We start from the raw sequence: 51,467 nt of genomic DNA, 5'->3' as shown, positions 1-51,467 counted from the left end.
CCCCCGTTACCACCATTGATACCCGCGCCCGGAGCTCCTCCTTTACCTCCAGAACCTCCGTTTTCACCGCTGCCTTTTAATCCGTCTTTACCTGCATGTGGTAGTGTGGTGGATTGATCTGCGGATATATTATTCGTGTCATCGGAAGCCTGAGCCGTAGAGTAAAATGGACAAGCAAGGGTAAATGCAGAGGCTATCAATGCAGTACATAACTTGATGAATTTCATCAGTTGTCCTCATACTGATTCTTATGAGACTTCCACCATGTTTTTAATGGCAGAAGCAATGATAATAAATCTAAAGGGTCGGCGGTTTTAGTCGCCACCATCACCGCCACCATCACTACCGCCGTCACCGCCACCGCCACTACCGCCGTTACCTGCATCATTTCCATTCCCGTCACCACTGCCGTTAGCATTCCCGGTACCGTTATTGCTATTGTTACCCTGGTCGGAACCGTTGCCGTTTTTACTTCCGTTGTCATTATTGGAATCGTTACCATTTTGACTGGCATTACCGGTTCCATTGCCGTCGTTTCCGCCATTGCCACCTTTTCCACCCGCGCCACCTGCACCACCGTCTCCCCCTAATGCCCCTCCCGCACCGCCCTGACCACCCGCGCCACCAGCTCCTCCTGCGCCAACAAGAATGAAAGATGCCTTCGGGCTGCTTAGAGCAATATTGGTAGCACTGACATTGGCTTGCTGAGCGATTCCCTGAATCGGGTGAAATAAGATCATGCCTGCTAGCACAATTATATTTTTAAATTTCACGAAGCACTCTCTCTCGTGATTAAATTAAATAGTGTATTAAATTGAGTTTTTATTATCCGCACCGATAAATACATGGGAGTTTTCCCAAATTTTTTATTTTGGCGTTTGTGGGTTGTTTTAAGTTTTCATTTCTATTTTATTGTTGTGTTGGATGTTTTTTTGCATGTCATTGTTAACGTGCGGCTATGTCACTAAATCTAATAATTATATTTTTCTGTGTGTTGTTTGGTTTTTTTAGTAATGGATGTAAAGCTAAAAATAGGTAATTTACATTGATATGTTCAGGGGTGCTGTAGTAGCAGTATCTTCCGGGGTAAATACATGCATTATCATTGTGAATGAAGTGCTAAAATAAGTTTCCAGGTTTCCCTCTGGTGCATTCTTAAGCACTTTTTTGTAGGCGGTGACTTATCACTTATTTTTTGTAATACATACCGATTATCAGAAATTAATTAGAGGCATTACCGGAGAGATGATGAAATCGCAGACGAGAAAAATAAAGCGGTGGGGCATCTTTCTGAAAACCGTCCATGACCATCCAGCAGTCCGTTATAATGAAACCTGATTGACAATGAGCCTGGAAACGTCAACGCCCCGCAAATTGCTCCATCTCCCGCACCAGCCAAAGATGTATGCGTTTGACGGTAAAAGTGACGGATCGGTCCAGATCAATCACTACCAAATCCTTATATATTATAGGGCTTGGGAAACGACTCAGATGAGCCGTTTACTGTATTACGTGATGGTATCATTCTGAGTTAGCCAGGAATTATGCGTGGCACAACCTACTTCAGATGCTGGTAAAGTGGTGACTGCTTAAGGCTGCAAGAATTATATTTTTCCTTACAGGTTATCTCTAGTTTTTTCGCCAGAAGAAAAGGGGAGTTAGTGTATCCATGACCAAATTTGGGGTAATAATATACAGGGTAATTGTTTTTTTGGGAAAAATCGCTGATGATGTTTTCATATAATTGTTTGCTTTTTTCATCCAGGTCATCTTTGTAGAATTGTCCAAAAATTATTGCCTTAGGATGGAAGTTCTTCTTATAGCTGAGTTGATGTAATGCCCGGTCAAGCTGCTGTGGCGCTTCATTGATATCTTCTAATAACAATATTTTTCCTGAGTATTGTTCTTCATACTTTGTTGAAAAAAATGATTTTATCAACGTCAGATTACTGCCGCTTGCAATTCCAGTGGCTCCAGCATGTGCGGCAGCATTCATGGGTAAAATTTCATTGTATGTGACTCCCTTAGAAATGGCAGAAAATGTATCATTAATACTGCTATACATATTAATTTCTCTTTTAGGATCTATAGCGTGCATCTCTTTATTGTAAGATGCAAAAACTCCGTGAACGCTTGGCCATTTTATTACATTGTTGACATAATAATGAATTGCTGTGACATCACTGAATCCGATGAGTATTTTGGGGGTTGATTTAGCAATCTCTGCTTTTTTTGCATACAGATAAGGGTATAAATTAAGTGCGCCTTCTCCTCCTCTGACAAACCAAAGGTACTTTACTTTCTTGTCTGTCAGAGCCTTGATGAGTGTATCTGCACGAGCTTTATCGGTGTCTGTATAACCTAACGGTGTTGGGTTTTGATGCAGGTAGGTTGTATCAATATTATATCCGGAAGAGGAAAATACTTGCTTTATTTCTGGGATGCTATCCTCATCATACTGAGAAGAAACGGATATGAGATATATCAATTTATCGGATGAAGGTGCATTATCTGGGGGTGTTTTTTCACAACAAGATGGAGATAGTTTATTATGAGGAGGGGTAGCGAAAGCAGGATAATTAAAAAATAGCGATGTTAAGGTTGATAATGTGATTGTTATTAACAAAGGTTTCATTTTATTCTCCAGTTCGTTGCTTTTTTTGACTCTCCATTTATAGCAATGTTTATCGATGATGTGATTTCTTTCGGATAAATCTTAATTGTGTTTTTTTGTTAAGTGGTGTAATTCAATGTTCCTTTTTTGTTTTTTATTAATGTTTGTTTCGGTGAGAAGTTCTCTTGTCAGGAAAATTAGTGTGGGTTAATTGTAGGTGAATCATATTTTTCATCATAAATACATGGGGGGTTTTAACCCCATGTATGTACTAAAAATAGCGAAAATATAGGTGAAATTATTCAATTATTATTTATCTGAAAGCATACTCCAGACCGGCACTGACGCCATAGTTTCCTTTCTTGATATTATTACCATCAAACTGACTGGAATATTGCACCCATGTGTGGAGGTTGGTGGTAATATTCATCGTCATTCCTGCATCTGCCGAGTTCCAGTTTTTCTCTGAATCAGCCCCTGGCATAGAAAAGTAGCCGCTCATGGAGTTCAAACCAGCTGTTATCTGCGGAGTATTAGCCATGTAATCGTGATTCCTGGCGATCTCGACGAACGGGATAGTTTCCAAACCGAATACAGACCACTGCCCTTGAGCTCTCCAGCCAATCCCTGAAACCAGAGAATTACGGCGTTGTGCCGAGAACCACATGGCAGAACTATCATCTCCGTGCTCACTGTAGCGGTATACCTTAACGAACTGACGCTCAAGGCGGGCAAAAGGGCCAGTTTTAACCGGCCCAAGACTGAACCACCAGCCGCCATCAATACCCCCTCCAAGGTGATGCCCGTTTACTGAACCAGATTCCTGACGATTGGCCGGGCCGATATGAATAGTGCGATAAACATCATTAAAGTTGGAGCGGCCAGCATTGAAGAAGGTACTCAGCCAGGCATTATCGATGTGATAGACCTCGTAAAGCGCGATGCTGCTGTCATACAGCTTATAACCCGCATCACTAATGTTCGCTGTTTGATTAGACTGGGTCACCACCGCACCTACGTTAAAATTTTCACTCAATTTCACGTCGCCGCCGACCGAGATAAAGCGATTATTACCGTTGGTTGGCAAGGTATTGTCGGTTGAACGGGCGTGGCGGTAATCGCCACCCAAAAATACGCGTGTCTCATTCCCGCGGGTATCGGCCAGAATTTCATTGCGTAGCAGATTGTACTGTGATTTCGTGGCTGCCAGTGGACCCTGGCTCAGCAGCGAGATTTTACCGGGCGCTGCCATTTCAGACAAAACGACACTGGCAAGCATCTTGTAACCACCCGTGGTGGGATGGACATTATCTGCAAAAAGATAGGTATTTTCAGTTCCTTTGGCATAATCTCCGGTTGAGCAGATAAGTGATGATAGGGTGTCACAGGCGCCACGAGTCGTATTGATGATGCCATAGGCTGATGGATTAGCCATGATTTCAGCCATAATTTTATAGGTATTGACAGGAATGATATTAAGCCCATCTTTACTTAGTGTGTCGAGACCGTTGTTTAATGTCTGATTATATTGGCTAACCACGTCCTGATATTTTTTTTCCAGGTGATGACTTATGCCGTCAGGAGTTGCTCCAAGGTTAGGAAGGTTGTAAACCACTACATATTTCCCACCTGCATGATATAGGCTGTTCAATAATGATACTTCTTCCTGCGCTACGGGAATAATCTCCGCTGTTGCTGTGGTGGGGGCGGACTCGTAGATGGCATATATGTCATTGGAGCCTCCCCACATTTGATAAAGTGTTGACGCGCTGGCATGGTTATTTTGCAAGTAACTGTTAACCTGAGATTGGATCGTGCTTGAGAAAAGGATACCCAGCGAATAGTTATTAAGAATACCGGCTCCACCCCAGGCAAAGTCAGTCCCCCCGGAGGATGAAGCAGTGACGGATAAACCTAAGCCATCGGCTACATACATGGCAGTATTTTCTCCAGGATTAGTGGTAAACCTTGAAACACCTAGTCCTAATGTCTGTGAAAGATTACCTGCATCACTCAAACTATCACCAAAAACCACAGCGTTGTTGAACATTGCCGCCTGCACAGGCAGGGTATAAAGGAATAGCACAGTAAAAAGAGGTAATAGTCTTGATGTGACCCATGACATCCAACGTATGTCAATCACACTGTTTTTTATCTTATTAATGAGTAATATATTTTTTTTATTGCTATTTCTCTGGTGAGTTGCAAAGAAAATAGACCGGCGGAAACAGTATGTTGTGTTTTTAATGAACTGAAATATATTGGCGATTTTTTTAATGACCGGCATAAGTCTGATGCTCCTGATTTTTAAATAATGAATGGCGTTATCTACACTGTGGCTTAAATTTTAAATGCAATGGCTCAGGTTTATAATTTAGTGTTGTAATGACATTAATATTTCAGTAGCAATATATGAGATATATCTTATCTATACCTTTCATATTTCAGGTGGCGGGTTATTGGGTTTGTTGTTGATGTCGATTAAAGGATGGTGGTGCTGATTTGTGCCGGGCAAAATGATGAAGCTGGCTGATGCCTGCTACTAACCTTCTTTAATCTGTCATTGATCTTTTTCGCTAATGCTTCCAATAATGGCGTTCGTTGACTCGGGGTGCCCTTCTGCGTGAAGGCTGAGAAAAACCCGTATTACCTGATCTGGATAATGCCAGCGTAGGGAAGTCACGGTATCCCCACCGGTACCGCTTTCTTTCACGCTGGTTGGGAGGTTTATGAACGCTCGATCTGTACGTTTCCCCGCTGCATTCTTCGCAGATTCCCTTGATGCTTTCCGCTCACGCGCGCCGCTGACACATTGTTTTACCCATGAGATGGTGACTGATTTCTGTTCGCAGGAAAGGCACCGCCCTTGTCATGCTACCGCCGCTTGTGTTGTGGTGCTCCGCTTCGGGCAATGGGCGAGTGGCGCGGAGAGCTTCATCCACGCGTTTTCGGATGCGCTCTATACCCTGAACCGGGAGGCATTGGTATGAAACGTCTCAACGCACTGACTATCGCGGGTACTGATCCGAGCGGCGGCGCGGGCATTCAGGCTGACCTCAAAACGTTTTCAGCGCTGGGCGTTTACGGCACCAGCGTGATTACCGCGCTGGTGGCGCAGAATACACGCGGCGTGCAGTCGGTCTATCGCATTGAACCGGCGTTTGTTGCCGCCCAACTGGATTCGGTGCTGAGTGATGTACGCATTGATAGCGCCAAAATCGGCATGTTGGCACAGAGGGATATTGTGGAAGCCGTAGCGGACCGACTGTTGTGCTACCCGGTGCCTTATGTAGTGTTGGATACGGTGATGCTGGCGAAAAGCGGTGATGCGCTACTGGCGCCAGATGCGGTGGAGGTGGTGCGCCAGTTACTGTTGCCGCGTGTATCGCTGATTACCCCCAACCTGCCGGAAGCAGCGGCGCTATTACGGTGCTCGCTTGCTGACGATGAAAGAGACATGCGCCGGCAAGGGGAAGCATTGCTGGCAATGGGGTGTCAGGCGGTATTGATGAAAGGCGGCCACCTGAACGGCAGCGAAAGCCCGGACTGGCTGTTCATGCCGGATGTTGAGCCGGTGCGGTTGAGTACGCCGCGCGTCAACACCCGGCATACGCACGGTACCGGCTGCACGCTGTCGGCTGCGCTGGCAGCGTTGCGACCTCGTCATAATAACTGGCGGGATACCTTGTCCGCCGCGCGGGTCTGGCTGCAAGGGGCGCTGGAGCAGGCGGATTCGCTAGAGGTTGGTTATGGCATCGGCCCGGTACACCATTTTCACCACTGGTGGTAAAGGTGGTGTCCTGATACAAGCGATAAGAAATTTAGATAAATGGTAATAATATTGCATAGACAGCCTGCAGATGACCCGGTAATTTTGTGATCTGTGTCAGATTATTGCCTGTGTGGTGGGGCTAACGCTTGCCGGGTTTTAGAGGCTTTTTTCTGAGCGGTGTTTTCTCTGAATGACAGGACTGAGGAGATGCTCATGGCGGGTTCAGCGCGTGCAGTCATGATTGCCAAAGGGCTACAGACGATACTTAATTTGGGTCTGTTACTGCTGGCGGTGATTTTGGTGATTTTTCTGGGCAAGGAAACCTGGCATTTGGCCTCGGTTCTGCTGGTCAGCAATGAAAAAGAGTCTTCGTATATGCTGATCGAAAGTCTGGTGATTTATTTTCTCTATTTTGAGTTTCTGGCGCTGATCGTGAAGTATTTTCTATCCGGTTATCACTTCCCGCTGCGCTACTTCATTTACATCGGTATTACCGCCATCGTGCGGTTGATTATTGTCGATCATAAAAACCCGGCGGATACCTTTACCTATTCCGGTGCGATCCTGATTTTGGTGATTACGCTCTATCTGGTGAATAGCCCACGCCTGAAGCGGGAGTAAGTAGCCAGAAAAGAAAAAGCCAGCTCAAGGGAGATTGAGCTGGCCAAGGAGGTGGTTCCTAGTAGCATTACTACGCTTATTTTACGTTTTGTATTTTCTCAGCGCTGCAATAATAGCCAGTTAACCATGCCATTGATGTGATCTGATTCTAAAAATTGTCACAATTGGCATTATTTTGTCACTTTTTTGTTATTTCGCGTGTGGATTGCGGGTACTGGTGCCGGGAAGATTACGCAGCAGTAACGCGTATTCCAGTGCGATATCATCCGGCACCGGCAGATACACGATGTGGCCGTCACCCGGTGCGACATCGATAGCCTGACCTTTTTTGTTGAGCAGGGTATCGACAGTGAACTGAATGTTGCCGCCCGGCGTCATCATTTCCACGCTGTCGCCACGGGAGAACTTGTTTTTGACCGCCACTTCTGCCAGCCCATCACGCCGCTTGCCGGTAAATTCTCCGACAAACTGCTGCTGGTCTGATACCGAGTAACCGTAGTCGTAATTCTGGTAATCCTCGTGGACGTGACGGCGCAGGAAGCCTTCGGTATAACCGCGGTGCGCCAGCCCTTCCAGCGTTTGCAGCAGCGTCGGGTCGAATGGTTTGCCGGCTACCGCGTCATCAATGGCGCGGCGGTATACCTGCGCGGTGCGGGCGCAGTAATAGAAGGATTTGGTGCGGCCTTCGATTTTCAGCGAAGCAACCTGCATGTTGGTCAGGCGTTCTACATGCTGAATGGCGCGCAGATCACGTGAGTTCATGATGTAAGTGCCGTGTTCATCTTCAAACGCGCTCATGTATTCACCTGGGCGCTGCTTCTCTTCCAGCATGAATACCTTGTCGGTAGGTGCGCCGATGCCAAGCGTCGGCTCTGGCTGAGCGCTGTCGAGTTGTGTGACGGCAATCGGTTCATGGATGTGCACAATGTTGCCCACCACGTCTTCTTTGCCTTCCTGCACGTTATATTCCCAACGGCAGGCGTTGGTGCAGGTGCCCTGATTGGGGTCGCGTTTATTGATATAGCCAGACAACAGGCAGCGGCCTGAATAGGCCATACACAGTGCGCCGTGGACGAAAACTTCCAACTCCATGTCCGGCACCTGGTGGCGGATTTCCTCAATTTCTTCCAGCGATAGCTCGCGTGACAGAATCACCCGGCTCAGCCCCATCTGCTGCCAGAACTTCACCGTCGCCCAGTTGACTGCATTGGCCTGTACCGACAGGTGAATCGGCATCTGCGGGAAGTTTTCCCGCACCATCATGATAAGCCCTGGGTCGGACATGATCAGGGCGTCCGGGTTCATCTCGACAACCGGTTGCAGGTCACGCAGGAAGGTTTTGAGTTTGGCGTTATGCGGCGCGATGTTGACCACCACATAAAATTTCTTGCCCAGCGCATGGGCTTCATTGATGGCTTGCGCCAGCGTCTGGTGGTTGAATTCGTTATTGCGCACACGCAGGCTGTAGCGAGGCTGGCCGGCATAAATTGCATCTGCGCCATAGGCAAAGGCGTAACGCATATTTTTCAGCGTACCGGCCGGAGAGAGTAATTCCGGTTTAAACATGGTGTTTTCTCAAGTCTGATCACAGGTCAGGCTGTTCCCGGTGGGGGAACAGTAAAGGCGGCAGATTCTAACGCCAACGGCGGGAAAAATCAGTAGTCAATGGACAAAAACGGGGTAACAAAAGGCGAGTGGCTTAAAGATGGCTGGCTTGACGTCTGCAAGCCAGCGCCATGTTATTTTTTTAATGATGAGGCTTAGGGTTGCTGTTGAGTCTTTGCTAACCACTGTTGTTTTTTCTCTTTTAGCTCGGATAGAACATCCAGGCTCCGTGCTTCATCATGGGTCAGATCAGCAAAAAAATACTGCATGTGATGTTTTATCCATGCAAACAGATTAGGCATATCCCACCAGGCGATATCTAATAGCGCTTCCCGAACTTTTTCTGGAAAACGAAAGCGGATGAGTTTTGCAGGCGTTCCGGCATAGATTCCATACGCTTCACTTCTGAAATTGGGAGGAAGTAATGACCGCGCACCAATAACACATCCATTTTCAATAATACCACCACCCAGCATCATGGCTTCGTCCCCAATCCAGACATCATTTTTGATGACAGAGTCCTGGTATTGAGGTTGTTCGGGATTCATGAGTCCATCACCAAAGATGGCGAACATGGCTGTTGATATGGTTCGCATTTCGTGCTGCCCATTCAGTATGAATTTTAATCGGGAACCACCTGAAACAAATCTACCTATCCTTAAGCTTTGCTGGTCAGAGTCATATTTTACCATGGAGCCAACACCAACACCTGATGCTTTACCAATATGAAATAAGCCAACGTCAGATTGCTCACCTAGCCAGTTCTGGAAAAAATCATGTGGAATAGAACTGAAAAAGCCGTCGCTGTATTTGATGATTTTAAAATTTTTAGCATTAGGAGAGGTTGTATCGAACCCCAGGCAATCATCATCAGTTGAAATATTCATAATTTCCCTTTGAATTGATGTTTTTTTGGTCTGTATTACGATGAGCTCTTAGAAGTGAAAGGCATGATAAATGAATAGCTAACATGATGCTATTATTTGCGAGATTGTTATCTTATTAATATTAAAATTTTGAAATCATATGGCAATTACTGTAATTCAAAGTAATGTATATAAGTTATTATTTATGCCAGGTGAGATGGGGTAATATCTGTAAGTGATAGGGATGCGCTGGGGAGTAGGTAATATATAGGTAGGTGGTGTTAGTGAACCACCACCGTTAGATAGTTTTTTTAGCGAAGGTGATTTCTAAAAGACACGAATACCCGCTGACGGGCCGACCAGATCGCGCTGGTGTGGGCGCTCGAAGTCCACCTGCGGACCTTTTGGAATAATGGCGGTGGGGTTAAGCCAGAGGATGCTGTAGTAACCGGCTTTGATGTGATCCAGCCTGACCGTTTCTTTGACTCCCGGCCATTGGTACAGCTCACGCAGATAGCCGGAAAGGTGCGGGTAATCTTCCAGACGGCGGATGTTACATTTGAATGCGCCATGGTAAGCGGCGTCGAAACGCACCAGCGTAACAAATAGCCGCCAGTCAGCTTCGGTCAGGGTATCGCCAGCCAGATAGCGGTGATGGGCCAGATGCGCTTCCACCGTATCGAGAGAGGCAAACAGGTTGGTGACCGCCTGATCGTAATTTTCCTGGGTTTTGGCGAAACCGGTCTTGTACACGCCGTTGTTGATGTTGTCATAAACCAGGCTGTTCCAGCGATCAATTTCCGGTTGCAGGTCCGGCGGATAAAAGTCCAACTGGTTACCGGTCAGGTCGTTGAACGCGTGGTTGAGCAGGCGGATGATCTCCGACGATTCATTATTGACGATGCGGCCTTCTTTACGGTCCCACAGCACCGGCACTGAAACCTTACCGGTATAATGCGCATCGCTGGCGGTGTAGAGTTGGTGCAGGTAACGCACCGGCGCTACGTTGTCGCCTGCATCCTGCGGGGTGCTGAATTCCCACCCTTGTTCACCGATGCAGGGGTTTGCTACCGACAGTGCTATCACGTTCTGCAGGGCTTTCAGATTGCGGTAGATCAACGTGCGAGATGCCCACGGACAAAGATACGAGACGAACAACTGATAACGCCCAGCTTCCGGGGCCAGCGTTGTGTCACGGAACCGGGTTTCCTGACGGTGAAATGCGCCGCCTTTGATTTCTTCAGCCGCTACATCGCCATTGACCCACTTGCCATTGACTAATCCCGACATGTTTACCCTCATCATGATTATTATGTTTGATGAGTATGCTAGCAGCCCGAAGCTGAGAGGAAATTGCAAATTTTTAACCGGGTCAGACAGTTTCTTTGACGGCATGACCGCCGTCATGGCGTTACGTAGATATTTCCTGACTGGCGGCGGCTTCCCAGCGGTAACCAATGCCGTACACCGTGCGGATAAATGATGTTTCCTGATCAAAGGTTTCCAGCTTGCGGCGCAGGTTCTTGATGTGGCTGTCGATGGTGCGGTCAGTCACCACCCGGTAATCGTCATACAGATGATCGAGCAACTGTTCGCGCGAAAAGACCCGCCCCGGCTCGGCAGAGAGGGTTTTCAGCAGTCGAAACTCGGCGGGTGTCAGTTCCAGGTGTCGCCCAAGGTAGCTAGCCTGGTAACGGTTTTGGTCTATCAGCAATGCGGGCTGCGCATCACCTGGTAGCGGCTCATGTTGCCAGCGACAGCGGCGCAGCAGGGTTTTCACCCGTGCGACCACTTCACGCGGGCTGTAGGGTTTGCAGATGTAATCGTCGGCGCCGATTTCCAGCCCCAGCAGCCGGTCGATTTCGTCGGTACGTGCAGTCACCATGATAATCGGCACGTTGGAAAAACCGCGAATGGCGCGACAGAGCGTCAGGCCGTCACGGCCCGGCAGCATCAGATCCAACAGGATCAACTGGCAAGGATGTTCCCGTACCCAAGGCTCGACTTCCTCGCCCTGCGTCAGCCAGTGAGTGCGGTAACCGGATGCCTGCAGGTAATCCACCAGCAATTGGGCCAGTTTAGGCTCATCTTCAACGATCAACACCGGCAGGTTTTCATTACCCGCCACTGCAGGAGACGATGCTGTCATGTCGATTCCTGTGTCAGGAGAGGTGCAACGGAATCTCGACAGTGATTTGTACGCCGCCGAGTGATGAATGCTCAGCATACAGGCGTCCATCGTGCGCCTCAATGATATTGGCGCAAATGGACAACCCCAGTCCGGAGCCGCCGCTGGCACGGTTGCGCGAGCTTTCTGCGCGGTAGAAACGCTCGAATATCAGCGCCAGTTGTTCATCGCTGATGCCGGGGGCGCTATCACGCCAGTGAATGACCAGCCGTTGCTGGCGTAATTCGGTTTCCACCTCCAGTTGTCCCGCATCATCAGTATAACGCAAGCTGTTTTCCAGCAGATTATTGAACAATTGGTTCAGTCGGTCCGGGTCGCCAAATACGACAGCTTCGGGATGAAAGCGGGTAGTGAGTTGGATGTTTTTGTGCTGAAAACGTTCCCTGAACGACGCTATCGACACCTGTAGCAGCGCGCTGACATTGACGGCGGTCTTGCGGTAAGCCAGTGCGCCAAGATCGGACAACGACAGTTGATGCAAGTCGTCCACCAGTTTGGTCAGTAACGCGACCTCCGTTTGTAGTGAGCTAAACGCTGCGGTATCGGGTCGGCGCACGCCATCCTGCAAGGCTTCCAGCTCACCACGCAGCACCGCCAGTGGGGTGCGCAACTCGTGGGATATGTCTGCCATGAATGCGCGGCGCGACTGTTCGTTTTTTTCCAGCGCTGAGGCTAACTGATTAAAGTCCTGCGCCAGACGATCCAGTTCATCGCGCCCACTGGCTGTTACGCGTGTGCTAAAATCTCCGCCCGCCAGTTGGTGGATGCCATTAACCAGCCGTTTGACCGGGGCCAGCAGCCCGCGCGACATCATCCAGGTCACCACTGCGGCTAACAGGGTAGTAAAAGCGACAATCAGCCAACTGGTACGCTGTTGCTGGCGGTCGAAGTTGATATCTGCGCTGCGGGTCAGCCCTTCTACCGGCGCAGTCACCAGCCAGCCAACGGTCTGTGTTTTCGCCATCAGCGGTTGCCAGTTGCTGCCGGCTGGCATCGGAATTGGCGGGCCTATCAGGCGGCGGCGGTTCTCGTCCGTGACCCAAAACCGGGTACGCCAGGCTTGCATCGCTTCATCGTTATTCTGTTCCATCTCCCGTAACATGGAGAAAATGCCGTGCTCGTTATTGTGCAGAAAATCCCAGTTGCCGTGTTGCTGATACTGATCTTCCAGCCAACTGCGAATTTGCACCACTCGCTGTTCGTTGCCGTGGCGGATGTAGTCGATAAACCCTTTCTCAAAACTGAGCCGGACACCCAGATGCATGATGACCAGCACCAGCATACAGGTGGAAAAAATCGCCAGAAACAGCCTGGCGGTGATGCCGAATCTCATCATTCACCTCGTGAAGCGCGCGTTAGCGTCGCCTGTTGAATGGTATCGGGCGGCACGTGGTTAAAAATCAGCGCCGGGAACGCCATCACCGCCACCATGCACAGATAGGTGTAGAGGAATACCGTATGGGTTTCCGGCGTGCCACTCACCAGATGCTGATTGGCGAAAATGCCCAGCAACAGACCGGCGATGGTCACCCCCATACTGGTGGATAATTGCATCGACATCGACAGCAGGCTGTTACCGCCACTGGCCAGATCGTCAGGTAAATCCTTGAGCGTCAGAGTATTCATGGTAGAAAAACGGATACCGTTCACCATGCCTACCAGCAGTAGTACTACCGGGGTCATCCAGTGCCAGTTCATCAGCGCCACCAGCGCAAACAGCAGGGTGGCTAACGCCAGCGTCAGGGTGGAGGCAATTAATACGGCACGGTAACCGAATCGGTTGACTATCAACACCACCAGCCGTTTCATCCCCATGTTGCCGAGCACCAGCGGGATCATCATCATACCGGCGTGAAACGGTGTGTACTCTAGGCCGATTTGCAGAAACACCGGCGTCATAAATGGCAGCATCCCACTGCCGATGCGCGCCAGCCAGCCGCCGAACAGCCCAATGGTAAAGCTACGGGTATTGAACAGACGCAGGTTAAACAGTGACTGTTCGTTGTTTCTGGCGTGCAGCCAATACCCCAGCAGCGCCAGCAGGCCGGTCAGCACCAGCGCGCTCAATGCTGGCGGACTTAAACCGAGGCTTTTCTGCCCGTCCAGCGCCAGCGTCAGCGTACCCATGGCGATGACCAGACAGACAAAGCCGCGCAGGTCGAAACGGCGTGGCGGCATGGTGAAGTTGGGCATCAGCCACCAGGTGGCGAGGGCGCCGAGCAGGCCGACCGGAATATTGATCAGAAAGATCCAGTGCCAACTGGCGTACTGCACCAAAAAACCGCCGAGCGTTGGACCCATTAGCGGGCCTATCTGCCCCGGCAGCGTGACGAAGGTCATCGCCGCCATGTACTGCGCGCGTGGCACCAGTTTCATTACCGTCAGGCGGCCAATTGGTACCATCATCGCACCACCGATACCCTGAATCACACGGGACAACAGCAGTTCATTCAGGGTAGTGGCGCGGGCGCACAGCAGTGAACCGAGGCTGAACAGCATGATGGCGGAAAAGAAAATATTCCGCACACCAAACCTATCCGCCAGCCAGCCGCTGGCGGGCAGCAGTATCGCTACCGTCAGCACATAGGAGACAATGACCGCGTGCATTCGCAGCGGGCTTTCATTCAGGCTGATAGCCATAGAGGGCAAAGCCGTGTTGACGATAGTGGTATCCAACGCTTGCATAAAAAAGCCGAAGGCCACAATCCACAGCTGCCAGCGAACGGAAGCGGGCTGATTGCTCATGTGCGGTATGACTCCTTGGAATAGTTTTCCCTTCTAGATGCCGGGGCGAACCCCGGCAAATGTTACAGCTACGGCAATCGCAGCTGTCGCAACGTCAGGCCGACGGTTCGGTATGCGCAGCTGTGCCAGACCGTTTGTGGCGACGCCATTGCAGGCGATCAAAAAACAGGTACACCACCGGCGTGGTGTATAGCGTCAGTAACTGGCTCATCACCAGCCCGCCGGCGATAGTAATACCGAGAGGCTGGCGCAGTTCCGAACCATCGCCGCTGCTCAGCACCAGCGGCAGTGCGCCGAAGAGTGCTGCCATAGTCGTCATCATGATCGGGCGAAAACGCAACATGCAGGCGCGGAAAATGGCCTCGTGCGCCGACAATTTCCCTTCCCGCTGCGCCACCAATGCAAAATCCACCATCATGATGGCGTTTTTCTTCACGATGCCTATCAACAGCAGAATGCCAATCAGCGCAATCAGACTGAACGGCTTGCCAAACAGCTCCAGCGCCAGCAGCGCACCAACCCCGGCGGACGGCAGCGTCGAGAGAATGGTTAACGGGTGGGCGACATTCTCATACAGTATTCCCAGCACGATGTAGACCGTCAGGATCGCCGCAATAATCAACACCACCTGCGAATGCTGAGATTGCTGGAACGCCAGTGCGGTACCGGCAAATTGCCCCCGTACGGTAGGAGGAACACCCAGCGAGGTCATGGTGCGCTCAATAGCCGTCGTCGCATCAGACAGGCTGGCGCCCTCTGGCAGGTTGAAGGAGATCGTGGCGGCGGCTGACAATCCTTGATGGTTGACCGCCAGCGGCGTATTGGCCGGTTGCCAGCGGGCGAAGAACGACAGCGGTATCGGTTTGCCGTCGTTGTTGATAACAAACATCTTATCCAGCGAACTGGGGTCCTGGGTGTAAGCCGAATCGACTTCCATCACCACTTTGTACTGGTTCATTGGTCGATAAATGGTGGAGATCTGCCGCTGGCCGAACGCGTTGTTCAGCAGCGCATTGACGCTGGAGACATTGATGCCGAGACGCGCCATTGCATCACGATCATAGACCATCATCAGTTCGGCGCCTTTGTCCTGCTGGTCGGAACTGACATCCGCCAGTTGCGGCAGCTTACTCAGGGCATCGCGGATTTTTGGCTCCCAGGCTCTTAATACCGCCAGATCATCCGACAGCAGTGAGAACTGATAACCGCCGTTGGCTTCGCGTCCACCGATGCGTACGTCCTGCACTGCCATCAGATACAGGTTGGCACCCGGTTCTTTCGCCAGTTTGGCGCGCAGCCGGGTAATCACTTGCTGGGCGGTGACGTCACGTTGGGAAAGCGGTTTGAGGCTAATGAACATCGCGCCGCTGTTGGTGCGCATACCGCCGGTGAAACCGGTGACGTTATCCACCGCCGGATCGGCGCGTACGATGGTCATGAAGTCCTGTAGTTTGCGCTTCATGGCCTGAAAAGAGATGCTTTGGTCGGCTTGAATGAACCCCAACAACCGCCCGGTATCCTGTTCGGGGAAAAAGGTTTTGGGGATGCTGATATACAGCCAGACGCTCAGGGCGATAGTGCCCAGCAACATCATCATTACCCAGCGCGAGTGGTTCAACACCCATTGCAGGGTGCGGCCATAGCCCTGTTGCAGCCTGAACAGGAGCCGGTTGAAACCACGTGTGCGCGGCTGGCTGCGCGGCGTGTGGGAGCGTAGCAGCCGGGAGCACATCATCGGCGTCAGCGTGATGGAAACCAGCAATGAAATCAGGATCGCTACCGACAGCGTAACTGAGAACTCGCGGAACAGGCGACCTGGCAGGCCGGCCATGAATAGCAGCGGAATAAACACTGCAATGAGCGACAGGCTCATCGATACGACGGTGAAGCCGACTTCCCGCACCCCTTGCAGCGAGGCTTGCAGCGGTTTCATGCCCGCTTCGATGTGGCGAGAAATATTCTCCAGCACTACGATGGCGTCATCCACCACGAAGCCAGTGGCGACGGTCAACGCCATCAGCGACAGATTGTTGAGACTGAAGCCACACAAGTACATGGCGGCAAAGGAGCCAATTAACGACACCGGCACAGCGATAGCCGGGATCAACGTGGCGCGCCCGGAGCGCAGGAACAGGAATACCACCAGAATGACCAGCGACACCGCGATGGTCAGCGAGCGTTCTACGTCGCGCAGCGACGCGCGAATGGTGGGAGAACGATCCTGCGCGATATTCAGCGTAATGGCCGCGGGCAACATGGCCTGCAGCTCTGGCATTGAGGCGCGAATGGCATCCACGGTGGAAATGATGTTGGCGTCTGGTGCCCGGCGGATTAGCACCAGAACTGCGGGTTTGGCGTTGCTCATCCCGGCGTTGAGCACGTTCTGCACTGAGTCTTTTACCGTCGCCACATCGCTCAGCCGCACTGGCGCGCCATTGTTGTAGTGGACGATCAGCGAACGATAGGCATCGGCGTTTTTCAACTCATCGTTAGTTTGAATTTGGTAGTGAGTACCGCCGCTGTCCACGCTACCGAGCGGCTGACGCACGTTGGACTGGGCGATAGACTGGCGTACGGCATCCAACGATACGCCCTGATTGAACAGCGCCTGTGGGTTGAGCGCCACCCGCACCGCCGGTAACGAGCTGCCGCCGATGGTGACGTCGCCGACGCCCTCAATCTGTGAAACCCGCTGGGCAATCTGGGTCGAGGCGTAATCATACAACTGACCGGGACCGTAGGTGTCTGACGTCAGCGTCATGATAACGATGGGGGCATCTGACGGGTTAACCTTACGGTAGTAAGGACGGCTCGGCATGTTACTTGGCAACAGGCTTTGAGCGGCATTGATCGCGGCCTGCACATCACGGGCGGCACCGTTAATGTCTCGTTCCAGCGCAAACTGCAGAATGATGCGGGTATTGCCCAGCGAACTCATTGACGTCATTTCATTGATGCCGGCAATGCGGCCTAACGAGCGCTCCAGCGGCGTCGCTACCGACGACGCCATGGTTTCCGGTGATGCGCCAGGCAAGGTGGCGGTGACCGAAATGACCGGATAGTCCACCTGTGGCAACGGCGACACCGGCAGCAACCGATAGCCGAGCAGGCCGCACAGTGCTATCGCCAGCGCCAGCAACGTAGTGGCGACCGGGCGATGGATAAACAGCGCGAAAAACTTCACTGTGCTTCCCCTTCCTGCAACTGGCGGCGACGCAGGCGATGCGCCAGACGGTCAAACAGCAGGTAAATCACCGGCGTGGTAAACAGCGTCAGCACCTGACTCATCACCAGCCCACCGACCATACAGATACCGAGTGGACGGCGTAGTTCTGCGCCTACGCCGGTACTGAACATCAGGGGAACGGCGCTGAGCAGTGCTGCCATGGTGGTCATCAGGATCGGGCGAAAACGCAGCAGACAGGCTTGATAAATGGCCTGATACGGCGTCATCCCCTGCTCGCGTTCAGCCGCCAGTGCGAAATCGATCATCATGATGGCATTCTTCTTCACGATACCGATCAGCAAAATGATGCCGATAATGGCGATAATGTTCAGATCGCTGCCTGCCATCATCAGCGCCAGCAACGCACCGACCCCGGCAGTCGGCAGGGTGGACAAGATAGTGACCGGGTGGATAAAACTTTCATACAGTACGCCCAGCACGATATACATGGCTATCACTGCGGCCACTACCAACCAGATGGTGCTGGTCAGCGCTGACTGGAATGCCAGCGTGCTGCCCTGGAAGCGGGTAATGATGTCGCTGGGCAACTGCATCTGTTGTTGCGTTTTCTGAATGACTTTTACCGCATCACCCAGTGCGTAACCGGGAGCGACATTGAACGAAATGGTGGTTGAGGGGAATTGGTCGATGTGATTGATCGACAAGGCTCCCTGACGTTCTTCTATCGTGGCGATGCTGCTTAGCGGCACCACGCCGCCACTGCTGTTGATAAGCCGGATATCACTCAATGCCACCAGCCCGTTGCTGCTGTCGTGGTGCTGTTCCAGTACTACCCGGTACTGGTTGGATTGCGTGTAAATAGTGGAGATCAGGCGTTGACCGAAGGCGTTGTAGAGGGCGCTGTCTACCTGCGACATAGTGATGCCGAGACGGCTGGCGTTGTCACGATTGACCTTGAGGTAGGCTATCGCGCCGCCGTCCTGCCAGTCACTGCTGACATCCTGTAACTGCGGCAGTTTCTGCAACTCTGCTATCAGTTTCGGCACCCAGGTGCTGAGTTCATCCAGCGACATGGTTTGCAGGGTAAACTGATACTGGGTGCGGCTGACCTGCGTATCGATAGTCAGATCCTGCACCGGTTGCAGATAAAGCTGAACGCCGGGCAGGGCGGATGTGCGCTGTTGCAGGCGCTCAATCACGCCTTGAATACGGTCGCTGCGCTCATCCAGCGGCTTCAGGTTGATCTGCAGCCTGCCGCTATTGAGCGACGGATTCGTGCCGTCAACGCCGATAAACGACGTGACGCTTTCCACCGCCGGGTCCTGCATGATAAGCGAGGTGACCTGCTGTTGTTTATCCACCATGCCGGAGAAAGAGATAGTTTGCGACGCCTGTACGGTGCCCTGAATAATGCCGTTGTCCTGTATTGGGAAAAAACCTTTGGGGATAACGATATACAGCAGAACGGTCAGCACCAGCGTGCTCAGCGCGACACCAAGAGTAATCCACGGGTGGCTCAGCACCCGTGTCAGACCGCGGCCATACCAGGCGATCACCGCATCAAAGAAGCGTTCACTGGCACGGGTAAAACGGTTTTGCTGGCTCAGTGAATGGTGGCTGAGCAGGCGGGCGCACATCATGGGGGTTAGCGTCAGTGACACCACCGCTGAGATCAGAATCGACACCGCCAGTGTTACTGCGAACTCACGGAACAGGCGACCGATGATATCGCCCATGAACAGTAATGGGATCAATACTGCGATCAACGAAAAGGTCAGTGAAATGATGGTAAAGCCGATTTCGCCAGCACCTTTCAACGCGGCCTGCAGTGGTTTTTCGCCTTTTTCAATGTAACGGGCGATGTTTTCGATAACGACGATGGCGTCATCGACCACGAAGCCGGTGGCGATGGTCAGTGCCATCAATGTCAGGTTATTGATCGAAAAGCCGAGAAAATACATGGCGGCGAAGGTGCCCACCAGCGACAGCGGCACTGCGATGCTGGGGATCAGCGTCGCTACCGCGTTGCGCAGAAACAGGTAGATCACCATCACGACCAGCGCGATAGCCAGGATCAGTTCAAACTGTACATCGTCCACCGACGCCCGGATGGTCGTGGTGCGGTCGTTGAGCAGAGCGATATCCACAGATTTGGGTAAGCTGGCTCTTAGCGTCGGCAGCAGAGTGCGGATATGGTCAGCTGTGGCAATCACATTGGCTCCCGGCTGACGCTGAATATTGAGGACAATAGCCTGATTCTGATTGGCCCAGGCAGCCAGATGGGTGTTTTCTGCCGCCTGTTCTACCGTAGCGACATCCTGTAGCCGTACCGGGGCGTTATTTTTCCAGGCAATGATCAATTGGCGATAGTCATCAAGCGAGCGCATCTGATCGTTGGCAGATACCGTTACCGAACGCGCCGGGCCGTCAAAACTGCCTTTGGGCGTGTTGACGTTGGCGGCGGTGATAGCGGTGCGCACCGTTTCGCTGCTCAGCCCGTAGGCCGCCAGCGCTCCCGGATTGAGTTTGACCCGTACCGATGGCCGTTGCCCACCAGCCAGACTCACCAATCCAACGCCTTCCACCTGTGAAATTTTCTGTGCGATGCGCGTTTCGATCATATCCTGCACCTGGGTGAGCGGCAGGGCGCTGGACGTGACCGCCAGCGTCATGATCGGTGGGTCCGCCGGGTTGACCTTATTGTAGATAGGCGGGAAAGGCAGATCGGTAGGTAACAGGTTGGTGGCGGCGTTGATCGCCGCTTGCACATCCTGTTCTGCTACATCCAATGAGAGCGATAGTTGGAATTGGAGGGTAATGACTGACGAACCGCCAGAGCTTTGGCTCGACATCTGTTTGAGACCAGACATGCTGCCAAACTGGTGTTCCAGCGGTGCGGTTATCGCTGAGGTCATCACGTCCGGGCTGGCACCGGGGTACAGTGTAACGACCTGAATTGTCGGGTAATCCACCTCTGGCAGTGCTGAAACCGGTAAAGCGCGGTAGCCGACAATTCCGGCCAGCAGAATGGCGATCATCAACAGCGTGGTGGCAATCGGCCGGAGAATAAACAGGCGCGACGGTCCGCCACCGTTGCTCGGTGTGGCGTCCTGTAACGGTGTTGTCTCCTGCATCAGGATTTCTCCGCTTTATGCTGAGGTTTTTCTACGCCAGCGGTAGGCTTGGTCTCTGTCGTCGCAGGTGTCAGCACTTCAACATGCGCACCTTCAGTCAGTCGGTCTATGCCATCTGTGACCACTCGCTCACCCGCGTTAAGCCCGTTTGATACCACGGTTTGTTGACCGTACTGAATACCGGTAGTGACGATGTGTTTACTGACCTGATCTTTATCGTTCAACACCCAGACAAAACGTCCTTCGTTGCCCATCTGGATAGCGGCTGATGGCGCCACCACCACATTTTGCAGGGTATCGACTTTCATCTTGATATTGACGAACTGATTGGGGAACAGCGCGTCGTCGGTATTGTCGAAGCGGGCTTTTAGCCTGATGGTGCCGGTAGTGGCGTCGATTTGGTTATCCATGCTCAGAAGCCGGCCCTGAGAGAGGATGTGCTGACTGGCGCGATCCCAGGCTTCCACCAGCACCGGCTGACCGGATTTCTGTGCTTTTAGCACGGTAGCAATATTGCTTTCCGGCAGCGTGAATATGGCGTCAATCGGGTGGGTTTGCGTCAACACCAGCAGATTATCGGTGCTGGTGACATAGTTGCCGATGTCAATCTGGCGCAGGCCGACGCGGCCACTAAATGGTGCGGTGATGCGGCTGTAATCCAACTGCAATTGCGCGCTGGCGACCGAGCCCTGATCCGATTTCACGGTCGCTTCATATTGACGTACCAGCGATTCCTGGGTGTCCAACTGTTGGCCAGAAACCAGACTGGTTTTGGACAGTTGTTGGTAACGAGCCAGATCCTGGCGAGCATTGGTCAACAAGGCCTGATCTTTGGCCAATTGACCTTGTGCTTGCGTCAGCGCCACCTGAAATGGCCGTGGATCGATTTCTGCCAACAACTCGCCTTCTTTGACCTGCTGTCCTTCCTGGAAATGGATAGCCATCAACTGACCGCTGACCCGGCTGTGCACCGTGACGGTGTTGGCGGCGGTGACCGTACCCAGACCGGACAGGTAATAGGGTACAGAGGATGAGGCAGTGAGTGCGGCCTGCACCGGCGGTGGTGCCGTGGAGCCGCGGCGTCCACCGGCGTTACGGTTTTGTCCCTGACGTGAAGATTGCTGTGTAGTTGTCGCTTCGTTAGCTGATTCTGATTGCGATGTGTGGAAATAACGCCAGGCGAAAAAGGCTGCGGCAATAACGATGGCCAATAACAGAAAACGAAATAAGCGTGCGGCGTTCATAATTATGGAAGGAACCTCCAATCAGCACAGGCCAAGATAAGCCCATGAAACACTGAATATTATGATACTAGTTTAAACAGTAACCCAAGGGTAAAAAATGGAGGAAATATGGAAGATGCGTCAGGGTTTGTAGAAAAAGAATCCCCGGCGTGATAAACGCCGGGGATCGGGTGCCATGTGTGTCAGCGAGGTGTCGTTATCAAGACAACGGGATTACAACACCAGTCCGGCAACGGCAGCGGATAACAGGCTGACCAGCGTAGAACCGTATACCAGTTTCAGACCAAAGCGAGAAACGGTATTGCCCTGTGCCTCGTTCAGCCCTTTGATTGCACCGGCTACGATACCAATCGACGAGAAGTTGGCGAAAGATACCAGGAATACCGACAGGATGCCCACGCTGCGTGGCGACAACTGACCAGCCACTTTCTGCATTTCTATCATGGCGACGAATTCGTTAGACACCAGCTTGGTAGCCATAATACTGCCCACCTGCAGTGCTTCGGCTTTGGGGATACCCATCACCCAGGCGAACGGATAGAACACGTAACCCAGGATTTCCTGGAAGCTCAGGCCGAACACGGCGCTAAACAGCGCGTTAATGCTGGCGATTAGCGCGATGAAACCGATCAACATTGCAGCAACGATAACCGCAACCTTGAAACCGGCCAGAATATATTCGCCCAACATTTCAAAGAAGCTCTGACCTTCATGCAGGTTGCTCAGGTGCAGTTCTTTCTCTTCGCTGGTGTCGTACGGGTTAATGAGCGACAACACGATGAAAGTGCTGAACATGTTGAGCACCAGCGCCGCCACGACGTATTTGGCGTCCAGCATTGACATGTAGGCACCGACAATCGACATCGATACGGTGGACATGGCCGTAGCGGCCATGGTGTACATGCGTTTTTCTGACATCTGTCCGAGAATGTCTTTATAGGCGATAAAGTTTTCAGACTGGCCAAGAATCAGCGAACTGACGGCGTTAAAAGACTCCAGCTTACCCATACCATTAACTTTGGACAGGATGGTGCCGATCAAACGGATGATAAACGGCAGGACTTTTATGTGCTGCAAGATACCAATTAGCGCGGAGATGAAGACAATCGGGCACAGCACTTTCAGGAAGAACACAAAGCTATTATTGCCGATGTTGCCAAAGACGAAGGTCGTACCTTCGCCTGCGAAGCCAAGCAGTTTGTCAAACAGACTGGCAAAGCCTGTTACGAAACCCAAGCCTGCACTGGAATAGAGAAAGAAATAGGCAAGCAGAATTTCAATGACTAAAAGCTGAACAATATATCTGACGCGAATGCTCTTGCGATCACGGCACACCAACAGTGACAGGCCGGCGACAACAATCAGTGCCAGGATAAATTGCAGAATATTGGACATATTTGCTCCAAATTATAATAGGGGCCGATTTTGGGTCGTCATTTTATGTAACGGCTGCGGCTAAAATGCGACCTAAGACGCAAAAGCGGAATTATATCGCGGAAATTAACCTAAACTGAAGTGTGGGTCTCATAGCATTCACTTCTATCTGGGTGATCTATGAATGATTTCATCACATCTGACAGAAAAATGTTGTGATGACAATTCCCTGCTGGCCGTTTCGCCAGGCTGGGAAAACCTAACCACAAGGAGATGACAATGCCTGCGTCTGGCGTATTACGTGAACTGGGACATTCGGGAATTCGGGTACCGTTACTGACTTTTGGCGGCAACGTATTTGGCTGGACTATTAATGCGCCAACGTCGTTTCGGGTGCTGGATGCCTTGCTTGATCAGGGACTCAACTTTATTGATACCGCAGATGTCTATTCGATCTGGTCGCCTGGCAATCAAGGTGGTGAGTCGGAAAACATTATTGGCAACTGGCTAAAACAGCGTGGAAATCGTGATCGGGTAATGATTGCTACCAAAGTGGGCAAGAATATGGGCGGTGACCGGCATGGGCTGTCGGCTGCTTATATTCGTCGGGCCGTGGAGGATTCGCTGCGCCGTTTGCAGACTGATTATATCGATCTGTATCAATCCCATGATGATGATAAAAATACCCCGCTGGAAGAGACACTATTCGCCTTCGATGCGCTGATTCGGGAAGGGAAGGTGCGCGCTATCGGTGCATCCAACTATGAAGGTGAACGTCTGGCGCAGGCATTACAGGTCAGTCAGGATAACCATCTGGCGCGTTACGAAACCTTGCAACCGGAATACAATCTGTATGATCGCCAGCACTATGAAACCACGCTGGAACCGGTGGTAAAGGCTAACGGTCTGGGGGTGATTGGGTATTATTCGCTGGCGAGTGGTTTTTTATCCGGTAAATACCGTTCGGCTGCCGATGCTGCGAAAAGCGCGCGTGGTCCAGGTGTGGTGGAACGTTATCTCAATCCGCGTGGTCTGGCTATTTTGAACGTGTTGGATCAGCTAGCCGAAGCGCACGCGGCCACTCCTGGTCAGGTAGCCTTGGCATGGCTGATTGCCCGGCCTGGAGTAACGTCGCCGATAGTCAGCGCCACCTCAGTCGAACAGGTAGCGGAGCTGGCTAACGCCACCCGGTTGGCATTAATGCCTCATGAGATTGAACAATTGAATGTCGCCAGTGCCTGAATGCCGGGCGTCGTTCTCGTGACGTTATTCTCATGACGGGGGAGCTTCGGTATCAGGCCGGATTGCCTCCCGGTTTTCTACTCTGTCGTTTGCATTATTTAGGATATGAAATTATTTAGGGTGTAGAGTTATTTTTCAGATGACAAGAGGCATGGAGTGGTCTGCTTTAATGATGTGATAAATTATTCCGCTCAGAATAGGACTATGGTCAGGATGGTATAAAAAATAACAAGTCAGGAGAGTGACTAATATTATTTCCCACGGTTTTAGGTTTTCTGCAACAGAATAAAAAAACAGCCTCTGCAAAAACAGAGGCTGTTTTTTTGATTGGAATCAGCGGTAATTATATCCATAGAACTACTTATCTATAGGACTACCGCCTCTTCCATCGACGTATGCCTGATAGCGATTAAGCCTGAGGCTGAGTCACGACGTCTTTGATGCCTTTCACTTCGATCTCTACGCGACGATCCGGTGCCAGACATTCGATCAGCGCTGCACGTGCTTTCACGTTAGCACAGTTGGAACCAGTAACCGGATTGGCTTTACCCATACCACGAGCAGAGATCTTGTTAGACGGGATACCTTTGTGTACCAGGTAGTCAACAACAGTCTGTGCACGTTTGGCGGACAGAGTCTGGTTGTACTGGTCGGAACCCAGGCGGTCAGTGAAGCCCAGAACAACGACAGAACCATCTTTCGGGTCCAGAGAACTCAGCTGAGAATACAGCTGGTCCAGAGAACGCTGACCTTCCGGTTTCAGAGTTGCTTTGTTGAAGTTGAACAGTACGTCAGACTTCAGCGTGAAGCGTTTGGTCTGAACAACCGGAGCTGGGGCCGGAGCCGGAGCTGGAGCCGGTGCAACAACCGGAGCCGGGGCAGCAGTTTCCTGACCGAAACGGTAAGAAACGCCCACGCTCAGCAGACCGTTATCCGGACGACCGCCAACAGTGGCAGCATCGCCAATGTTGTTCACCCACTGGTAGTCCAGACGGGTTGCCCAGTTTTTGGTGATAGCGTATTCAACACCCACTGCTGCCAGCGGAGACACGCCAGTGTCGTTATTGCTACGACCAGTGGCGTCACGGCTGTCAGCACGCCATACAAAACCACCCAGACGCGTGTAGACGTCCAGATCGTCAATGATCGGGTAGCTCAGTTTAGTTGCCAACTGAACGCCCTGCGCTTTGAAGCTGCCATTGTTGCTGCCGCTATACTTCATTCGGCCCAGCCAGTCATAGCCCATTTCAAAACCCAGGTACGGGTTAACCTGATAACCACCGAATGCACCAGCACCCAGTTGGTTTTTCTGGGCATCGGTTGAATTGTAACCATTGCCGGTCAGGCCAGTATCATGGTACTGGGACCAGCCCAGCTTACCACCAGCGTACCAGGTGTTATCGTTCGGTGCGGCTTGTGCTACGGTAGCAAAGCCAGCCAGTGCCACTGCAATTGCGATAGCTGTTTTTTTCATTTTACGCCTCATTATCATCCAAATCGGCAATTAACTCTGAAAGCTAATCAGCCTTTGGTTAAAATCCTTTCTCGGAGATACTGCCCTTGGTCTAATTACGTGCTGCCAGTGAACTGGCATTATGAAGGGCAACTCCAGCGAGCTAAAGTCTACAACGTGGTGAGAAAGTTACAAGCATGATGTGACTGCTGCCATAAAAAAACCAGCCATTCATACATAATTATTAACAAATAATGGGCGATTTTATCAGATTGCCCGAATATCTTTTAATTTTAATATACTGCAATAACTTGCTGGGCACGGTATTTCCGTGGGCTGCGGAGAATTTGCGATGCTTTTATAAGAAAAATCCTAATATTCATTTAATGATACAATCTTGGATGAATTTTTAGTGTAGAAAATGGTCCTGTGATCGATTTTTCCTCTGGACGCATAAGAAATCCATAGGTGTTTCCTTGCTGTGCCGCTCTTTGCAAGCGCATTTTTTGTACATTCTCCAGATCACCCGGCAACCAGCATAATACGACGCTGTAATTACCCGTCATTAACGCTTTCTCCATTACATCAGCGGTAGATACTGGGTTGATGCGATGTAATTCAATCATTTTTTCTAATGGTAATCCTGCTTGTTGTAACCACAGGCGGCTGAGCTTCTGCTGTGGTGAAAGCCAGAGTAGCCAGCGTGATTGCGTACCTAGTTGTTGCAACAACGGGAGTAGCAACGGTGTCAGCATGGGATGGTCGTCACCATAGACGATTTCACTGATAAACCCGCTGGAGGCCGTCTTTGACATTGTGCCATGACTTAGGTCTGACCTATGGCCGATATGACGAGAACGAACAGTTTGAGTACGCATAGTTTCTTTAATCTCACTGTCACACTGTATGTGTGTACAGTATATTTTGTGTGGGCAAAGATCAATCAGAATTTCTGAAAGCGCTTCGCATAATCATCAGGCTATTGCCCACATGACATTTTTTGTATTTGAAGACACTGTTTCGCTGTGTTTAATTAATTGTTCCTGCTACGGATGTCTCTGGTAAACAAGAGAAAACACTCAATACAAGGAATAAGTAATGAAAAAACTATGCGAAAAAAGGATTTTACAGGCGAAAGCGTTATTTGCGCCGCTGGGGCATATTTTCTCCCGCTCACAATTTGGCGGTTACAGCATTGCGGCGGATGGTGTGATTTTCGCGCTTGTATCCAGCGGGGAACTCTATCTGCGTGCTGCGCCTCGTAACGAGGGTTTTTTCCTCGAACAACAGGCACCTAAACTGATTTATACCAAACGTGGTTTGCCGGTGCCGCTTAATTATTATCTGGTCAGTGAGGAGCTCTGGCGAGATGAGTCGGCTTTGCTGGAGCTGGCATCGCTGTCGCTGCAGGGCGCTTGTCAGGACAAAGCAGCCAGAAAACGTTGCATCAGGCTGAAAGATTTACCGAATATCAATCACGATCTGGAACGTTTACTCTGGAAGGTAGGGATTAAGAATATCGATGAATTACATCGACTTGGGGCGAAAATCAGCTATCTTAAACTGCGTTCTGTCAGCCAAAATCTGAGCGTTAATGTGCTGCTGGCGTTGGCAGGCGCTATTTGCGGCGTCCATCAAGCTGCGCTGCCGCAAGGAATGCGCAGTGAGTTGATTGAATGGTTTGAGAATACCAGTCCGCGAGCTTTCAGACCGCCCCGAATCAATTAGTGCTCTGAGGTCTGTTGTCGATTCCGATGCATCGTTTCCTGTGAGCGATTTTCTTCAGCAATCATTTGGTTTTTCAGTTGCGTCAGTTCCGGCAGCAGGCCGATGATTAAGTTAACCTGCTGTAATACCAGTTGTTCCCGACTATCCTGTTCCGGATACTGGGTATGGATACGGTTTTTCAGTGCTTCCAGCTCTCTGTCCAGCGCCAGCGTTGCCTGATCGCTGTTGTCTTGATGAAGTGCGTCATCGACATAACAAACGCCATCACTGAGTAATTGCAGGGTCTCGGCCGACTGAATATGCTCACGATGTGCTCCCAGCGTGGAAATATATCCCAGCAGTGTGTGGTTAAGGCACATCAATCTGAAGGCGTTTTCCAGTGTGTTGGGCCGGGCATGGGGTTCAGCTGACATGTTGGAAACCACCGAAGCCAGTTCTGCATCGCTGTTGTGAGCATCGCGGCGGGCGATACGATAAGGCAGTCCATTATCTTTGCCATGACGATACTGAATCATGATGGCGTCGAGATAACGACAATTTGTATTCATAGCCTTATTAATTACCGCAGGCAGTCCGCGGAATTTCCAGTCTGGCCAGATAAAACTGACCGCCGCCCAGGCAATGCCGCAACCCAGCAACGTATCGACCACTCTTGGAATGGCGACCTCAAACCCTTCGCCCAATAAATTAAAACACATCAGTACCAGCAGGGTGATAAACAGTGTGGCTTGTGCGTATTGCACAGTGCGAAAGGCAAAAAACAGTACGCCGCTGATAACAATCAGGGTTAGTTGCCCTTCCAGTGATGGCACGATATACAGCAGCGGTACGCCGATGAGTACCCCGCCCAGCGTTCCGACAATGCGCAATGCTAAGCGGCGGCGGGTGGCGTTGTAGTTTGGCTGGCAGACAAAAAGACTGGTCAGCAGAATCCAGTAGCCATGGTGTAAGCCGGTCAACTGAATAATTGCGTAACCGATACACAGTACCAGTGACATACGCACTGCATGGCGAAACAGCGATGACTGTGGAGTAAGGTGACGGCTAATACGTAACCGGATGTCGCTCCAGCCGGTAATTTTATCGTCAGATAGCCGGCTTTCTGCCGGAAGGCGATGATTGTGGCGTTCAAGCGTCTGCTCGGATTGGATATTGATTAACTGAGCGTCAATCGCCCGTAAGTTATTGAGTAAATAGCGCAACGCCTTGATGTATAACGTTTCTACCCCTTGAGCTGCCAGCCGGTCGATAGCGGCGTCTAAATGGGAGAAGGCCCGCTCAATGCGGTAATCATGCTGGTATTTTTGCTGTAGTAAAATGGACTGTGATACCAGTTGGCAGGCGCGAGACAGCATGAATAGCAAACGCTGAAATCGAAAAGGTACATCACTGTAGCGCAGCATATGTCGCAATTGTTCATACTGGATGTGTACCGAACTGGCATGTTCGTGAATATCCTGCGCGACAAAATAATAGTGCAGCGTGCGCCGGGTGCCACGCTGGCCCCGATCACCACGTAGCCGAGTCAGTAACGATGCCTTGGCCTGATTGAGTGTATTCACCAACTGGCCGTTGGCCATCGCCACATCGATCAACGGTTGATCGTTGTCATCGATATCAGGGTCGAACAGGTTGGATTTGGTTTCCAGATAGTGTGCCAGTTGCTGATAGCACCGGGCCAGATTGTCCTGCAATGGACGAATGGGAAATAACAGGTGACCAAGCAGGGTCAATAGGTTGTACCACAGTGCCCCTAATAACAGTAGAAACGGCTGTTGGTACCAATCGCTGTAAAGCGAAATGCCCAGCATGGTATAAATGGCTATCAGCAATGCGCCGAAAGCGATAGTCGCGTAGCGCTTCCCCAGCGAACCCAGCAGAATAAAGCTCCAGGTTGAGAGCGCCAGTCCGATGGCAAATAACCACGGGTGTGGATAAAGCAGTTCGATCGACACCGAGGCGACCAGAAAGCAGGCAAGGGTAATCAGCAGGTTAAACAGGCGTCCAGACAACCGGTCATCAAGATCGGTCAGCGCTGCCGCGACCACACCCAGTGTTAAAGGGATGGTGCTGGTGGAGACATCTAACCACCAGGGGACAAGCGCCGCACCACTGAGTGCGATCAGTATCCGCAGGTTATACAGCCAGCTACTATTATAGATAACCCGCCGCAGGTTGGTTGTGACGCTCTGTTGCACGATGATAATCCGTCCTGGTTACTGATAACGCCGATGGGCGTTGGCTTCTCTGGCAGCCTGCGCCTCTTCCACTGATACCACGCGCCGGCCTACCGGCCACAGGGCTATGGCGGCAATTTTGAAGTTCGCTATCCCAACCGGGATGCCGATGATAGTCAGGCATTGGGCGATACCGCTGGCAATATGCGACAGACACAGCCACCAACCGAAAAAGATCAACCAGAACACATTGAGCAGTGTACCGCTGGCATTGAGCAGCGTACTTTTTTGCTCTGGCCGTAGCTCATCAACGTGAATAGCTTCATTACCATATGGCAACAGCGAGAGCTTGGTAATTTCCCAGCATGAACGTGTCAGCGGCAGGGTAAACACCAGAACAAGGCTGACGACAGTAGCCAGCAACCAGGCGAGCGTCGTAAAAAAACCGCCCAGCACGAAATTCAGGATATTGAGTACGGCTCGCATGATATGACTACCCTCGGTCAAACCCTATGACTGGAAACGAATTATCACATTATTAGCCGGGTTATTCTAACGCGTTTTTCTGGCTAGAGCGCGAGGTCGGATAACGGTTACACTACAACTTTACACATTTCTTTTGAGCATGGCGCAGGACTCATGGAACTGAAATCTACCGCGTTGGGTAAGCATCTGGCACAGCACCCCTACAATCGCGTGCAATTGCTGAATGCCGGCGTCAATGTCAGCGGTGATCGGCATGAATATCTCATTCCATTTAATCAGTTGCTGGCGATTCGCTGTAAGAAAGGGTTGATTTGGGGCGAACTGGAGTTCGAACTGCCGGAAGATAAGGTCGTGCGCCTGCACGGTACTGAGTGGCAGGAAACCCAGCAGTTTTTTCGCCATCTGTTCAAGTCCTGGCAAAGCTGGAGCCAGGAGATGAGCGAGGTCTGCAAAGAGGTATTGCAGCGACTGGTCGATGAGATTGCACATCAGGAAGCGGCAGATGGTTGGTTCAGCCGTCAGATGCTGGTACGCGTCCAGCAGGATATTCGTTCAGGGTTTGCCGCACTGCCGTTGCCGCTGGTCCGTCTGGATGAGTTTGAGTCCTGCAGTGACAACTATCAGCGTTGTCTGCGCTGGCTGGAGCAAGGGGAGATGTTGCGCCAGCAAGCCAACCAGCGCTGGGCAGAAAATGTCCTGATCGAACAACGTGCATTTTTCGATACGGTGGAAAGTTCGCCGTTGAATCTTAGCCAGTGTCGTGCGGTAGTGAATGGCGAGAATGCCGTATTGGTGTTGGCTGGTGCGGGCAGTGGCAAAACGTCGGTGTTGGTGGCGCGTGCTGCCTGGTTGCTGCATCGCACTGAGGCGTCTTCACAGCAGATTCTGTTGCTGGCGTTTGGTAGACAGGCCGCGGATGAAATGAACAGCCGCATCCGTGAGCGGCTGCCTGCCGACGATGTTCAAGCCATGACTTTTCATGCGCTGGCGCTGCATATCATTCAGCAGTGCAGCCGTAAAGCTCCGGTGATCAGTCAACTGGAAACCGACGGTGTACACCGGCGCGCATTTCTGATTCAGCACTGGCAGCAGCAATGTGACGAAAAGAAAACCCAGGCGAAAGGGTGGCGGCAATGGTTGACTGAAGAACTGGAGTGGACATTGCCTGAAGGGAATTTCTGGCAGGATGCGGCTATTGCGTCGAGACTGGCTGGTCGCCTGGAGCGGTGGTTAGGCCTGATGCGGATGCACGGTGGCACCCAAAGTGAGATGTTGGCACTGGCTGATGACGAAACGCGCCCTCTGTTTCAGCAACGGTTGCGCTTAATGGCGCCGTTACTGAAAGTCTGGAAAAAAGCGCTAAAAGATGAAGGTGCTGTAGATTTTTCCGGTTTGATCCATCAGGCAATCAACTATCTTGATAAAGGGCGTTTTGTCAGTCCGTGGCGACATATTTTGGTGGATGAATTTCAGGATATTTCTCCCCAGCGCGCCCGATTGCTGGAGGCGTTGCGTCGGCAATCACCCGATAGCAGCCTGTTTGCAGTGGGGGATGACTGGCAGGCGATTTACCGTTTTAGCGGCGCGGAACTGACGCTTACCACAGCATTTGAACAGCATTTTGGTGACGGGGCGCAGTGTGTATTAGATACCACTTATCGCTTTAACCACCGTATTGGAGATATCGCCAACCGTTTTATTCAGCAAAACCCGGCCCAGTTGAAAAAAACTCTCAACAGCTTGCGAGATGGCGATAAGAAATCAGTCGTGTTGCTGCCGCAAGAACAGTTGGATGCCTTGCTGGATAAGATGAGTGGCTATGTGACGCCAGAGGCACGTATTCTGGTGCTGGCGCGCTATCACCATTTACGCCCTGATGTGTTGGATAAGGCGCAGACTCGCTGGCCGCATTTGCACCTCGATTTCATGACGATTCATGCCAGCAAGGGACAGCAGGCGGACTATGTGATTGTGCTGGGGCTGCATGAAGGGCGTGATGGTTTTCCAGCACCACCACGCGAGTCGGTGCTGGAAGCGGTATTGTTGCCACGACCGGAACCCTTTCCAGACGCAGAAGAACGCCGTTTGTTATATGTGGCATTGACCAGAGCGAAACATCAGGTGTGGTTGCTGTACGATCACGATGAACCCTCGGTGTTTGTGGATGATCTGCATCAGTTAGGGGTGCCGATACAGCGCAAACCGGGTTAACGTTATTTGTTTAAATTCTTGAGAAAAAACTGGCCGGTTAGCGGCCAGTTTTAGCAGGGAAACGGTGGTTATTTCAGACGGCCCTGAAGGTAACGCTGATAATCCGGAATGGTGACGGAAACCGGCTGACGGAACAGCGCGGAATTAATCAGGAAGTCTGCTGTGGAGCGGTTGGTGGCGACTGGGATATTCCACACTGTCGCCAGACGTAACAACGCTTTGACGTCAGGGTCATGCGGCACGGCATTGAGCGGGTCCCAGAAAAAAATCAGCATGTCGATTTTCCCTTCGGAGATCAGGGCGCCCACCTGTTGATCGCCGCCCATCGGCCCACTCAGCATACTCCTGACAGGCAGGCCGGTATGCAGTTGAATCAGGTTGCCTGTCGTGCCGGTCGCATACAAATGGTGTTCCGCCAGTTGAGTCTTGTTGGCGCTAACCCATTCCAGCAGCGATTCTTTACAGTGATCGTGCGCAACCAGTGCAATGTGCTTGTGCATCTCGATTGTGCGGGTGGTGTACTCCATAGCGACATCCTTAGAACAGTATAGTTTTTACAGATTACGGAAACAGGGTTTCAGTGGAAAGCAGCAGACTGAAAAAATGCGAGCATCTTTCCAAAAGCAGTGTTTTTTGTCTGTAAAATCAGCATGATTAATGCGTTTTTCTTTCTTTAACCCATTCCAGAAAGCGCTGACGTGTTCCTTTGTCGGCTTGTTGAAGCCAGGATTGCATAATACCGAGCGTATCTGACGAATTGTCTGGCGTGCAGGTCGCGGCAGAATTTCTGGCAGGGGACGGCGGAGCGAAGGTAATGACGGCTGCTGGCTGGCCTGAACGATTGTAATCCGCCATACGTATTTCGATTTCACCTGCTAACGCTGATTCGTCAATGCGTAATACATCGGTGTGGGTAGCAATCGGCTGGTTTTTGCTATCGACCAGTTGGTAATCGGGTGACTGGCTGAAACGCTGCCATGCTCCGGAGTCTTCCAGGCCAGGAAGACGGATGGAAACTTCACTGAGGTTGTGAGCATCAAATGTGCTAATCAGGCCCGGAGAACGATAAGTCTGTCGGGTTCCCGTTGATCTACCAACTGGTTTCAGGACCTGAAAAACAATTTGGTGGTAGCCTTTTTCCAGTTCGAGGCTGTCGGCGCCATTAAGTAACGAACCGGAGATTTTTTTCCCATCAATCATCATCAGCTCAATATCCGATCTGAGTTTTAGCGTTGTTGCCATCGCTGGAGAACTGAGCGTGAGCAACCACAGCATGGCGGCGATAGCGGAAACTGTTTTCATATCATGCCTCATTACGGATCTCATCGTTGTATTGTTCAGCAATGAATAGAATGTGTCAAAATTTTAAAAATGAAATATTTTGTTATTAATAGGTGGCAAGGAAGTACGTCGTTACACCCGTTATTCGATTGTCGATTGATTTTGCCGGTACAACGTATTGATCTGGGTATTCTGCATTACACTGATAACAGACAACGCCAGTTTTTCTTGCATCAGCGCTGAAGTGGGCGTTGGTCGGATTAACAGTCACGGAGATAATCATGCAAGACAACGATATCAAAGCGTTACTTAATCAGGTAAAAACCATTGCGTTGGTTGGGGCCAGCGATAACCCTTCACGCCCCAGCTATGGGGTAATGGCTTATCTGCTTGGGCAAGGCTACCGGGTCATTCCGGTTAATCCTGGCCTGGCGGGAAACACGCTGCTGGGGCAGCATGTCTACGCATCACTGGCTGAAATTCCAGAACCGGTGGATATGGTGGATGTCTTTCGCCAGTCGGACGCCGTGTTTGAAGTGGCGCAGGATGCCATTGCGATTGGCGCACGGGTGTTGTGGCTACAAATCGGCGTAATTAATGAAGCGGCGGCAGTACTGGCGCATGACGCCGGCTTGTCGGTGGTGATGGATCGTTGTCCGAAAATTGAAATTCCCCGCCTGGAGCTGGAAAAATAGGCTGGGCCGCCTCAGGTCCCGATAAGGAATCACACTGACCGCAGACATGTGCTGCAATCATCCCATCGTCATATGTTAGTGCAGCAGACGCGGCGCACGGCGTCGGATTGTGGCGGCCAGTTCGTCCAGCGATGGATGATCAGAGGGATGGCGGTCCTCACTGATCATGTGTTCTTCTATCAATTGTTCTTCAGCCAGATAAGTGTGAATCGGACGACCGTGCTCATCTTCCATCACTACGTGATACCAGGGGGCGGTTCGCAAGGTATCATTGACCGAAAGCTCCTCCCACTTTGGTTGTTCGAGGGAATACTCAGGATCAATATCGATGACGACGCCAGGGTAACCCAGTAACTTATGACGAATCTGCTGTCCGATGGTGAATTTACAGTTAATCATATGACCTCCCGACTAAGCGCATTACGTACCCTAAATGGGGGAATGGCGTGTGGTTTTCAAGTCATCAGGCGCAGGGGTAATTTGCTGCATCAGGGTGGTTAGCCTGTCAGTCTTTCTATTGTATTAATAATAGGCTGACCGATGGTAAAAAGGCGTTAACTCTGATGCATTTTTACACTGAACCCGGTACGCGATTAGAGGAGGACGATATGTCGACGGTATCTGTGATTGCCTGGGTCTACGGAATGGTGCAGGGCGTGGGGTTTCGCTACCACACTCAACTGCAGGCACGCCAGTTGGGCGTGCGCGGTTATGTCAGAAACTGTGATGACGGCAGTGTGGAAGTTGTTGCCAGTGGCGAGGACCATGCCGTAGAGCAACTGGTTGCTTGGCTAAAACAAGGGGGACCGCGTCATGCAAGGGTGGACAAGGTATTGGTGGAGCCGCATCCTGCCACCGATGCGCGTGATTTTAGCATTCAGTATTGATGAATTAGCCTGCAACTGACTATTCAGATGCATTTCACCGGCTTCGGCAGCCCGGCGATTTTAGTGGCCTGTTTGGCTGGGCCTTTGGGAAACAGGCGATAGAGATAGCGACTGTTGCCTTTTTCTTCGCCGTATTTCTGGGCCATCGCTTTAACCAACATGCGAATGGCCGGAGATGTATTGAATTCGATGTAAAACGCTCTGACAAAGCGCACGACTTCCCAGTGTGCATCAGTGAGTGTGATGCCTTCCTGCTCTGCCAGCATCGGGGCCATGTCTTCCTGCCAGTCGTTGCTGTCTTTCAGATATCCCTGAGCATCGGTTTCGATGACCCGCTCTTCAAACACTAACATATTGCCTCGGTATGACGTGAAAACGCGCCTAGTCTAGCAAACTTTGGCATGTGAGCAGAAGATGGTTGTGGTACCGGTTTGCGCTGATGTCAGCTAAAAAGAAACCAGGCGCCGTAAAAGGCACCTGGTTGAGCGGTATGTATTGTGTGCTTTGATTATTCGCTGCGTGACATTCCCAACAGACTCAGGAGGCTGACAAACAGGTTGTAGATGGAAACATACAGACTGATTGTCGCGCGAATATAATTCGTTTCGCCGCCGTGGATGATATTGCTGGTTTCCCACAGAATGGCGCCAGCGGAAAACAGGATAAACATCGCGCTGATAGCCAGATGCAGCCCCGGCAAATGCAGGAACAGGTTGGCAATGGTTGCCACCAGCAGCACCACGAAACCTGCCATCAACATACCGGACAGGAAAGACATGTCCTTGCGGGTGGTCAGCACGTAAGCGGAGCAGCAGAAGAACACCAGCGCCGTGCCGCCCAGCGCCAGCATGATAATGTCGCTGGCGCCTGCCGCAATCAATGTGCTTAGCAAGGGACCAAGGGTATAACCCATAAAGCCGGTCAGCGCGAACGCGGCCAGAATACCTGCCGGACGTTCCGCCAGCCGATATGTCAGAAACATCAGGCCGTAAAAACCGACCAGTGTCAGAATCAGACCCGGCGCAGGCAGATTTAACACGGTGCTCATGGTGGCAGTGACGGCGGAGAAACCCAGCGTCAGCGATAGCAGGAAATAAGTATTGCGAAGTACTTTGTGAGTACTGAGCAGCGATTGCCCACGAGTGGCGGTGGAAATAATGCGATCCATAGTAACGACTCTCTCTGTTAAAGGGCCATTGTTGTTCTTGAAGCCATTGGTGTTTTTGAAGAGAGTAAGTAGTTGCATTATGTTATTAAAGCCGTTTTACCCTTCTTTACTCAGTTGACAATATGAGCATGATGGCGATTTTGTACGCTTTCAATCTGTTGCTGCCTGTTTTTCAGGCAATTGAGCGATGTACCGCTTTACAATATTCTGCACACTGTTTATAGTTCGCGTCGTTGCGGAGGAGTGGCCGAGTGGTTGAAGGCACCGGTCTTGAAAACCGGCGACGCGAAAGCGTTCTAGAGTTCGAATCTCTACTCCTCCGCCAAAATTCCAACGGGCCAGCATAATGCTGGCCCGTTTTCGTTTGCACTGATTTTCCAGTTTTCAACCCCGGTTTCAATTTCCGTTCATGTGGTTATGCCAGCCTCCTCGGTAGCGCAGTATGATAATGGCTCGCGTTATGGGTTTCGGAGAAAAACATGCAGGTGTTAATCGTAGTCGATATGCAAAACGGGGTGTTCGCCACGCCGCGTTATCAGCAGGATAGCGTGGTTGAACGCATCAATCAGTTGATTGATGCGGCGGATCAGACCATTTTTATTCAACATACGGATGCAGCGATGCCGTACGGCAGTGAAGCATGGCAGGTGTTGCCCTCGCTGCATCGCCCCGCGAACGCGATATCTGTCACCAAAACCGCCTGTGATGCGTTTTATCGCACCGAACTGGCAGAGACGCTGAATCGTCTTCATGTCCGGCACGTTACCGTATGTGGTTGTGCTACTGATTATTGTGTCGATGCCACCATCAAAAACGCCGCCAGTCGTGGTTATGCCCAAACGGTGGCGGGGGATGCCCATACCACGGCGGACAGACGGGCAGTGAGTGCAGCACAACTTATCGACCAGCATAACGATGTCTGGCGCGACTTCATCATCCCCGGTAATACCTTGCTGGTGAAAGACACCGCGGTGATTTTGCAGGAGTGGCAGGCACAACGTTAAGGAGTATGGTGCAGTAGGTCGTTTTCAAGCCAGCGTAGAATGACATCAACAATGTAGCGCTGTTCGTCATCGGTGAGTGGACGATGTTGTTCAATGTGATGCCATTTCTCCAGGCAGCCCCGGCAGCAGGTCGCGGTGGCATGTTGAGCGATAAACACCGGATGGCCGCGCATCGGGGTCTGCTTGCCATCGTTCGCGGGTTCTGCCGGTGCCAGTCGTTGGGCGATGAAATCGGAGGCATGAGCGGCAATCTGCTCTTTCCCTTTGCTAAAGCAGTAGTCGCGCTCTTTGGTGCCCAGATGAAAACGCTGGCGGAAGCGGGAGCGTGATAGCCGTGAAAACAGCTCATCAAGTGTTGTCATGCCCGAAATCTGCGGGTAATGGTCCGAATCAGCCAAGACTACCCTTGTTGCTAAATGTGGGCAAGGTGCCTGATTAACTCATTGTATTATATTGATAATACTGTGATGGGAATCTGGCGTTGAGTCACAAACACCTCAAAAATGGCATCGTATGATCGCAAACGGGACTACCCTAATCAGTACAACGATGGCTTATTTAAGGGGGCGATGATGTATAAGACCATTTTAGTGCCTGTGGATATCGACGAAGCCGCGCTGACCCAAAAGGCATTATCACATGCCGTGGAACTGGCCAGACATTCCGGCGCGACTGTTCATCTGTTTCATGTGCTGCCGGATGCGTCGGCGTTTATGTCAGCGTATTCGTTTGGCATTAAGGAGTTTGAGAATGAAGCAGTGATCAAAGCGGATGAGAAACTGCATTCCTTGATGAAAACCATCGACCTGCCGGCGGATAAACTCTCCCACAGTATTAGTTTCGGTATTCCGCGCGATGAAGTGCTGGAACTGGCTCAGGAAATTGAGGCCGAGCTGATTGTGATCGGCTCGCGCCGCCCGAATGTGAAAACCTATTTGCTGGGGTCAAATGCAGCGGCGATTGTTCGCCATGCGCAGACTTCGGTGCTGATAGTGCGGTAAGGTAAGATAGTCCGTGAGTCGAACAGGCAACGTGTGGGGCATGGTGTCATGTCGGCATGAATGGCCCCATATTTCAACGTCACTGGCTGTCTGTGCTGACGCGCCGGTGATGGCCGCTGTTGAGGGCGTGCTTCTTATCTATTTTTTCTATCTTTTTTGGCACTGCGCACTTTTGCGGCTCTGTACACAAAAGAGTCATGGCAGCTTGACACGCACTGCATCAATCATCTCGGCGATAACAGGTCTATTCGCGTTGGGGCGTCACAATCGTTGAAGCAGCAGGAACGACAGACTGTTCAGTACGTTGTTGCTGAGTGTTCTGGTGGTGGAGAAAAGCGCCGATGGCGGAATAAGCAAAACGACCAAACAGAATAATAAAACTAATCATCAGTACAGTACGGGCGATGCGCGTACCGGATCGTCGTCGTTGGCGCAGAGCTATACGCCGTTTGTGGGTAATCGTAGCCATTGGTTCTCAGTTTCCATGTGATCGCGGACATTCGCTGTATTTTATTTAGGCACAAGCTGGCGGGATGGTCAACGATGAGTAGGGTAAAAAAGCGCGGTGAAGGTGGGCGGCAGACGTGTGGTTGATGATAACGCTGTGATTAACATCGTAGAAAAAGTGAAGGTGGATTAAGAACAGGCCGGACAGCAAACCCGCAGGTGCCCGCCGGCCTGTAAAGATCAGGCTGGCTCTTCTTCGATGTACAGTTTCCAGCCGCTGACATCATCCCAATATTGTTGTTCCCGTTCCAGATCAAGTTGAACCAACATGTTCTGATTGAAAAACCCGTGTGGGAAGATCAGCGTCCACGCGGTTTCGCTGGTGATAAGACGCAGCGTTTTCGGCGTGGTGGTCGCCTGCCGTTGATTGTTCAGCAGAGCGGCGAGGCGCAACAACTGCACCATCGGCAGGTACTGTTTCTTTTTGAACAGATTAAAGCGCGGCAACTCTTCAAGCTTAATCGCCTTGCGATGCAGCCGTACTATTAACGCCAGCAATTGCTGCTGTTCCTGATTGAAACCCGGCAGGTTGGTATTTTGCAGAATATAGGCGGAGTGGCGATGCATACCGCTGTGATTGATGCCAAGCCCCACTTCATGCAGCATGGCAGACCATTTCAGCAGTGCTCCCAGTTGCGGGTGCACCAATGAGGGATTCTGCTGCGCCCATTGGGTATAAAGCTGCTCGGCGGTTTCCCGCACGCGTTTTGCCTGCTCCCTGTCAATGTTGTAATGGCTTGCCAGACTTTGTGCGGTACGGATACGAATATCCTGATGGCGGAAACGCCCCTCCATCTCGTACAGCACCCCTTCGCGCAAAGCGCCGTCTGACAGGCGTAGCTCCCTAATGGCGAGCGCATCAAACACGCCGCACAGGATAGCGAAACCCGGCACCAGCACTGTCTGGCGATCTTCCGTCAGACCCGGCAGGCTGACCGCCCGAAAGTTTTTGAACTGTAGAATGCGCTCACGCAGCATTTCCAGCCGATCTGGGGTGATCAACCCGTCTTTTTCCCCCATCGCCACCAGAATTTCGCAGGTAGCCTTGATAGTGCCGGACGCGCCGAGTGCGTAGTCCCAGCCATAGATACGGTATTCCCACGCCAGTGTTTCCAGTTTCTGGGCGGCGGCGAGCCGGGCGCGCCGGAAGTTGGCTTCGCTAATCTCGCCGTTGGGGAAAAACTGTTGGGCGAAGCTAACACACCCCATGCGGCGGCTTTCCACCAACATGGGTTCAAAGTCTTCACCGATGACCAGCTCGGTGGAACCGCCACCGATGTCGATAACCAGTTTGCGGCCTTTTTCCGGCTGAGTATGTTCTACTCCCATGAAGATCAACCGAGCTTCTTCATTGCCGGAAATAATTTCAATCGGGTAGGGGATAATTTTAGCGGCGCGCCGCAAAAAATCCTGCGCATTGACCGCCTGGCGCAGTGCATGAGTACCGACAATCGAAACATTCGTGGCATTAAAGCCTTGCAGCCGTTCGGCAAACAGCGCCAGACAGCCCAGCCCGCGCTGGATAGACTCCTCGCTTAGCCGGTTCTGGCTGTCCAGCCCGTCGGCCAGATGCACGCGTTGTTTCAGGCGGCTCAACACTTGCAACGCGCCATTGACGACGCGGGCAACCACCATATGGAAACTGTTGGAACCCAGGTCGATAGCTGCAAATTCCTGCGGTTGTTCGGTAGTGTGATTCGTTAACGGCATTGGGTCAGGCCTGTTCTCCGGGTTGCTCAAGCGCCTTGATATAGTCATAGATGGCATTCTGGGCGCGTACTTTGCGCCGGTTACCGCGGGTGACGTAGCGATTGCTCAGTTCCTTGTCTACCACACGGGCTTTTACCGTATCGCTGAACAAAATATCCAGCATGTCCAGCACCCGTTCCTTCAGCCTGTTATCAAGTATTTCCACCGCGACTTCGATACGGTAATCAATATTACGTGTCATCCAGTCAGCGGATGACAGGAAGACCTTGTGGTTGCCACCGTTGTGGAACACATAGACGCGATCATGCTCCAGATAACGGTCAAGGATACTGATAACCCGAATATTATCGCTGATTCCGGGGAGTTCTGGAATCAGCGAACACATGCCGCGCACCAGAAGATTGATTTTTACTCCGGCAGTGGAGGCGGCATACAGCCGGTCTACCAGCCCTTTATCCACCAGATTGTTTACTTTCAGGGTGATTCTGGCTTCCTGACCTGCCTGCGCATTGGCGATTTCATCGTCGATCATCTGATAGAGACGGTCGCGGGAGTTTTGTGGCGACACCAGCAGATAGTCGAAACTGACAGGCCGATACGGGTTTTCAATGAAGTTAAATACCCGGCGGACTTCGTTGGTGATGCGTTCATCTGCGGTCAGCAACGAATAGTCGGTATACAGGCGTGCGGTTTTCTCGTTGAAGTTGCCGGTGCCGATATGGGCGTAACGCACGATGTTGTCCCCTTCCTTGCGGGAAATGAGGAACAATTTGGCGTGGATTTTCAGCCCCGGTACCGAGAAGATAACGTGAACCCCCGCTTCCGTTAGCCGTTTGGCCCAGTGAATATTGGCTTCTTCGTCAAAGCGCGCCTGCAACTCCACTACCACCGTGACTTTCTTGCCGTTGTGGGCGGCGTGGATCATCGAATTGATAATGCGGGAATCTTTCGCCACACGGTAAATATTGATGCGGATCGAGAGTACGCTGGGGTCGAAAGAGGCCTGACGCAGCAGCTCAAGCACGTGTTCAAACGTGTGGTACGGGTAGTACAGCAGCACGTCGCGGTGGCGAATGGCGTCAAAACCGTTGCGGAACTGGCTGAACCAATGATGGCGCAGGCGCGGCATCGGTTTGTTGACCAGATTGGCGCGGCCAATATTCGGGAAGCCGATAAAGTCTTTGAAATTGTGGTAACGACCGCCAGGGATCACGGAATCATAGGAAGAGATTCCCAGGTTATGCAGCAAGCATTCCACCATGGCATCGGGCATGTCGCGTTGATAGACGAAGCGCACCGGCTTGGCGGTCAGGCGTTGCTTCAGGCTGGAGGACATCAATTCCAGCAAGCTGGATTCCATTTCAGTGACCAGATCGTATTCGGCGTCGCGGGTCATTTTCATCGAGTAGGCATTAAGCGAGTCGAATTCGAAAAAGCCGCGGAAAATATCATCGAGACAATAGCGCAGGATGTTGTCGATAAGAATCATCGTCTTGCGGCGATGTGGCGCTTCTGGCGGCAGGTCAACAAAACGGGGAACCTTGTCGGATGGAATTTCCAGCAACGCGTAATCGACTTTCTCGCCGCGGATGATTTCCACCGCCAGGTAGGTGTAATCGTCTTTCAGAAACTCTACCAGATTGGTTTCCGGCAGAAGCAGAATCGGTGTGATGTGTGGGCGCAGGTTCTGCCTGAAATACTCGCGCAGCCAGATTTGCTGGTTGGGGGAAACCTGACGCTCATTGACCAGAAAGATCTGGTTGCGTGCCATTTCCAATAGCAGTTCATTGTACAGGTTGTCGAACAGTTGGTCGGTTTTCAGTACCCTGGTTTGAATTTTGCCGAGTAAATGGCGCAGTTCGCCGGCGGAGCCTTGTTCTTCGTTGATTAGGATACGGCGTTTTAGGTCGGCAAAGCGGACTTTGTAGAACTCATCCAGATTGCTGGAATAGATCCCCAGAAATCGCATCCGTTCAATCAACGGATTCGTTTTGTCCGCCGCTTCCTGCAAAACTCGCTCATTAAAGGATAACCAACTCAACTCTTTTTCTATGTAGAGTTTGTCCTGATGCATTATCGCTCCATTACACTATTTTGACTTAAGTGCAGCTACTATCCACGTTCATTATGGCGCGCAAATGACGATAAAAGCGAATGCGCGTATCGACTTACCATTGTCATATTACAGGTGTAAAGGCAACATATGTTACCCCGTCAATGACGGGAATGTTCACTTCCTCTGTATTTATGCAAGGGGATTGGCAGGTTATCGACACGGCAGGAACAACGGCGACATATGGCGGACTCAGACGGTTTAGCGTATCGGGACAGGCGGCGGGCGTTGATCGACCGGCTGACGCGCCGGATTGTGGTGGGGAGCGGATGGCTGGTGTTGCTGGCGCTGCTGCTGATCTTTTTCTATCTGCTGTATGTGGTCATTCCCTTGTTTTCTCAGGCGTCGGTTCGCCAACTGGCACCGGTGGCTGTTGATATGCGCGAGCCGGCGTTGGCGCTGGGTATCAGTGACAATGGACGTTGGGCTTTCCGGGTGGATGCGGCTGGTTACGGTGAATTTATCGCGCTTGAACGCGGACAGGCGGTAGCGCGTGCGCCGTTAGCTAAGGCGGTAACGCTGGCCGCGATGAGTGTGGGTGAACGCCCACTATTGGTGCTGGGGCAGGCTGATGGCGCACTGAGCGTGGTGCGCCCGGAACTGCCGCTGTCTGGCGTGAGCGCGCCGCAGTGGCGGCATCCTCTGGGCGAGCAACCTCTTCAGCTTGTCGGGGCGGTTCAACCGCTGCGGCAACTGGCGGTTACCGAGTCAGACGCGGTGCCGATAGTGGCGATAATTGACGGCGACAACCAGTTGCAACTCTATACGCTGACCACCGTTGGCGCGCAGTCCGTCTCGCAGGTCACGCTGACCGAACCTGTGGAGCAACTGGTGTTGACGCCGGACGGGCAGCAGCTTTATACCCTGAACGGTCATCGCCTGACGGTGTGGCGACTCCGTGAGCAAGTGCTTACCGCCCGTGAAACGGTGGTGCTGCCGGGAGCCGCGCCGTTGTCGTTGTCGCTGCTGGCAGGAGGGCATTCATTGCTGGTTAAATCCGCAGATGGGGATATCAGCCAATGGTCTGATATCCCAACCACTGCGGGTCCTCGCCTGAGTGAACTGCGCACGTTCCCGACTCATGGGCGACAACTGCAACTGGTGACCGAACCGCGTCGCCGCGTGTTTGCCACCCTTGACCCGCAAGGGCATTTCTCACTGTTTGCCAGCAAACAATCCGACGAGTTGATCAGCACCTCGTTGGTGCCGCAGGCCCGGCTGGCGGTATTTTCTCCGCTTGGGCGGGCATTATTGGTTGAAACGGACTCTGGCTTGCAGCCCTATCAGCTCGATAACGCTTACCCGGATGTTGGCTGGCGTGGGTTGTGGCAACAGCTCTGGTATGAAAGCTATCCCGCAGCGGATTACGTCTGGCAGCCTACCGCCGCCGACGACAGTTATCAGGCCAAATTTAGTCTGGTCCCGCTGCTGGTTGGTACGTTCAAAGCGGCGCTCTATGCCATGCTGTTCGCAGCGCCACTGGCGCTGGCCGCGGCAATTTATACCGCCTGTTTTATGACGCCGACGTTGCGACGCTGGATCAAACCCGCGATGGAAATCATGGGCGCTTTGCCGACGGTGGTGATTGGGTTGATTGCCGCGCTGTGGCTGGCGCCGCACATGGCTACCTATCTGGCCGCGATTTTGCTATTGCCGCCGTTATGGGGGCTGGCGGTGTTGGGATGCGGCTGGTCACTGGAGCAATTACCTGCGCGCTGGCGCCGCGGCGTGTCGGCGGGGTGGGATGCGTTGCTGCTGATACCGGCGATGTTGTTGATGTTGGCGCTAGCGTGCTGGCTGGGACCCTGGCTGGAATTACGCTTGCTGGGGCAGCCGCTGTGGCAATGGATGGGCGATCATTTCAGCCAGCGTAATACGCTGGTGGCGGGGGTAGCGCTGGGGTTCGCGTTGATCCCGTTGATTTTTTCGCTGGCTGAAGATGCGCTGTTCAGCGTGCCGACCCGGTTGAGCCAGGGTTCGCTGGCGCTGGGCGCGACAGCCTGGCAAACGCTGTGGCGGGTGGTGCTGCCATCGGCCAGTTCCGGCATTTTTGCTGCCCTGATGCTCAGCTTTGGCCGTGCGGTGGGGGAAACCATGATTGTGCTGATGGCGACCGGCAATACGCCGGTGATGGACAATAGCCTGTTTCAGGGATTGCGAGCACTGGCGGCCAATATTGCGATTGAAATGCCGGAAGCGGCGATGTCCAGTGCACACTACCGGGTGCTGTTTCTGGCTGCGCTGGTGCTGTTTATGTTTACCTTTGTGGTCAATTCGCTGGCGGAGGTGATTCGTCAGCGTCTGCGTCGTCGTTACCGCGATGAGGGATACTTGTCATGAGGCGATGGTTTAGCACCGGAACGCCCTGGGTATGGCTAACGGCGTCCGCCATCACCTTTAGTTTGCTTGCCATGGTGGCGGTGTTTGCGCTGCTGGTCGGGCAGAGTGTGCGCTATCTGTGGCCGCAACCGGTGTGGCTGTTTAGTCTGCATGATGCACAGGGGAGTCTGCGCCAGTTGATTGGTGAGCGTTACGACGAACAGCCGTTGACCCGACAACAATTGACGGATGCCGGCATCGTTAATCCGCCCGCAGAAGGCGCTACCCGTTATTTGCTTAAAACCGGGTGGCGGGAGTTTTACGGTCAGAGCTTCCAGACGCTGTTGTCTACTTCGGTGATCGATGCCAGTCAGCCAACCGACGTGCTGGCGGTGCGCCGTACCGCCAACGGCATAGCGTATGGTTATCTTGATGGCATGACCGAAGACGGGCAGCCACTGGTGTCTGACAACCTGCCATCGACATTGCAGCAACGTATTGTGCTGGTTCGGCAATGGAAAGCGCGTGCGCAGACCTTGCGACAGGGGGAGATAAGTCGGGTTAACCAGCAGTTCGGCGCGCTGAGGCTGCAGGAAGGGAAGCTACGCCGGGAAAACCGGTTGAGTGAACAGGCACAGGCGCGTCTTAACGCTGAACGTATCGAGCTGGAGCATCATTTCAACGCGCTTAACCAACAACTGATAGCGATCAATGCCGAGATTAACCGGACTGCCGTTTGGTTGCGGGACGCACAAGGGCAGCGGCGTACTATTCCGGTCAGCATGATCGAGCGGGCCTGGTATCCCAATGCGATGACCATTTCTGAAAAAGCGCAGCAGACTTTGCAGGTGTTGGGCACCATGCTGACCCGCTTCGAGCCGGATGACAGTAACCCCGGTCAACTGTTGCCAGCGATTTTCGGCACGGTGCTGTTGGTTATTCTGATGTCGGTTATCGTGATGCCGCTGGGCGTGGTGGCCGCGGTCTATCTGCACGAGTACGCCGACAATACCAGCCTGACCCGCTGGGTGCGGGTTGCGGTGGCGAATCTGGCCGGGGTGCCGTCGATTGTCTACGGCGTGTTTGGGCTGGGTTTTTTTGTTTATCTGGTAGGCGGTACGCTGGATCAGCTGTTTTACGCCGAGTCGCTGCCTAACCCGACCTTTGGCACGCCGGGGCTGCTGTGGGCGTCGCTGACGCTGGCGCTGCTGACGCTGCCGGTGGTGATTGTGTCCACCGAGGAGGGGCTGTCGCGTATTCCGGTATCGGTGCGTCATGGTTCGCTGGCGCTGGGGGCGACACGGGCGGAAACCTTGTGGCACGTGGTGTTGCCGATGGCGGTGCCGGCGATGATGACCGGGCTGATTTTAGCGGTGGCGCGGGCGGCGGGAGAAACCGCGCCGCTAATGTTGGTCGGGGTGGTGAAATCGGTGCCGGCGTTACCGGTGGATGATATCTTCCCTTATCTGCATCTGGAGCGGAAATTCATGCACCTGGGGTTCCAGATTTACGATCTGGCATTCCAGAGTCCGGATGTGGAAGCGGCTCGCCCGTTGGTGTATACCACCGCGCTGCTGCTGGTATTGATTGTGGTGGCGCTGAATCTGGCGGCTATCGGTATTCGCCATGTGCTGCGGGAAAAATACCGGGCGATGTCGCTCTAAAGTGGAGGGAGAAGAGTAATGGGAATGCCTGGACAACTGGAACGACTCCCTGTGATGGATGTCCATCAGTTAACTGATGAGCAAACGGCGTTGTCGGTCGGTGGGTTGAATCTGTATTACGGCGACAAACAAGCGCTGTGCGATATCTCTCTGCGTATTCCGAAAAACCGTGTCACTGCGCTGATTGGGCCGTCTGGCTGCGGCAAGTCCACGTTGTTGCGCTGTTTTAACCGCATGAACGATCTGATGGATCACTGTCGTATTGAAGGTGATATTCGCCTGCAAGGCATGTGTATCAACGATCCTTCGTTAGATGTGTCGATGCTGCGCCGTCGGGTAGGCATGGTATTCCAGCGGCCCAATCCGTTTCCTAAATCCATCTATGAGAACGTGATTTACGGTTTGCGTTTGCAGGGGGTGAAAGACCGGCGTCTGCTGGATGACGCGGTGGAAAACGCGCTGCGTGCGGCAGCGTTATGGCATGAGGTAAAAGACCGGCTCAGCGACAATGCGCTGACGCTTTCCAGCGGCCAGCAGCAGCGGCTGGTGATCGCCCGTGCTATCGCCATCGAGCCAGAGGTGTTGTTGCTCGACGAGCCTACTTCGGCGCTTGACCCGATCTCGACGCTGGTGATTGAAGAACTGATAGGGGCGCTGAAGCGCCGTTTTACGCTGGTGCTGGTGACGCATAACATGCAGCAGGCGGCTAGGGTGTCTGATTACACGGCGTTTATCCATCATGGCCGCCTGATTGAATACAACGAGACTGACTCACTGTTTACCGCTCCTGGAGAACGCCGTACCGAGGATTACATCACCGGTCGTTTGGGGTAGCCATTGTCAGGCGCTGTACCGACGTATGCGTTGCATGAGGCGTGATTATTTCCATATCTTTTTCTTATGAAAAATTGACCTGTGTCGAGAAACTAACGTTTAGTTACCCGACTGTCGCTGTGATTACACGGGGTGATGATAAACTGCGCACAGTTTAGCGTAGGGGCAGATAGCAGCATTATGAGATTCAGTACCATGAGCGAAGGTGACATCATCACCGAGCTTTGTCGGCGAATAAAAGACGCACGTATTCAGCAGCGGTTATCCCAGGTAGATTTGGCCGAGCGCGCCGGGCTTGGCATCGCCACTATCAAGCGGGCGGAGATGGGCGAATCCATTACCCTGAGCAGCCTGCTGGCGATTCTGCGCGGGTTGAATCGTCTGCATCAACTGGAAGGCGTGTTGTTTGATGCTGAAGTCGAGAATTTCAATGCGCGGCTAAATGGCGGGCAACCGCGTGCGCCGTTACGCATTCGTAAGAAAAATACCGACACGCCAGCGCCTGCCGCTGCATCGGAATCGATGCCGAAACCGGTCGCCAGTGCGCTTGACTGGTATGTTTCTGCCGCAGAAAACAACCTGATCTGGTCCTGGCCGGACAACGAGAAAAAACCTTCCTGAAGGCTCGCCGGGCTGATGGGGTTGCATCAGCCCGGCGGGTTACGTCTGTTTTTAGCGCAGGCGGTGCGTGGTTAAACGCACCGCTTTTTTATTCGCACTGCACTACCTTGATCGCCAGACCGCCGCGGGAGGTTTCGCGGTATTTGGCATTCATGTCCTTGCCGGTTTCGTACATGGTTTCGATCACTTTATCCAGTGAGACGCGGGGTTCGCTGGCGCGGCGAATGGCCATGCGCGCAGCGTTGATCGCCTTGACGGACGCAATGGCGTTGCGCTCGATACAGGGAACCTGAACCTGCCCGGCCACCGGGTCGCAGGTTAGCCCAAGATTGTGTTCCATGCCGATTTCGGCGGCGATGCACACCTGTTCCGGATTGGCTCCCAGCAATTCCGCCAAACCGGCGGCGGCCATCGAGCAGGCAACCCCGACCTCACCCTGACAACCCACTTCCGCCCCGGAAATAGAGGCGTTCATTTTGAACAGAATGCCGATGGCACCGGCGGCCAGAAAATAACGCAGGTACGTATCTGGCGTTACCGGTTGAATAAACCGGTCGTAATAGGCCAGTACGGCAGGAATAATGCCGCAGGCGCCGTTGGTCGGTGCCGTTACCACCCGGCCACCCGCGGCATTTTCTTCCGATACCGCCATGGCGAACATATTGACCCAGTCCATAGCATCCATCGGGTCGTTGGAAAAACGTCCGTTGGTGAACAACAGGCGGTGTAGCGCCGAGGCACGACGTGGCACGCGCAGTGGGCCGGGCAACACGCCTTCGGTGTTCATACCGCGATGAATGGCATTCTGCATGGTTTGCCAGACGCTGGCGAAGTAGGTTTCCAGTGCGTCGCGGCCATGCATGGCGATCTCGTTTTTCATCACCACGGCTGAGAGCGACAGGCAGTTATCGTGACAGTGCTGCAACAGCTGTCGGGCGGAATAGAATGGCCAGGGAGCGCGTTCTTCCTGCGAGATGGGCTGGCCGAAGTGCTCCTGATCGACGACAAAACCGCCGCCGATAGAGTAGTAGGTTTTGCTGTACAGCACGTTCTGGCTGGCATCGAGTGCGCGGATCGTCATGCCGTTTTCGTGCAGCGGCAGGTTTTCCGGCTGGAAACGCAGCGCGCTGTCCAGCGGGAAGTTGACCTCATAGCGTCCACCGAGCAACGGCAGGCGACGGGTGTGTTGCACTTGTTGAATAAACGCCGGAATAGCGTCGATATCCACGCTGTCCGGCAGGTTGCCGGCCAGTCCCATAATAATGGCGATATCGGTGTGGTGGCCCTTGCCGGTCAGAGCCAGCGAACCATAAACATCAACGATAATGGCATCAACCGATGAAATCAGAGACAGGTTGACCAGAGAGTCGGTGAACATGTTGCCAGCTTTCATCGGGCCAACGGTATGCGAACTGGAAGGGCCGATACCAATTTTGAAAATATCAAATACGCTGACCATAGGGGTTCCTTTACAGCTGACGCAGGCAGCAGATCCGCCTGCGTCGGGAGAGGATAGAGGCATTACTCGAACAGGGTGTAGACGATAGCGGTGATGGCGATCAGGCCCAGCAGGGTGACGAACACATTGCTCAACGCGCCGCTGTACTGGCGCATGGCCGGCACTTTCCGGATAGCGTACATCGGCATCAGGAACAGCAGACAGGCGATCACCGGGCCGCCCAGCGTTTCAATCATGCCCAGAATGCTGGGGTTAAGGGTTGCGACCAGCCAGGTGGTAAGCAGCATGAACAGCGCAGTGATGCGGTTCAGTTTGTCGGTCGGGATGGTCTTGCCGCGGCTGCGCAGCATTTTCACCATCATGCCGTTCAGACCTTCGCCTGCGCCCAGATAGTGACCCAGGAATGACTTGGAGATGGCGATAGTGGCGATGACCGGCGCCAGATAGCCCATCACCGGGTTGTTAAAGTGGTTAGCCAGATAAGACAGAATCGAAATGTTCTGTGCTTTCGCTTCCATCAGGTCAGACGGAGAGAGCGCCAGTACGCAACTGAACACGAAGAACATGACCGTCAGCACCATCATGGTGTGGCTGCAGGCCAGAATGCGAGAGCATTTTTTCTCGGCGTTATCACCGTATTCACGGCGTTTAGCTACCGCGAAAGACGAAATAATCGGCGAGTGGTTGAAAGAAAACACCATCACCGGAATCGCCAGCCACAGGGTTGCCAGCAAGCCGTTGCCGGTGTTGCTGTTGGTTAGGGAAATATTATGGAAAACGCCAGTGTTCCAATGTGGAACTAAATACAATGCCAGCATCATTAATACTGCCACAAACGGATATACCAGCACGCTCATGGCTTTTACAATCATGGCCTCGCCGAAACGAACAATAAACATCAACCCCAAAATCAATATCAACGATAGAATCGCGCGCGGTGGCGAGGGTAAATGCAACTGGTGGGTAATAAAACTGTCAACAGTGTTGGTTATAGCAACACTGTAAACCAGAAGAATCGGATAAATAGCGAAAAAATAGAGCAGGGTGATTAATTTTCCTGCACCAGTACCAAAATGTTCTTCTACCACTTCGGTAATATCTTCGCCGCCTTTTTTACCGGATAAAACAAAACGGCATAATGCGCGGTGAGAAAAATAGGTCATTGGGAAAGCAATAATTGCCATGATAATCAACGGAATCAGACCGCCGATACCGGCATTAATCGGCAAAAACAGCACGCCTGCGCCAATTGCCGTACCATACAGGCCCAGCATCCAGACGGTATCGCTTTTGCGCCAGCCTGAAGCGTGATCCAGTACCTGACTGCTGTCTTGAATTGTGCTCATGCGAGTTTCTCCTTGGTGAAAACAGAGTATAAAAAATACCGTACCGGCAGCAGACCAATACAGAGATAATTGCAGGTGTCACACGCGATATCATGTGAATTAAGAGTAATCTTTGTTGTGGCGGCATTCTATATCCTGCTCGACGGAGAATAATAGTGAGGCGATCACAAAAATGATTGGGAGTCAATTATTTTAACCTTTAATGATTAAA

At 52.2% G+C, this 51,467-nt stretch carries 43 protein-coding genes, 1 tRNA gene and 1 riboswitch; of the genes, 15 read left to right on the top strand and 29 right to left on the bottom strand.

Annotation, left to right across the window (positions count from 1 at the left end):
• The 4 genes from Dpoa2040_RS02970 to Dpoa2040_RS02955 form a co-directional block, all read right to left on the bottom strand.
• A partial coding sequence (locus Dpoa2040_RS02970; RefSeq protein WP_168640238.1) for a hypothetical protein occupies positions 1 to 227 on the bottom strand: 227 nt, incomplete at its 3' end.
• A gap of 87 nt (positions 228 to 314) precedes the next feature.
• Complete coding sequence (locus Dpoa2040_RS02965) at positions 315 to 740, bottom strand: hypothetical protein (protein ID WP_168640237.1); 426 nt, start codon at positions 738 to 740, stop codon at positions 315 to 317.
• 818 nt (positions 741 to 1,558) lie between these two features.
• Entirely contained in the window at positions 1,559 to 2,635 is a 1,077-nt protein-coding gene (locus tag Dpoa2040_RS02960) for an LD-carboxypeptidase (protein WP_168640236.1), read from the bottom strand.
• A 292-nt stretch (positions 2,636 to 2,927) separates the two neighbouring features.
• Complete coding sequence (locus Dpoa2040_RS02955; RefSeq protein ID WP_246867229.1) at positions 2,928 to 4,901, bottom strand: autotransporter outer membrane beta-barrel domain-containing protein; 1,974 nt, start codon at positions 4,899 to 4,901, stop codon at positions 2,928 to 2,930.
• A gap of 310 nt (positions 4,902 to 5,211) precedes the next feature.
• Positions 5,212 to 5,308, top strand: a riboswitch (TPP riboswitch).
• 35 nt (positions 5,309 to 5,343) lie between these two features.
• Between Dpoa2040_RS02955 and Dpoa2040_RS18315 the strand changes: the two genes are divergently transcribed.
• The 3 genes from Dpoa2040_RS18315 to psiE all read left to right on the top strand — a co-directional run bounded on the left by Dpoa2040_RS18315 (position 5,344) and on the right by psiE (position 7,007).
• Positions 5,344 to 5,604, top strand: a complete 261-nt coding sequence (locus Dpoa2040_RS18315) for a hypothetical protein (RefSeq protein ID WP_227983130.1) — start codon at positions 5,344 to 5,346, stop codon at positions 5,602 to 5,604.
• Positions 5,601 to 6,404 (top strand): bifunctional hydroxymethylpyrimidine kinase/phosphomethylpyrimidine kinase, encoded by an 804-nt coding sequence (thiD, locus tag Dpoa2040_RS02945; RefSeq protein WP_168640235.1) that lies wholly within the window; start codon positions 5,601 to 5,603, stop codon positions 6,402 to 6,404. The genes Dpoa2040_RS18315 and thiD overlap by 4 nt, the downstream gene beginning before the upstream one ends.
• Positions 6,405 to 6,599: 195 nt before the next feature.
• A complete protein-coding gene (gene psiE, locus Dpoa2040_RS02940; protein ID WP_042872069.1) occupies positions 6,600 to 7,007 on the top strand; it encodes a phosphate-starvation-inducible protein PsiE in 408 nt (135 codons plus the stop codon).
• 189 nt (positions 7,008 to 7,196) lie between these two features.
• Here the strand turns inward: psiE and yegQ are convergent, their stop codons facing one another.
• From yegQ to Dpoa2040_RS02890, 10 genes are all read right to left on the bottom strand, one after another.
• A complete protein-coding gene (gene yegQ, locus Dpoa2040_RS02935) occupies positions 7,197 to 8,573 on the bottom strand; it encodes a tRNA 5-hydroxyuridine modification protein YegQ (protein ID WP_168640234.1) in 1,377 nt (458 codons plus the stop codon).
• Positions 8,574 to 8,767: 194 nt separating this feature from the next.
• Positions 8,768 to 9,499, bottom strand: a complete 732-nt coding sequence (locus Dpoa2040_RS02930; RefSeq protein WP_042872064.1) for a CatB-related O-acetyltransferase — start codon at positions 9,497 to 9,499, stop codon at positions 8,768 to 8,770.
• 306 nt (positions 9,500 to 9,805) lie between these two features.
• A complete protein-coding gene (locus tag Dpoa2040_RS02925) occupies positions 9,806 to 10,768 on the bottom strand; it encodes a glutathione S-transferase family protein (protein ID WP_042872062.1) in 963 nt (320 codons plus the stop codon).
• Positions 10,769 to 10,889: 121 nt separating this feature from the next.
• Positions 10,890 to 11,627: a two-component system response regulator BaeR gene (gene baeR, locus Dpoa2040_RS02920; protein WP_168640233.1), complete on the bottom strand. Its 738-nt coding sequence runs from the start codon at positions 11,625 to 11,627 to the stop codon at positions 10,890 to 10,892.
• Between the two features lie 13 nt (positions 11,628 to 11,640).
• Positions 11,641 to 12,999 carry a two-component system sensor histidine kinase BaeS gene (baeS, locus tag Dpoa2040_RS02915; protein WP_042872059.1) on the bottom strand — a complete coding sequence of 453 codons (1,359 nt, stop codon included), beginning with the start codon at positions 12,997 to 12,999 and terminating at the stop codon, positions 11,641 to 11,643.
• On the bottom strand, positions 12,999 to 14,411 hold the full coding sequence (gene mdtD, locus Dpoa2040_RS02910) for a multidrug transporter subunit MdtD (RefSeq protein WP_168640232.1): 1,413 nt from the start codon (positions 14,409 to 14,411) through the stop codon (positions 12,999 to 13,001). Before mdtD ends, baeS begins: the two co-directional genes overlap by 1 nt.
• Before the next feature lie 94 nt (positions 14,412 to 14,505).
• Positions 14,506 to 17,595 carry a multidrug efflux RND transporter permease subunit MdtC gene (gene mdtC / locus Dpoa2040_RS02905; protein WP_168640231.1) on the bottom strand — a complete coding sequence of 1,030 codons (3,090 nt, stop codon included), beginning with the start codon at positions 17,593 to 17,595 and terminating at the stop codon, positions 14,506 to 14,508.
• Complete coding sequence (locus Dpoa2040_RS02900) at positions 17,592 to 20,732, bottom strand: MdtB/MuxB family multidrug efflux RND transporter permease subunit (protein ID WP_168640230.1); 3,141 nt, start codon at positions 20,730 to 20,732, stop codon at positions 17,592 to 17,594. The genes mdtC and Dpoa2040_RS02900 overlap by 4 nt, the downstream gene beginning before the upstream one ends.
• Positions 20,732 to 21,976 (bottom strand): MdtA/MuxA family multidrug efflux RND transporter periplasmic adaptor subunit, encoded by a 1,245-nt coding sequence (locus tag Dpoa2040_RS02895; RefSeq protein ID WP_168640229.1) that lies wholly within the window; start codon positions 21,974 to 21,976, stop codon positions 20,732 to 20,734. The genes Dpoa2040_RS02900 and Dpoa2040_RS02895 overlap by 1 nt, the downstream gene beginning before the upstream one ends.
• 213 nt (positions 21,977 to 22,189) lie before the next feature.
• The gene (locus tag Dpoa2040_RS02890; RefSeq protein ID WP_042872047.1) at positions 22,190 to 23,371 is read right to left on the bottom strand and encodes a NupC/NupG family nucleoside CNT transporter; all 1,182 of its coding nucleotides are present in this window, start codon (positions 23,369 to 23,371) and stop codon (positions 22,190 to 22,192) included.
• A 258-nt stretch (positions 23,372 to 23,629) separates the two neighbouring features.
• Between Dpoa2040_RS02890 and Dpoa2040_RS02885 the strand changes: the two genes are divergently transcribed.
• Entirely contained in the window at positions 23,630 to 24,592 is a 963-nt protein-coding gene (locus Dpoa2040_RS02885; RefSeq protein ID WP_042872045.1) for an aldo/keto reductase, read from the top strand.
• Positions 24,593 to 25,001: 409 nt separating this feature from the next.
• Here Dpoa2040_RS02885 and ompA read toward each other — a convergent pair whose 3' ends face one another.
• Both ompA and sulA read right to left on the bottom strand, forming a co-directional pair.
• A complete protein-coding gene (gene ompA, locus Dpoa2040_RS02880; protein WP_168640228.1) occupies positions 25,002 to 26,066 on the bottom strand; it encodes a porin OmpA in 1,065 nt (354 codons plus the stop codon).
• Positions 26,067 to 26,428: 362 nt separating this feature from the next.
• The gene (sulA, locus tag Dpoa2040_RS02875; protein WP_168640227.1) at positions 26,429 to 26,923 is read right to left on the bottom strand and encodes an SOS-induced cell division inhibitor SulA; all 495 of its coding nucleotides are present in this window, start codon (positions 26,921 to 26,923) and stop codon (positions 26,429 to 26,431) included.
• Positions 26,924 to 27,143: 220 nt separating this feature from the next.
• On the opposite strand from sulA, the gene Dpoa2040_RS02870 reads away from it, so the two are divergent.
• The gene (locus Dpoa2040_RS02870; protein WP_168640226.1) at positions 27,144 to 27,773 is read left to right on the top strand and encodes a TfoX/Sxy family DNA transformation protein; all 630 of its coding nucleotides are present in this window, start codon (positions 27,144 to 27,146) and stop codon (positions 27,771 to 27,773) included.
• Here the strand turns inward: Dpoa2040_RS02870 and yccS are convergent.
• Positions 27,770 to 29,971 (bottom strand): YccS family putative transporter, encoded by a 2,202-nt coding sequence (gene yccS, locus Dpoa2040_RS02865; RefSeq protein WP_042872034.1) that lies wholly within the window; start codon positions 29,969 to 29,971, stop codon positions 27,770 to 27,772. The genes Dpoa2040_RS02870 and yccS overlap by 4 nt on opposite strands.
• Positions 29,972 to 29,989: 18 nt before the next feature.
• Positions 29,990 to 30,436 carry a YccF domain-containing protein gene (locus Dpoa2040_RS02860; protein ID WP_042872033.1) on the bottom strand — a complete coding sequence of 149 codons (447 nt, stop codon included), beginning with the start codon at positions 30,434 to 30,436 and terminating at the stop codon, positions 29,990 to 29,992.
• A 153-nt stretch (positions 30,437 to 30,589) separates the two neighbouring features.
• On the opposite strand from Dpoa2040_RS02860, the gene helD reads away from it, so the two are divergent.
• Complete coding sequence (gene helD / locus Dpoa2040_RS02855) at positions 30,590 to 32,647, top strand: DNA helicase IV (RefSeq protein ID WP_168640225.1); 2,058 nt, start codon at positions 30,590 to 30,592, stop codon at positions 32,645 to 32,647.
• A 68-nt stretch (positions 32,648 to 32,715) separates the two neighbouring features.
• Here helD and Dpoa2040_RS02850 read toward each other — a convergent pair whose 3' ends face one another.
• Both Dpoa2040_RS02850 and Dpoa2040_RS02845 read right to left on the bottom strand, forming a co-directional pair.
• Positions 32,716 to 33,174 carry a methylglyoxal synthase gene (locus tag Dpoa2040_RS02850; RefSeq protein WP_168640224.1) on the bottom strand — a complete coding sequence of 153 codons (459 nt, stop codon included), beginning with the start codon at positions 33,172 to 33,174 and terminating at the stop codon, positions 32,716 to 32,718.
• 127 nt (positions 33,175 to 33,301) lie between these two features.
• Positions 33,302 to 33,949, bottom strand: a complete 648-nt coding sequence (locus Dpoa2040_RS02845) for a DUF2057 family protein (RefSeq protein WP_168640223.1) — start codon at positions 33,947 to 33,949, stop codon at positions 33,302 to 33,304.
• Positions 33,950 to 34,209: 260 nt separating this feature from the next.
• Between Dpoa2040_RS02845 and Dpoa2040_RS02840 the strand changes: the two genes are divergently transcribed.
• Positions 34,210 to 34,623, top strand: a complete 414-nt coding sequence (locus Dpoa2040_RS02840) for a CoA-binding protein (RefSeq protein ID WP_168640222.1) — start codon at positions 34,210 to 34,212, stop codon at positions 34,621 to 34,623.
• 75 nt (positions 34,624 to 34,698) lie between these two features.
• On the opposite strand, the gene hspQ is transcribed toward Dpoa2040_RS02840, so the two are convergent.
• Entirely contained in the window at positions 34,699 to 35,022 is a 324-nt protein-coding gene (gene hspQ / locus Dpoa2040_RS02835; RefSeq protein ID WP_042872025.1) for a heat shock protein HspQ, read from the bottom strand.
• Positions 35,023 to 35,231: 209 nt separating this feature from the next.
• On the opposite strand from hspQ, the gene yccX reads away from it, so the two are divergent.
• A complete protein-coding gene (yccX, locus tag Dpoa2040_RS02830; protein ID WP_168640221.1) occupies positions 35,232 to 35,510 on the top strand; it encodes an acylphosphatase in 279 nt (92 codons plus the stop codon).
• Positions 35,511 to 35,533: 23 nt separating this feature from the next.
• On the opposite strand, the gene tusE is transcribed toward yccX, so the two are convergent.
• A complete protein-coding gene (gene tusE / locus Dpoa2040_RS02825) occupies positions 35,534 to 35,863 on the bottom strand; it encodes a sulfurtransferase TusE (protein WP_042872019.1) in 330 nt (109 codons plus the stop codon).
• Between the two features lie 155 nt (positions 35,864 to 36,018).
• Positions 36,019 to 36,678, bottom strand: coding sequence for an FtsH protease modulator YccA (gene yccA, locus Dpoa2040_RS02820; RefSeq protein WP_042872017.1), 660 nt, complete (start codon positions 36,676 to 36,678; stop codon positions 36,019 to 36,021).
• Between the two features lie 237 nt (positions 36,679 to 36,915).
• Here yccA and Dpoa2040_RS02815 point away from each other — a divergent pair.
• Positions 36,916 to 37,003 (top strand) — tRNA-Ser (locus Dpoa2040_RS02815).
• Positions 37,004 to 37,157: 154 nt separating this feature from the next.
• Positions 37,158 to 37,682, top strand: a complete 525-nt coding sequence (locus Dpoa2040_RS02810) for an isochorismatase family protein (RefSeq protein WP_168640220.1) — start codon at positions 37,158 to 37,160, stop codon at positions 37,680 to 37,682.
• On the opposite strand, the gene Dpoa2040_RS02805 is transcribed toward Dpoa2040_RS02810, so the two are convergent.
• Positions 37,679 to 38,044 (bottom strand): DUF4186 domain-containing protein, encoded by a 366-nt coding sequence (locus Dpoa2040_RS02805; RefSeq protein WP_168640219.1) that lies wholly within the window; start codon positions 38,042 to 38,044, stop codon positions 37,679 to 37,681. The two genes, Dpoa2040_RS02810 and Dpoa2040_RS02805, sit on opposite strands and share 4 nt — an antisense overlap.
• 210 nt (positions 38,045 to 38,254) lie before the next feature.
• Here Dpoa2040_RS02805 and Dpoa2040_RS02800 point away from each other — a divergent pair, with 210 nt between their 5' ends.
• The gene (locus Dpoa2040_RS02800) at positions 38,255 to 38,683 is read left to right on the top strand and encodes a universal stress protein (RefSeq protein WP_168640218.1); all 429 of its coding nucleotides are present in this window, start codon (positions 38,255 to 38,257) and stop codon (positions 38,681 to 38,683) included.
• A gap of 244 nt (positions 38,684 to 38,927) precedes the next feature.
• Here Dpoa2040_RS02800 and Dpoa2040_RS02795 read toward each other — a convergent pair whose 3' ends face one another.
• From Dpoa2040_RS02795 to ppk1, 3 genes are all read right to left on the bottom strand, one after another.
• Positions 38,928 to 39,152, bottom strand: a complete 225-nt coding sequence (locus Dpoa2040_RS02795) for a YfgG family protein (protein ID WP_168640217.1) — start codon at positions 39,150 to 39,152, stop codon at positions 38,928 to 38,930.
• Between the two features lie 218 nt (positions 39,153 to 39,370).
• Positions 39,371 to 40,900 (bottom strand): exopolyphosphatase, encoded by a 1,530-nt coding sequence (gene ppx / locus Dpoa2040_RS02790; RefSeq protein ID WP_168640216.1) that lies wholly within the window; start codon positions 40,898 to 40,900, stop codon positions 39,371 to 39,373.
• Between the two features lie 4 nt (positions 40,901 to 40,904).
• On the bottom strand, positions 40,905 to 42,974 hold the full coding sequence (gene ppk1 / locus Dpoa2040_RS02785; protein WP_168640215.1) for a polyphosphate kinase 1: 2,070 nt from the start codon (positions 42,972 to 42,974) through the stop codon (positions 40,905 to 40,907).
• A 222-nt stretch (positions 42,975 to 43,196) separates the two neighbouring features.
• Here ppk1 and Dpoa2040_RS02780 point away from each other — a divergent pair, with 222 nt between their 5' ends.
• The 4 genes from Dpoa2040_RS02780 (at position 43,197) to Dpoa2040_RS02765 (ending at position 48,451) form a co-directional block, all read left to right on the top strand.
• Positions 43,197 to 45,353 carry an ABC transporter permease subunit gene (locus Dpoa2040_RS02780; protein WP_168640214.1) on the top strand — a complete coding sequence of 719 codons (2,157 nt, stop codon included), beginning with the start codon at positions 43,197 to 43,199 and terminating at the stop codon, positions 45,351 to 45,353.
• Complete coding sequence (gene pstA / locus Dpoa2040_RS02775; protein ID WP_168640213.1) at positions 45,350 to 46,996, top strand: phosphate ABC transporter permease PstA; 1,647 nt, start codon at positions 45,350 to 45,352, stop codon at positions 46,994 to 46,996. Before Dpoa2040_RS02780 ends, pstA begins: the two co-directional genes overlap by 4 nt.
• Positions 46,997 to 47,014: 18 nt before the next feature.
• On the top strand, positions 47,015 to 47,830 hold the full coding sequence (gene pstB / locus Dpoa2040_RS02770) for a phosphate ABC transporter ATP-binding protein PstB (RefSeq protein WP_042871991.1): 816 nt from the start codon (positions 47,015 to 47,017) through the stop codon (positions 47,828 to 47,830).
• A 180-nt stretch (positions 47,831 to 48,010) separates the two neighbouring features.
• The gene (locus Dpoa2040_RS02765) at positions 48,011 to 48,451 is read left to right on the top strand and encodes a helix-turn-helix domain-containing protein (RefSeq protein ID WP_042871989.1); all 441 of its coding nucleotides are present in this window, start codon (positions 48,011 to 48,013) and stop codon (positions 48,449 to 48,451) included.
• Between the two features lie 88 nt (positions 48,452 to 48,539).
• On the opposite strand, the gene Dpoa2040_RS02760 is transcribed toward Dpoa2040_RS02765, so the two are convergent.
• Together Dpoa2040_RS02760 and Dpoa2040_RS02755 are read right to left on the bottom strand one after the other, a co-directional pair.
• Positions 48,540 to 49,910 (bottom strand): L-serine ammonia-lyase, encoded by a 1,371-nt coding sequence (locus Dpoa2040_RS02760; RefSeq protein WP_168640212.1) that lies wholly within the window; start codon positions 49,908 to 49,910, stop codon positions 48,540 to 48,542.
• A 62-nt stretch (positions 49,911 to 49,972) separates the two neighbouring features.
• Positions 49,973 to 51,256 carry an HAAAP family serine/threonine permease gene (locus Dpoa2040_RS02755; protein WP_168640211.1) on the bottom strand — a complete coding sequence of 428 codons (1,284 nt, stop codon included), beginning with the start codon at positions 51,254 to 51,256 and terminating at the stop codon, positions 49,973 to 49,975.
• Between the last annotated feature and the right edge of the window lie 211 nt (positions 51,257 to 51,467).

It is taken from the genome of Dickeya sp. CFBP 2040 (assembly GCF_012273755.1).
In the GTDB taxonomy this organism is placed as follows: domain Bacteria; phylum Pseudomonadota; class Gammaproteobacteria; order Enterobacterales; family Enterobacteriaceae; genus Dickeya; species Dickeya poaceiphila.
The sequence above is the reverse complement of the archived record's forward strand: the minus strand, read 5'-3'. Positions and strand labels throughout refer to the sequence as shown.

What these genes read in the sequence shown, in the direction of transcription:
- Dpoa2040_RS02965 (WP_168640237.1), bottom strand. Translation starts at nt 740, where the DNA reads ATGATCTTATTTCACCCGATTCAGGGAATCGCTCAGCAAGCCAATGTC.
- Dpoa2040_RS02960 (WP_168640236.1), bottom strand. Translation starts at nt 2,635, where the DNA reads ATGAAACCTTTGTTAATAACAATCACATTATCAACCTTAACATCGCTA.
- Dpoa2040_RS02955 (WP_246867229.1), bottom strand. Translation starts at nt 4,901, where the DNA reads ATGCCGGTCATTAAAAAAATCGCCAATATATTTCAGTTCATTAAAAAC.
- Dpoa2040_RS18315 (WP_227983130.1), top strand. Translation starts at nt 5,344, where the DNA reads ATGAACGCTCGATCTGTACGTTTCCCCGCTGCATTCTTCGCAGATTCC.
- thiD (WP_168640235.1), top strand. Translation starts at nt 5,601, where the DNA reads ATGAAACGTCTCAACGCACTGACTATCGCGGGTACTGATCCGAGCGGC.
- psiE (WP_042872069.1), top strand. Translation starts at nt 6,600, where the DNA reads ATGGCGGGTTCAGCGCGTGCAGTCATGATTGCCAAAGGGCTACAGACG.
- yegQ (WP_168640234.1), bottom strand. Translation starts at nt 8,573, where the DNA reads ATGTTTAAACCGGAATTACTCTCTCCGGCCGGTACGCTGAAAAATATG.
- Dpoa2040_RS02930 (WP_042872064.1), bottom strand. Translation starts at nt 9,499, where the DNA reads ATGAATATTTCAACTGATGATGATTGCCTGGGGTTCGATACAACCTCT.
- Dpoa2040_RS02925 (WP_042872062.1), bottom strand. Translation starts at nt 10,768, where the DNA reads ATGTCGGGATTAGTCAATGGCAAGTGGGTCAATGGCGATGTAGCGGCT.
- baeR (WP_168640233.1), bottom strand. Translation starts at nt 11,627, where the DNA reads ATGACAGCATCGTCTCCTGCAGTGGCGGGTAATGAAAACCTGCCGGTG.
- baeS (WP_042872059.1), bottom strand. Translation starts at nt 12,999, where the DNA reads ATGAGATTCGGCATCACCGCCAGGCTGTTTCTGGCGATTTTTTCCACC.
- mdtD (WP_168640232.1), bottom strand. Translation starts at nt 14,411, where the DNA reads ATGAGCAATCAGCCCGCTTCCGTTCGCTGGCAGCTGTGGATTGTGGCC.
- Dpoa2040_RS02900 (WP_168640230.1), bottom strand. Translation starts at nt 20,732, where the DNA reads ATGCAGGAGACAACACCGTTACAGGACGCCACACCGAGCAACGGTGGC.
- Dpoa2040_RS02895 (WP_168640229.1), bottom strand. Translation starts at nt 21,976, where the DNA reads ATGAACGCCGCACGCTTATTTCGTTTTCTGTTATTGGCCATCGTTATT.
- Dpoa2040_RS02890 (WP_042872047.1), bottom strand. Translation starts at nt 23,371, where the DNA reads ATGTCCAATATTCTGCAATTTATCCTGGCACTGATTGTTGTCGCCGGC.
- Dpoa2040_RS02885 (WP_042872045.1), top strand. Translation starts at nt 23,630, where the DNA reads ATGCCTGCGTCTGGCGTATTACGTGAACTGGGACATTCGGGAATTCGG.
- ompA (WP_168640228.1), bottom strand. Translation starts at nt 26,066, where the DNA reads ATGAAAAAAACAGCTATCGCAATTGCAGTGGCACTGGCTGGCTTTGCT.
- sulA (WP_168640227.1), bottom strand. Translation starts at nt 26,923, where the DNA reads ATGCGTACTCAAACTGTTCGTTCTCGTCATATCGGCCATAGGTCAGAC.
- Dpoa2040_RS02870 (WP_168640226.1), top strand. Translation starts at nt 27,144, where the DNA reads ATGAAAAAACTATGCGAAAAAAGGATTTTACAGGCGAAAGCGTTATTT.
- Dpoa2040_RS02860 (WP_042872033.1), bottom strand. Translation starts at nt 30,436, where the DNA reads ATGCGAGCCGTACTCAATATCCTGAATTTCGTGCTGGGCGGTTTTTTT.
- helD (WP_168640225.1), top strand. Translation starts at nt 30,590, where the DNA reads ATGGAACTGAAATCTACCGCGTTGGGTAAGCATCTGGCACAGCACCCC.
- Dpoa2040_RS02850 (WP_168640224.1), bottom strand. Translation starts at nt 33,174, where the DNA reads ATGGAGTACACCACCCGCACAATCGAGATGCACAAGCACATTGCACTG.
- Dpoa2040_RS02845 (WP_168640223.1), bottom strand. Translation starts at nt 33,949, where the DNA reads ATGAAAACAGTTTCCGCTATCGCCGCCATGCTGTGGTTGCTCACGCTC.
- Dpoa2040_RS02840 (WP_168640222.1), top strand. Translation starts at nt 34,210, where the DNA reads ATGCAAGACAACGATATCAAAGCGTTACTTAATCAGGTAAAAACCATT.
- hspQ (WP_042872025.1), bottom strand. Translation starts at nt 35,022, where the DNA reads ATGATTAACTGTAAATTCACCATCGGACAGCAGATTCGTCATAAGTTA.
- yccX (WP_168640221.1), top strand. Translation starts at nt 35,232, where the DNA reads ATGTCGACGGTATCTGTGATTGCCTGGGTCTACGGAATGGTGCAGGGC.
- tusE (WP_042872019.1), bottom strand. Translation starts at nt 35,863, where the DNA reads ATGTTAGTGTTTGAAGAGCGGGTCATCGAAACCGATGCTCAGGGATAT.
- yccA (WP_042872017.1), bottom strand. Translation starts at nt 36,678, where the DNA reads ATGGATCGCATTATTTCCACCGCCACTCGTGGGCAATCGCTGCTCAGT.
- Dpoa2040_RS02810 (WP_168640220.1), top strand. Translation starts at nt 37,158, where the DNA reads ATGCAGGTGTTAATCGTAGTCGATATGCAAAACGGGGTGTTCGCCACG.
- Dpoa2040_RS02805 (WP_168640219.1), bottom strand. Translation starts at nt 38,044, where the DNA reads ATGACAACACTTGATGAGCTGTTTTCACGGCTATCACGCTCCCGCTTC.
- Dpoa2040_RS02800 (WP_168640218.1), top strand. Translation starts at nt 38,255, where the DNA reads ATGTATAAGACCATTTTAGTGCCTGTGGATATCGACGAAGCCGCGCTG.
- Dpoa2040_RS02795 (WP_168640217.1), bottom strand. Translation starts at nt 39,152, where the DNA reads ATGGCTACGATTACCCACAAACGGCGTATAGCTCTGCGCCAACGACGA.
- ppx (WP_168640216.1), bottom strand. Translation starts at nt 40,900, where the DNA reads ATGCCGTTAACGAATCACACTACCGAACAACCGCAGGAATTTGCAGCT.
- ppk1 (WP_168640215.1), bottom strand. Translation starts at nt 42,974, where the DNA reads ATGCATCAGGACAAACTCTACATAGAAAAAGAGTTGAGTTGGTTATCC.
- Dpoa2040_RS02780 (WP_168640214.1), top strand. Translation starts at nt 43,197, where the DNA reads ATGGCGGACTCAGACGGTTTAGCGTATCGGGACAGGCGGCGGGCGTTG.
- pstA (WP_168640213.1), top strand. Translation starts at nt 45,350, where the DNA reads ATGAGGCGATGGTTTAGCACCGGAACGCCCTGGGTATGGCTAACGGCG.
- pstB (WP_042871991.1), top strand. Translation starts at nt 47,015, where the DNA reads ATGGGAATGCCTGGACAACTGGAACGACTCCCTGTGATGGATGTCCAT.
- Dpoa2040_RS02765 (WP_042871989.1), top strand. Translation starts at nt 48,011, where the DNA reads ATGAGATTCAGTACCATGAGCGAAGGTGACATCATCACCGAGCTTTGT.
- Dpoa2040_RS02760 (WP_168640212.1), bottom strand. Translation starts at nt 49,910, where the DNA reads ATGGTCAGCGTATTTGATATTTTCAAAATTGGTATCGGCCCTTCCAGT.
- Dpoa2040_RS02755 (WP_168640211.1), bottom strand. Translation starts at nt 51,256, where the DNA reads ATGAGCACAATTCAAGACAGCAGTCAGGTACTGGATCACGCTTCAGGC.